This is a genomic window from Aeromonas sobria (assembly GCF_006243315.1).
In the GTDB taxonomy this organism is placed as follows: domain Bacteria; phylum Pseudomonadota; class Gammaproteobacteria; order Enterobacterales; family Aeromonadaceae; genus Aeromonas; species Aeromonas sobria_A.
The window spans coordinates 1-56,203 of the sequence record NZ_NKWE01000024.1 but is presented as its reverse complement, the minus strand read 5'-3'; the positions used below and the strand labels follow the sequence as shown (position 1 = coordinate 56,203).

Below are 56,203 nucleotides of genomic sequence, written 5' to 3'. Positions count from 1 at the left end.
CAACTACACCAATTTAGACAATCCAGGACCTGTGGATGATGCAGGTACAGATTTCCATCAATTGTTTACAGAGTTTAAATTACTGGATGATGGTGAGCAACATTTAAGCACTCGTTTGGGGCGCCAAGAGATATACTTAAACGAATGGCAGATGATGAACAGAGAACCAACACCAGTTCAATCTAGCTGGAATGCGGTGAGTGCTAAGTATAAAGTTAATGGCATTAACTTCGATGTTTACTATGGTGAAGAAATTTTCCCACTTCGTAAAGATGGTCGTTGGTCGGGAAACTGGGACGATAAAACAAATGGAAACATTTCTACTGGTATATTTGCAAATTGGCGTACGGACTATGGTGCGATGCAAGCTTATTTTATGAGTAATAATGTCACCAATCATTCATTTGTTAATGCGCCGGATGGTGATGTGGACATTCAAGTTGTGGGTTTGCATGCTCATAATTTTGTAAGCGAAGGTTTTGGCTATATGATTGATGGCGTATACCAATTTGGTGATCACGCAGGAAACGACATATCGGCATATATGGCTTACGCTGACTTGAACTATAACTGGAAAGCCGATTGGAACGTGCGAACCGGTTTAAACTTACACTATGCATCAGGTACGAGTAAGAATAGTAATGAAGTTAATACCTTTAACCCACTTTGGACCGGTGATCCACTTGGCTTCGCTCATGACGGTGCATATGGTAACGCCATGCAAGTCGGTGGCTACTCAGTGATAGAGTATATGCCAAAACAAAGCATCATTACTGGTTTCATGTCGACATGGCGTGCTGATACCGACGATGCAATCTACACATTAAACCAAGACGTATTGTTTGGAGAAAAATCTGATGAAAAGTATGCTTATACCCAGTTCTATCTGCAGTTCCATAACTATATTACTGACAACCTTAAAACAGAAGTGAACTTGTACTACGCACTGGATAGTGATTACATACGTGATGTTGTAGGTTCAAATAGCAGCAATATTTCTCGTGCTGAAATTGCCATGATTTATAACTTCTAGTTTGCAGCGTGTGTACAGATCTAGTTGGCGTTAATGGGATGGTCGCCCCTCCCAAAACGGCATCTGAGTGCCAAAGTGGGGCGTTGTTTCCCAAATCAGCCTTAAGAACGTAGCTTCCCCAGCCCCAAGTGACCACTACACTTGGGGCTTTCGAATAGGTAGGCCAAAGGGGGTCAGTCTGTTTATCGCGGTAAGTTCTCAGTAGGGACCTGGATTTGACCCCATTGTTCAATCCAAGTTGCATCGATTTAGGAAATAACGTCCTTACGCCCCCCAATATGAACTGAGCAAAGCAAGGGATCCTTTCGCGATCACTCATTTAGTGACCCCCATCAATAAAAAAGACCATCTCTGTTCTACAATAGCTAAGCCTTCAGGGACCCGGGTCAACCAAATAAGAGCCAGACCGATTGCTTAAGACACGGGACGTTGACCTCTAGCTAGCAATCTATTTTTAAACGCCTTATTCGAGAAACCAGCGTGCTACGTGCCATGCCGAGCGCCCTCGCGGTGGCCGAAACGTTACCATTTTGCGCCTGCAACGCCGCCTGGATCTGCTCTAACTCATGGGTATGCAGATGCTGGCGCAGATTGTTGACCGGCCTAGCTCTTACGGGAGCGTCGACCCCAGCATGCAGCGCGATGTGCTCAAGGCTCGCTCCACCGACATGAAGCAACAGACTTCTGCGGATGATGTTCTCCAGCTCTCGAACGTTACCATGCCATTCATGTCCTAGTAGTACCGCTTCGGCTTCCGCGCCAAGCTGCACAACCATGGGATTCAGCTCAGGAGCATGACGAGCAAGCAACTCGCGGGCAAGCAACAATACATCTACTTTACGCGCGCGCAGCGCGGGGATCTGGACGTAACCGACATTGAGCCGGTAGTAGAGGTCCTCACGCAGCCGCCCCTGATCCACCGCCTCCAGAGGCTCCTGATTTAGCGCAGCGATGAGACGCACATTGGCCAGCAGGGATTGATGGCTACCCACCGGCTGGTAACTGCCATCCTGCAATACTCGTAGCAATTTACTCTGTAACTGGATGGGCATGGAGTTGAGCTCATCGAGAAACAGGGTACCGCCATCTGCCAAAGTGAATAATCCTTTACGATTCTCCGCTCCAGTAAACGCCCCACGTACCGTGCCAAACAGAGTGCTCTCCAGCAGGGTGTCAGGGATGGCGGCACAGTTGATAGTAAACAGAGGACGGCTACCGCGCCGACTAAGTGCGTGGGCACGGCGAGCAAAGAGCTCTTTGCCTGTACCGGTTTCACCGTAAATAAGGATGGGCAGTTCGCTGGCGGCAAAGGTGTCAAGCCAAGCGATCTGCTGGCGGGTCGCGGGATCTGCGGTGACGATGCGAGGGATATCTGTTTCGTTTCCCTTCCGATTAGGCATATGGCGCAGTTGCCGACCAATTTCGATGGCGCCGAGCAGCTTGCCGGATCGCTCGCGTAGTGGCACCGCCGTGTGCAGGTAGGGAATTGTTTGCCCATTGGGCCCAATGTATGACTGACATACATCGGTGAAATGGGTACCTTGTTCAAGACACTGCAACAGAGTGCTCTCTTCACGCAGTAACCATGGGTTTAGCTCCTGCACGTGTTTACCAATCACCTCGTCGCCATCCACACCATCCATTCGAGCGCTGGCAGGGTTGTAGTAGACGAAGTGCCCCTCGGTATCGACCATAGTGGCTGGCCTGTCCAAGGTATCAAGTACTGGCCGTAGACAGGCTACCAACCAATCCAGCTTCTCGCTCATCAGCTTGCCCTTTCACTTTCACGCCTAGAAAACAATGTCACATGAGATGGCGACGATTTATTCACCAAAGATCGACATGATGCACTTACCGTCTGGGTTTGTCTTGTGTCGATATCTGGTGACATGGTGAGTTCTCATCCGATTCATCTCCATTTCTGGATTCATCCGAAGGGAAACACCACACTTTTAGGCTTTTGTGGTGGAAAGGAATGGCGTAATTATGCACTCCATCACATTACCAATAGATGTATTGGCGGCTTACTGGCATGGAAGTTGCCAATACCAGAGTGCGATTTCATTTATTTTTCAGGAGATAGTTATGTTCAAACACATCATCGCTCGTACTCCCTGTAATGGATTGGTTAATGGCATTTCTTCCAGCGATCTGGGTAAACCGGTCTACGATAAGGCTCTCGAGCAGCACAACACCTATATTCGCGCGCTACAAACCTGTGGTGTCGATATCACTATCTTGCCGCCAGCGGAGGATTTCCCTGACTCGGTGTTTGTTGAAGACCCAGCCTTGTGCACCCCTCATTGCGCCATCGTAACCCGCCCAGGAGCAGACAGCCGCCGTGATGAGGCATTGCTAATGGAGCCCGTACTGCGTCGTTTTTATCCGCATGTGGAACATATCAAGGCTCCCGGTACGCTGGATGCTGGCGATGTAATGATGGTGGGCAGCCACTTCTATATCGGCGAATCGGCACGCACCAATCCGGAAGGGACGCGCCAGCTTATCGCCATCCTCGAAAAATACGGCATGACAGGTTCAGTGGTGAAACTTGAAAAGGTGCTGCACCTTAAGACAGGTCTCGCCTATCTGGAGAACAACAACCTGCTAGCCGCAGGTGAGTTCATTACCAAACCGGAATTCCAGAAATTCAACATCATCGCCATTCCGGAAGAGGAAGCATACGCGGCCAACTGCATCTGGGTGAATAACAAGGTCATCATGCCTTCCGGCTACCCAACGACGCGCGACCGCATTGCTGCACTGGGTTATGAGGTGATTGAAGTTGACACGTCCGAGTACCGCAAGGTAGACGGCGGCGTCAGTTGCATGTCGTTACGCTTCTAACACAGCTGCTGTTGGATGCAATACGGGGCGCGTGGGCTGCGCCCCAATACAAGGAGAAGGCATATGACACAGGTAGTAGACAAGAAACTGGGTGTAGTTCCACTCACGGCACTGGTGGTGGGGGCTATCGTCGGGAGCGGCATCTTCAGCCTACCGCAAAACATGGCAGAAGGCGCTGGTGCTGGCGCTATCCTGATCGCTTGGGTGATTACTTTTGTCGGCATGCTGACACTGGCCCGTATTTTCCAATGGCTGTCGATTAATCGCTCCGATATCAACGACGGGGTATACGGCTATGCACGCAACGGATTCGGTGATTACCTCGGCTTTAATGCCGCATGGGGTTACTGGATCTCGGTGTGGGTTGGCAACGTGGGCTATCTGGTAGTGATGTTCAGTGCCCTGGGTTCATTTAAGGCATTAGGGTTCTTCGGGGATGGCAGCACCTTACCTGCCCTGTTGTGCGGCTTGCTGCTGCTGTGGACACTACACGGTTTTATCCTACGCGGCGTACAGTCTGCGAGTCTGCTCAATCTGATTGTGACCATCGCAAAAATCGTCCCGATCTGCCTGTTTGTGATGTGTGTAGCGCTGGCATTTAAGGTGAAGACTTTTAATATTGATTTTTGGGGTTCTCCCTCGCTTGGCAGCGTGAGCGAGCAGGTCAAGAACACCATGCTCTACACGGTCTGGGTCTTCCTCGGTATTGAATGTGCGACGGTTTATGCTAGTCGTGCCAAGGACATGAAAACTGTCAGCATCGCCACCATATTGGGGTTCTTCATTACTATGCTGCTGCTGGTGTGTGTTTCGGTGCTATCGCTCGGCGTATTATCACAAGCAGAGCTCGCCACTATGAAAAATCCCTCGATGGCAGCAGTACTGGAACACGCCGTAGGCCCATGGGGCGGTATACTGATCAATATCGGCTTGGTCCTTTCAGTTGCCGGCGCCCTGCTGGCCTGGATGTTGATCTCATCCGAGATGCTCTATCTGGCAGCGAGAGGTGAGCGACACACAGCCCCCGCCTATTTTGGCCGTCTCAATGCGAAAGGAACACCGGCTAATGCACTATGGCTGACCAACGGCCTGGTCTCCCTGTTTTTGATCATCAATCACCTCAATAACGCAGGCTACAATCTGCTCATCCAGCTGGCATCTGCCATGGCACTCATTCCCTATCTGCTCTGTGCCGCGTTCAGCCTCAAACTAGCTTGGTCTTCGCCCATCAAGTGCACAGGACTGCTACTGACGGCGGCGCTGGGCACAATATATGGTGGCTGGCTTATCTATGCTGGCGGTATGAAATATCTACTACTGTCGATGGTTCTGTATGCCTTGGGGTTGCCATTTTACCTGCGTGCACGTCATGAATGTCGCCTGTCCCCATTTTCCGGATGGAGTGACGTGGTACTGGCTGTAATAGTCACCCTTTTAGCGGGTATCGCAACTTGGTCACTGGCATAAGATCGGCTCATGAACAGGAACTTTAGCGGCAACCAATTGAAATATATTAAAAAGGCTTCTTTTGTGATCTGATTTTATCGCTAAACAAAACCGCCACGCCCGAAGCCATGACAATTATCCACGCCAACGAAAACTATTACGACTCTTTGATCAAGAAGATAGCCGAAGCTCGTCGGAAATTCGGTTCACGTGTGGCGTTCCCAGAAACACCGCCAGCACTGGAGAAGTTTAACTTTAACCAGAACAAGCCCAATTCTAATGATGAGTAAACATCTCCTCAGTTAATCTACTGAGTTAGCACCACTGTGAAGCATCAACCAGATTGTCCAACGGGGTACGAGATAGTTCCATACCAGCCAACATCAGATGGCATAGTGAATGGCATATCAAAAAACGCTCATAAAGAAAAAGCCCAAGCAATTCAATTGCTTGGGCTTAACATTTGGCGGTGAGGGAGGGATTCGAACCCTCGATACGTTGCCGTATACACACTTTCCAGGCGTGCTCCTTCAGCCACTCGGACACCTCACCAAATTTTGGTCTGTGGTTTAACGTGTTCAGCCAACACGCTGTTCGCTGCGCTGTTGCGCTGGAACGGGACGTAATTTAGGGGAAAGGGCTGTGTGGGTCAACCTCTTTTCCCCTTATTTTTCATAATCTTTTCCGAATGCTTAACCCTTGTGCAGAATGTCGGTTTTTTAAACCAGATCAGGGCTTGTCGAGGATGATCAGACTGTCCGGCAGCTCGTTTTGATCCCGGGTGGCCGGGAAGGCATCGGTCAGAATGGCGCTGACGCGCGCCACGCACTCCAGAAAACCCTGCTCGATCTCCTTGTTGCGCACTCGCGCCACGAAGTCGTCGATGATCTCCTGCCACTGGCCATTGTCGATATGCTGGGCGATGCCGTCATCCACCAGTATTTCTACATAGTGCTCGGCGGCCGAGACGAAGATCAGCACTCCGAGTCGATCGCGGGTGCGGTGCAGCCCCTGCTCGACAAATTGCAGGCGGGCCATCAGTGCTGCCCGGTGCTGGCTGACCTTCTTCGGGATCAGCCGCATCTTGATGGGCGTCCAGTGGAACAGCAGGCTGAGCAGCAGCCAGACCGACCACTGCACCAGCAGGATCTCGTACCAGCCGAGCCAGAAACCGAGCTGGAACACCAGCAGTGGGGTAAGCATGGCCAGCAGCGCGGCCCAGAGGGTCGGAATGTAGCGATAGCCATCGCTGGCCGGGGCCAGCACGGTGACCAGCTCGGCATCAGTCTCTAGCTCCGCCTCGCGAACCTTGGCCTGAAGCGTGTGGAAGAACTGTTTAGAAATCATGATTTGTCTCTTTACTCCTGTTACCAGCCACCGGAGGCACCACCGCCACCAAAACTGCCACCACCACCGCTGAATCCGCCACCACCAAAACTGCCACCTGAGGAACCGGCACCAAAGCCGCCGGCCGTGTAGGCTGCCCGACGGCGTCTGCCGGACCCACCACCGCCCCCGCGCAGGTTATGGAGCACGATCATCGCAATCACCATCAGAACAAACAGCCAGAACCCGCCGAATTTGTCATCTTTTGGTTGATCGACCGGCTGATACTCTCCGGCCAGCGCCTTCATGATGCTCTGGCTACCCGCCATGATCCCAGCCACCATATCGCCGCGTTTGAAGGCAGGCAGGATGCGACCATGGATGATGTTGGCGGCGATGGCGTCGGGCAGGGCGCCCTCCAGCCCGTATCCCACCTCGATCCGCACCTTGCGTTCATCCTGGGCGATCAGCAACAGCACGCCGTTGTTCTTGCCTTTCTGGCCGATCCCCCAGTGGCGACCGAGCTGGTAGCCATACTCCTCGATGATCTCCCCATCGAGGCTGTCGATGGAGACCACCACCAGCTGGATACCGCTGCGTTTTTCAAAGGCAGCCAGCTGCTGGGTCAGCTGATGGGCCTGTTTGCGGGACATCAGCGCCGCCTCGTCCACCACCCGTCCGCTCAAGGCTGGAAAGTCTGGCGCGGCCTGCAGCGCCGCCGTCCAGAGCAGCAAAAAAGGGAGCAGTGCACGCAGTATCATCTTCATTGGAAGCTGACCTTGGGTGCCTCATCGGCGCCGGGCTTGGCACTGAAACTGGGTTTGGTTGCCAGATCCGAGTAGAGCAACTTGGACCAGATGACGCCGGGGAAGGTGCGGATCTCGGTATTGAACTGACGCACCGCCTCGATATAGTCGCGGCGGGCCACCGAGATGCGGTTTTCGGTCCCTTCCAGCTGGGCTTGCAGGGTCAGGAACTGCTGATCCGCCTTGAGGTCTGGGTAACGCTCTACCACCACCATCAGGCGGGAGAGGGCGCTGGAGAGCTGGTTCTGCGCCGCTTCAAACTCCTTGAGTTGAGCAGGATCGCTCACCTGCACGCTGCCGACCCGGGCGCGGGCATCGGTGACCGCTTTGAGGGTATCCTGCTCATGGCTGGCGTAACCCTTGACGGTGGCCACCAGATTGGGAATGAGATCGGCCCGGCGCTGATACTGGTTCTCCACCTGCCCCCAGCTTGCCTTGACCTGTTCATCCAGGGTCGGAATGTTGTTCATGCCGCAGCCGGTCAGGCCGAGCAGCAGAGTCAGGGTCAACAGGCTCTGCGTGGTTTTGCGCCAGAGTGATGTGGCCATCTTGTTGTTCTCCTTTGAAATGTCGAGCGGATAGAGCACGACCACTGGGTCGGCCGTGCGCGACCAAATAGCGCACCACCATACCAGCTTGGGGTCAGTTGCCACAACGCGCAGGTAGTTCAGGTCGCTTGTTGATGCCGGATACCTTGGGCAGCTGGGGTTTGTCTTTGAGCCAGGAGGTGAGCTCCTCGCCACAGCCATTGCCGGGAGGAATGGGGGCCTGGGACTCGCAATCGGCGCTGCCAACCGGACAGCGCAGCCGCACATGGAAGTGGCTGAAGTGGCCGACCCAGGGGCGCAGCTTGGCGACCCAGGGCTCAGCGCCCGCTTGCTTGCAGACTTCGGCCTTGATCACCGGATTGACGAAGATGCGGGCCACATCGGGTTTGCTGGCGGCCAGCCGTAGCAGGGTGAGCTGTTGCGTGCCAAAGCGCCCCGGCAACATCTTGTAGCTGGGTTCGTCGATCAGTGCCCACTCTTTGGGGGCATCCTGTTCCCACTTGCTGATGGGGCGGTTGGCCATGCGAAACCAGATATCGGCATCAAGGCCAGTCTGGTGGCTGCGATGGCCGGAAGTAAAGGGGCCGCCGTGGGCCATCGCCAGATCGGCGATGTAGAGATCCGGCAGCCCGGCCATGCGGGTCTGGTTGGCCAGCGCCTGCAGATAGTGGATAAGGTCCGGGTGGCCGTAGTAGCGCAGCCGCTTGGTGCGGATCACCTGATAACCGGGCCCTTCCAAGGGCAGGGATACGCCGTTTTTCAGACAACCGGCGGCATAACCGCCGATGGCTTCCGCTTGCAATACGGTCGCCAGCAACAGGGACGTCAGCATCAGTGGGCTCCTTGTCTTGATTCGAGTCGGCTCAGCAGCACGAACAGACTCAAACATATCAATAAATAGGCCGCCGCCACCAGCAGCCAGATCTCGTACACCAGTCCGCTGGAGTTGGCCATCTCGGTACCGACGAAGGTGAGCTCCTGAACCGAGATAAGCGAAACGATGGCGGTATCCTTCACCAGCGCGATGAGCTGGCCGGTGAGGGGGGGCAGCATCAGCAGCATGGCTTGCGGCAGGATCACCCGGCGCAGCCGCACCCAGGGGGAGAGTCCGAGGCTCTGCGCCGCCTCCCACTGGCCACGGGGGATTGCGGCCAGCCCGGCGCGGACGATCTCGGCGACGAAGGCGGCGCTGATCATCCCGACACAGAGGGTGCCAGAGATGAGATTCTCCCAGCGGGCAGGTGGGCCAAACAGCGCCTCTTGCCACGGGGAGAGTGAAACGGTGCCGAGCCAGCGGGAGAGGCCGCTCGCGGGCAGCAGCTGGTTGGCGATAAAAAAGTAGAAGATGAAGATAAAGACCAGTGGTGGCAGATTGCGGATCAGCTGGATAAACAGGGTCGCGGGCATCACCAGCCAGGGGCTGCGGCTGAAGGCGGCTACCCCCAACGCAGTGCCGAGCAGCAGCGCCAGCACCATGCCGAGCAGGGCGATGCGCAAGGTGGTGAACAGACCGCTAAAAAAGTAGGGCAGCTCGCCGTGAGGGCCGGGGGTGAACAGCAGATCGAAGGCCTGATGCCAGCGCCACTGATAGGCAACCCCGATGTGCAAGCGGCTGGCCAGCCAGAGGCCAGCCAGCAGCAGGAACAGGGCGATCACCCCATCCAGCCAGTTAATGTTGTGAAATGGCTTCCAGACTATGCGCCGGATGGTCTGTTTGAGGGCCATCAGCATCAGGGATTGGCGACCTGCGCTTCCCACGCCAGTGACTTGAACCAGTAGTCATGGCGCGCCTTGAGCCAGCCATCGGCCTGACGGGCGGCGATCCACTCGTTGAACTCTTCCGCTAACGCATCATCCCCTTTGCGCAAGGCAAAGCCTTCATCGCCTTGTGCCAACGGCTCGGCAAACGGCATAAAGAGGGCATCGGGGTGGCGCAGCGCTTCTTGCTCCGGTTTCGGGGAGGAGGAGAGGGCACCGTGGGCGCGGCCGTTCAGCACCTCCTGAAATACCTGTGACTCGTCATCAAACTGGCGCAGGGTGGCCTTGGGGAAGTGCTCTTTTGCTACCTGTACCGGTGAGGCGCCACGACGTACCGCCAGGATCACCCCGCGCTGGTTGAAGTCCGCGATGGTTTTCTTCGCTTGGGCTTGTGTACTGGAGGCGGCCAGCTGCACCCCGGAGTGGGAGTAGGCCTGGGTGAAGCGCACGCTCTTCTCCCGCTCGGGGGTGATGGTGAGGCCGCCGATGATGACGTCATACTTTTTTGCCAGCAGGGAGGGGATGATGCCATCCCAAGCGGTAGGGACGAACTCCACCTGCCAGCCGTTGTCGGTGGCGAGGCGACGGGCCACGTCAATCTCGAAACCAATCAAGGCCCCTTGCTTGTCGCGCATCGCCCAGGGGGCGAAGGTGGACATGCCGACCCGCAGGGTACCGCTCTGCTCGATCTGTGACAGGGTCGCCGATGTTTCTTCTGCCTGGACAGGGGTCACCAGGGCGGCAGTAAACAGCAGGGCTGCGCCCGACAGGGCGGTCTTGAATGATAAATTCATGGTTAGCGTCCTTGTTGGTCCGGATTCAGGTGACGTGCCAGCGCCCGTGAACAGGCGGACAGCGTCAGGGTTAACAGCAAATAGAGGGCGGCCACGGTAAACCACACCTCAAAGGTCAGAAACGTATCGGCAACCAGAGTACGCCCTTCGTTGGTCAGATCGAAGATGGCGATCACACTCACCAGCGCCGAATGTTTGATTAGGGAGACCAGCTCGTTGGTGAGCGGCGGCAAGGTGATGCGCACCAGCTGCGGCAGGATCACCTTGCGCAGGGTGGCTGCCCGTGACAAGCCGAGCGACTGGGCCGCCTCCCACTGTCCTTTGGGAATGGCCTGTACTCCTGCGCGCAACACTTCGGCAGTGAAGGCTCCCTGATAGAGGGAGAGGCTCCACACGGCGCAGGCAAGGGGGGCTAATCCCAGCATGGGGCCCAACAGAAAGTAGAGAATATAGAGCTGCACCAGTTGGGGCGTGGTGCGCACCAGCGCCAGATAGGCGATGGCGAGCCAGGGGCCGAGACGGGAGGGGAGCAGCCGCAGGCTGACCACGCAGACCCCGACCGCCAGGGTGCCCAGTAGACTGAGCAGCGCCACCTGCAGGGTGACCAGCAGGCCGTTTAGCAGGGGGCCGGCATAAAAGGTTCCCTCATCCCACTCACCGAGAAAGGGCAACACCCGTGGCCACTGCCACTCATAGCCCATCTGGCGAGCGCCGCTATAGAGCGCCCAGCCGAGTAGCGCAGAGAGCACCACAGTGCCTGACAGCCAGCCAAGCAGGCGGGGGCATTTGAGCCTAGCCATGATAGCTGAGCACCTGTTCGAGGAAGGCTTGGGTGCGCGGCTGCTGCGGTGCGCTGAACAGCTGGGCGGGCGGGGCCGATTCGATGATCTTGCCCTCATCCATAAAGAGCACCCGATCCGCCACCTGACGGGCAAAGCCCATCTCGTGGGTGACGCAGATCAGGGTCATCCCCTCGTCAGCCAGCTCGCGGATCACATCGAGCACTTCGCGGATCATCTCGGGGTCGAGGGCGGAGGTGGGCTCGTCAAACAGCATCAGCTCAGGTTGCATGCAAAGGGAGCGAGCGATAGCCACCCGCTGCTGCTGTCCGCCGGAGAGCTGGTGGGGGTACTTGTCGGCCTGCGCCTGAATGCGCACCCGCTCGAGCAGCCCGAGCGCCCGGGCCTTGGCCTCCTGGGGTCGCAATCCCAGGGTATGCACCGGCGCCACCATCAGGTTTTCCAGCACCGTCATATGGGGGAAGAGGTTGAACTGCTGAAATACCATGCCGACCCGACCTTGCAGGCGGCGCAGGTAGGCGGGAGTCACCGGCTCGCCAAACAGGCACAGCTGGCCGCCGTCGATCCCCTCCAGCCCGTTGATGGTGCGGATCAGCGTCGATTTACCCGAGCCTGACGGGCCACAGATAACCCACTTCTCTCCCCGTTCAATGGTGAGATCAATGTGATGAAGAGCCTGAAAGTCGCCATAGAATTTGTCGACGCCACAAAAGCGCACACAGGGTTGCGAGCTGGTCAAGAAGCGGGTTCCACTGAGAATCATTTACGCCATGGTATTGATTTTATAGGGGGATGACAAAGAAAACCCCCTTGTCAGTATCCTGATGCCTATTCACAATGGCGCCATTTCGTGATGACAGGAGCTTTTCATGCGTATTACATCCTTGCTTGCCGGTTCGCAGGTGCAGCTGTTGATGCCGCCCGCGGTTCGCTATCGCTGCGTCATTTTTCTGCTGTTACTGGTGAGTTGGGGCGTGGTGGCCGCCTCCTTGTGGGATGGTTGGGGCGCCATGGCACTGCTCAACTGGGTGGGGGTGGTCTTTGGTGGCATCACCGGGATCATGGTGTCGCTGCCTCGCAGCTGGCAGCCCTGGCGACTGGCGGAGCTGGGGTGGGATGAACAGCATATCTATCTGCTCAATGGCAACAAGGATGAGGCACTGGCGCTGCCCCGCAGTCAGCTGGTGGCACTCGAGCGGGAGCGGCGAGTGGGCCACGATGGTCAGTGGCTCGATTTCAGCCTTGATCTGCAACTGAGTGAAGAGGAGCTGGCGGCGGCTATGGCCTTGCTGGATCTCAAGGCGGAGGAACTTCATCTGGTGAGCCCGTCGGTCTATCGCTTCGGCTTTAAACGGACCTGGCACGGTCGCCGGATGCTGGCGCAGCGATTGTCAGATCTGCAATCGGCCTGAATCGACTATTTTCTCGACAATTCCTGGCAAAGCTCAGATACTGCCAGTGACTCGAATTGATCTTGTCTGCACTGTTAACCCAAGAGATCAATCACTTGAAGACAGTGCAGTGAGGGCCACGGCATGACGCCATGGCAGGTCCGGCAGAGGGGTTGTGCCCTTACCGTTATGCCGGGAATTGCATAGAGAAGGCACCTTGAATCGAGAGTGGATGGCATGAAGATTTACGTAGGAAATCTGTCGTACCGGATGACGGCCGACGAACTGAAAACCCTGTTCAGCCAGTTTGGACAGGTCGAGAAGGTTGATATCATCATCGACCGCGATACCGGCCAGTCAAAGGGGTTTGGTTTTATTGAAATGCCGGTCAATGGTGATGCCGAAAAGGCCATCGCTGGTCTGCATGGCACGGAAGTCGGTGGCCGTACCATCACCGTCAACCAGGCCAAACCGAAGACAGATGCTCCCCGTGGACGCCCGCAACAGCGCCACCGCTAAGGTGCCTTTGCAATGAAAAACGGCATGGGTTTCCCCATGCCGTTTTTGTTTCTGGACGTTTTTGTTTGTATCAGGGGACGTCGTAACCGAGCGCCGCCTTGCGGATGCGGAACCACTGCTGGCGGTTGAGCTCGATGGATTCGGCGGCCACGGCGGCGGCAATTCGTTCCCGCTTGCCGGAGCCAATCAATGGCAGCGGCTGGCTCGGCAGCATCATCACCCAGGCGTAGACCACCTGCTCGATAGTCTGGGCGCCCACCTCGTGGCGGATCTGCTCCAGCTCGGCGCGCAGCGGCGCACAGGCGTCATCGCTGAACAGTCGGCCGCCGCCGAGGCATGACCAGGCCATCGGCTTGATACCGAGTTGCTGGCACTGATCCAGGGTGCCATCGAGCGTCCCGTCCTGATGCAGCGGCGAGATCTCCAGCTGGTTGGTGACCAGCGGGAAGGGGAGGCGCGATTGCAGCAGCTCGAACTGGCGGGCAGTGAAGTTCGATACCCCGGCGTGCTTGATCTTGCCCGCCTGTTTCAGGGTGATAAAGGCGTCGGCCACTTCATCGGCGTTCATCAGGGGATCGGGGCGGTGGATCAGCAGCAGGTCCAGATGGTCGGTGCCGAGCTTGCGCAGTGAGGCCTCGGCGCTGGCGATGATATGGTCCTTGCCGGTGTTGTAGTGGTTGAGGGCATGCTCCGGTTTGGCGGTGAGGGCGATGCCGCACTTGCTGACGATCTCCATCCGCTCGCGCAGGGAAGGTTCGAGGCGCAGGGCGTGGCCAAAGGCCTCTTCGCACTGATAGCCGCCATAGATATCGGCGTGATCTATGGTGGTGACCCCCAGATCCAGATGATATTTCATCAGGTCGAGCAGGGCGGCCGGGGAGAGCTGCCACTCCATCAGGCGCCAGTAACCCATGATGAGGCGAGAGAAGGTGGGGCCTTGCGGGTGCAGGGCGACACGGGATACAGACATGGTTGACTCCTTGACAAACGAGATGCGAAAACGATGTGCAACATAGATAACTGCGGGCATCTTGGCCTCATGTGGCTGGCAAAGCAATAATGGGCAGTGGCATGATTCGAACTTTGGTTCTGACCGGAGAGAGTGAGGGAGAGAGTTAGATGGAAGGATTTGCCGAGCGCTTGCAGAGCCTGATCGGGGAGATGAGCGTGAGTGCTTTTGCCCGCAAGGTGGGGCTCAGTGAAGCGCTGATCCGCAAATATTTGAAAGGGGCCGAGCCCGGCCTGGCGCGGGCCAACCAGATCGCCATGGGGGCCAACTGCTCGCTGGAGTGGCTGGCAACCGGCTGCGGTTATCTCTACCGTCAGGCGGAAGTGGTGGACAGAGAGGCGCTGGCGGCAGCGCAGCAACTGCTGAGCGAGCAGCAACCCGGGGTAGGGTTGCCCGATGAGGAGGCGCTGGTCACCCTGCTCGCCTATTACCAGTTTTTGCGTACCCACAAGAAAGCGGACGGTTTTCTCGATCTGGCGTTGGCGCGGGAGTTTGGCCGTCATCTGGGGGAAGCGTGATGAGGGGCGTATTACCCTTTGGTCGTGTCACGGCCGGTTGATTATTCTGATACGCTCTAGGCAAGATAATTCTCCATGGAATGGGCGATGAGCTACTTGATCCTCGGAAGCGGTGCGCTGGGCTCGGCGTTGGCAAGAGAGCTGATGGCAAGGGGGGAGTCCTTCCTGCTGGCCGGGCGCACCTATCCAAAAGGGATCGAGATGGGGGCTTTCTTCCCGCTGCAAGAGGTCGATGCCATCTCGTTCGATGCCCTGTTTACCCTCTACGATACCGATCCGCTCCCCACTGTGGTCATCAACACCATCGGCGTGTTGCACGATGTCAGCTTTATGCCGGAGCGGCGGGTTGAAGAGGTGCACCCCAAGTGGCTGTGCGACAGCCTGCTGGCCAATGCCTGGCCAACGCTGGCGCTGGCTGCCCGCTTCAGCCGGTTGATGGGGAATGACCACCCGCTGTGGCTCTGCGCCATCTCCGATCAGGCAGGCTCCATCGCCGCCAATCAGGAAGGGGGGCGTTACAGCTACCGGATGAGCAAGGCGGCCCTCGACATGGGGGTGAAAACCCTGGCACTTGAGTGGGCGCAGCGTTTCCCGCAAGCGGGGGTGGTGGCGGTGGCGCCCGGCTTGATGGACTCTCCGATGAACACCCCCTTTCTGAGCGAGTTGCCTGCGGAACAATTGCAGGAGCCTGCCGAGGTGGCGGTGAAACTGCTCAATCTCATCAAGGGGTTATCGTTGACTCAATCGGGCCAGCTACTGGATCTCAACGGTCAGCTGCTGCCCTGGTAAATCCCGCCTGCGGGTTCCCCGGACGCCCATTTGCTTCACATTCTGCTTATGCGCCCCTTGCCAAGCGAGGGGCGCATGGCTAACGTCACTCTCCTGTTTCAGGAGGGATCTCATGCGCTATATCGATTTACGAAGTGACACCGTCACCCAGCCTACTGATGCCATGCGTCAGGCCATGCTCCACGCCGAAGTCGGTGACGATGTCTATGGTGAAGATCCGGGCGTCAACGCGCTGGAGGCCCACGGGGCCAGATTGCTGGGCAAACAGGCGGCGCTGTTTGTGCCATCGGGCACCATGTCCAATCTGCTGGCGGTGATGAGCCACTGTCAGCGCGGTGAGGGGGCCATACTGGGATCCGCCGCTCACATCTATCGCTATGAAGCGCAGGGGAGTGCCGTGCTGGGCTCCGTGGCCTTGCAACCCTTGCCGATGCAGCGTGACGGCACGCTGGCATTCGATGATATCAAGGCCGCGCTGGCCCCTGATGATGCCCATTTCGTCCAGACTCGCCTTATCTGCCTTGAGAACACCCACAACGGCAAGGTGCTGCCGCTCTCCTATCTGCAGAAGATGGGGGCATTCGTTGCCGAGCGTGGCTTGAAGCTCCATCTCGATGGCGCCCGGCTTTTTAACGCCGCCGTGGCCAGCGAGACCCCGGTCGAGGTGATCGCCGCGCCGTTTGACAGTATCTCGATCTGCCTCTCCAAGGGGCTGGGCGCACCGGTTGGTTCGCTGCTGGTGGGTAGTCACGACTTCATCGCCCGTGCGCGCCGCCTGCGCAAGATGCTGGGGGGCGGCATGCGCCAGGCTGGCATTCTGGCGCAAGCCGGTCTGTTTGCCCTCGAGCAACATGTAACCCGTCTGGCCGATGATCACCGCCGTGCCAAGCGGCTGGCCGAAGGGCTGGCGGCACTGCCGGGCATCGAGCTCGACCTATCGCTGGTGCAGAGCAACATGGTGTTCCTGCGGCTGCGTGAGGGGGAATCCGCCCCTCTGCTCGCCTTTATGAAGGAGCGGGGGATCCTCTTCTCCGGTTACGGTGAGCTGCGGCTGGTGACTCATCTGCAGATCAACGATGACGATATCGAAGAGGTGATCGATGCCTTCACCGAGTATCTCGGCGCGCGTTGAGACTGCTTGGTGATGTAGACGTTATACCGAGACTTGTTTATACCGAAATAACAGAGGGCGCCGCGGCGCCCTCTGTTATTTGCAGCAGACTTAAGCCTGTCGCTGGCCGCTCATCAGCATAGCTTCATCGGTGGCGTCGTAGATCATCACCGCTATGTGGGTCACCTGACCGCCGAAATCGGCCAGTGGCACCAGCGTTAAGTTCTGGAACATGTGGGGGGCCGAGCCGGTAATGGGGCGATAGTTGGAGAAACGCAGCAGATAGGGCTTCTGCTCCCAGGTGCTGAAGGCGCGGTTGTTGAGCTTGAAGACCATGTTGGCCTTGCGCTCGAACCAGGCTCTGTCCACATCGGGGAACAGTTCGAACAGCACGCCGTCGCGCACTTCACCGGCCAGTCGGCCGCTGTGGCTCTCCATAAAGCCGTTCCACACCTGCACCTTGTACTCCTTGTCGAGCACCAGCAAACCGACGTCCAGGTTTTGGACTATGTTCATCAGCCAATGAAATTCACGGATTTCCATAGTCACTCCTAGAGCATGTGCATGATTTTGTTGTTCATGGTGGCGATGGAATCTTCGGTAAACAGCAGCAGCAGATCACACTGCACCGCGTAATCCTGGATCCGGTAGTTGATCTCGATGGCGAGCGTGCGGCGCCAGCGACTCTTGTTGGTATTGATCAGCTCGTTGATGGATCTGTGCTGGCCAAGGACCACAGGGTGGCCCTGACTGAAGGGGGTATCTAGCTGATTGGCGTAGCCGCGCAGGAAGGCGCCGATCAGCACGTTGGCGGTATCCATCAGCAGTTCGAGTTCGGCGGTGCGATCCAGCGCGCCCGGATGGTTCATCAGCTTGGCCAGATCCTGAAAACTGGCGTCATGGAACAGCACGAGCGCCTCGCCAGCAATCCCTGCGCCGATAAACCCCTGACAGACGGCAGAGAGGGTGTCAGAATCTGCGGCAGCCGAGAGGGCCATGTGCAGCTCGGAGACCTCCAGCACGTTGACGTTGGGGATGGGCAGTACCACGAAGGCGTTGAGCAGACGGGCCAGTAAGTCGGCCGCCTGACCCATGGAGACGTTGGCCAGCTCCTGATAGACGTCACGAATCTCCGGGGTGATGATGACACCCGCATCGGCGATCACCCCGCTTGGCAACGACTCGGCTGCGCTCGGCTGGCCGCTCAGGACTGCGCTCCAGAAGCCATGCTTTTTGAGCAGGGCGAGCAGGGTGTCAGGGGCGGCAGGCTTCTTGATGAAATCGAGCGCCCCCAGCCCCATGACCCGCTGATAGGCTTCCGGCTGGATGTCGCCGGAGACCACGATCACCTTGTTGCGTAGCCCCTCCCGTTTGAGGGTCTCCAGCACGCCGTAACCGTCCATCTCAGGCATGGTGAGATCGAGAAAGATGAGATCGCCATGACCCATCAGTACCTGTTCGATCCCTTCGAGACCATTGGCCGCGTAGTGCAAATCGACTTTCCAGTCGGCGGGGAGTGCCCGCGCCAGCTGTTTGCGGGCGAACCCGGAGTCATCACATATCAATACATTCATGGCGTTAGGCAGGCTCTGTTGGCAAGGATTGCTATAAGTGTGGCCCGCTAACGGTCAGATGCAATGGGTGAGGGTATCACCTTGTGAAAATTGGTTGTCCCATTGCCGATTGCGATAGCGCGCTGAGTATTTTTCAACAAATTCAACGAACATCTTAACACGCAGCGGGGCGAACTGCTGCTGGCAACACAACATGTAGAAGGGGCGATTGCCGGTTTGCCAGTCGGTCAGTACCGGCACCAGCTGCTCGTCATGGAGGAAGCTGTTCAAATAGTGCCGAGGGGCATTGACGATCCCCAGATGACGCCTTGCCGCCCGCACCGCCGCCTGAGTCTGGTTGACGGTGAGCTTGGCAGTGCGTTTGATACAGACACTTTGCCCATCCTTGTCGGTCAACTGCCAGTGTTGGTGCGGCCAGCAGTAGATGAGCTCGTGCTCTTCCAGCTGATTGGGGTGGGAGGGGGTGCCTTTTTTGGCCAGATAGAGCGGCGAGGCAAACAGGCCGTACTCGATATGACCGAGACAGATCGCATTGGGCAGCGATTGGGGCAGTTCACCGTTGAAGAACACCAGATCCCGATCATTGTCGAACAGGTGCTGGTGATCATTGGTCTGGTTGATATCGAACTGCACCTCGGGATAGTGCAGCCCGAATTCGGCCAGCATATCGATCAGGATGGTGTTGGAGAGCGCGATCGGTGCCGCTATCCGGATAAGTCCGGTGATGTCGGCCTCTTTGCCCTGGATCTCGCTGGTGGCTTGTTCGATTTGCGCGAGCGGCGTGCAGATACGTTCGTAGTATCTGAGACCCTCATCAGTAAGCCGGATTTTGCGAGTAGAACGATGTAGCAGGGAGCAACCCAGTTGCTCTTCCAGCTGTGATATGCGTCGACTGATGGTGCCTGTTGGCATCCCCAGTGCGGCGGCTGCGTGGGAGAATCCCCCCTCTTGCACCACCTTGACGAACAGGTAGAACTCTTCGATGTGCTTCATAAACGCTGTTCTGGGTGTAACAAGGGGGCAACCATAAAAAGAGCGTTCCGGGTTGGCAAGCGTAATTCAGCGTTTAATTGATCTGGATTCGATTTCTGCTGATACCACTTTTGCCGTGGCTTGTTAACTAAATGATTACATCCAGGTGGTAATAGGGCACTCGTTACGTTTGCTGAGTGCGATATGGTCAACTGCATAGTCGGTGGGCAAAGGGGATGTGACTCAGTTGTATGATGCAGTCGTTTAGGTATGGCAGTACTGGCGTACTGCGGGGTAGCCACATCTGTCTCCGATAAAAACGAGATCACGATCACGTATTCACGTTTTGCCCCTGTGTTGCCGGAGAATGGATATGGTGTATTTCAGAATCATGATTAATGCATAAATATTGTCCGCACGGGTGTGTTTTTGTCTGTTTCTCCATCCACTTGGTTAATTAATGGATGTTTTGTCAAAGGAATGACGACTATTTTTGTCGCTGACTAAACAGTTAATAAGAAAGGCGCCGCAGCAAAAAAGCAATTTGTGTTGAAAGGGCTCGACTGAGCATCTGTTAGTGCTTGTTTTTAATGGAGAAAAAAGTTAAAAATTGACAATGTAACGCACTTGAATTAGCGGTGAAAACGGCTGTTTCCCTTCTCTCCATTGTTGGAAATGCCTTTTTGTTACTGATTTTTGAAGTCGTGTTGTCTGCTCTTGGCCATATTAAAAATGGTGGTCGAGAGGTGTTTGCTCCTTGCATTCGACCTCTGGCAGTTTGCTAGATTTCTCTCTTGGTTAGCCAGTGACCATCCAGCAGGAATGACCTTGATCTGATGAATACCCTTGACGAACGGTTACTGAAAACCATGGATGTGCTACATACCCCGATTTGGGTGTATGACATCGAGCATCATCATATTTTCTGGGCAAATCGTGCGGCTCTTCCCGTCTGGGAGGCCACGTCCCTTGCGGAGCTCTGTGCCCGCGATTTTTCGGCCGATATGGCCACCGCCATCGATCTGTTGTTGCAGCGCTATCTGGGGGATTTCCAGCAGGGGCGCAGTTACAACGAGTGGTGGACCCTCTCCCCAAAGGGGGTCAAGAAGCAGATCTATCTGCGCCTCTCCGGCATTCAGTTGGCTGGCCGTCTGATGATGATGACCGAGGCGGTGCTCGACTCCGATACCCTCTATCAGGAGTCCTCTCTGGCGACCGGCGATACCCTGGCCTGCCTGTTCGATAGCCACGGTGTGTTCGAGAGTGGCAACTACCACTTCGAGATGTGTTTTGGTCACCAGATCGCCAAACTCTCCCAGATCTTCTCCGGCAATGACGACAGTTTTTACCAGAAGCTCTCTCGCCTTGATGAGGTGGTGACGGAAGGGGAGTGCCGTACCCTCAAGGGGATGCGCTGGTTCCAGTATCAGTTCCGCTATATCCAGCAGGGAGCCCGCATTCTGCTCACCATGCGGGACATTACCGACCGCAAACTTGAGGAGCTGGAGCATCGCCACCTCGCCTGGCACGACTCCCTGACCGGTCTGCTCAACCGTTATGGTTTGATGAAATCCCTTGAGGCCTATTGCGGCCTGGGTGAGCGTTTCGCCCTGGTATTCATGGATCTGGACAACTTCAAGCTGGTCAACGACAACTACGGCCACAAGGCGGGAGATCGGCTATTGGAGCGGGTCGCCGGTCGCCTAAAACAGATTTGCCCGCGGGATGTGGAGTTGGCTCGCCTCGGTGGCGATGAGTTCACCGCTCTGGTGCCGCTGGGTAATCAGGGGGATCGGGCACAAGAGGTGGCCGATCAGATGCTCTCCCAGATGACCAAACCGCTGCAGCTGAGCGGGCTGCCAGAGGTGACCATCGGCGGCAGCATCGGCATCGCCATCTATCCCGATGATGCCGATGATGGGGATAACCTCATTACCCGTGCCGACATGGCCATGTATCAGGCCAAGCAGATGGGGCGGCTGCGCTGGCAGCGTTTCACCCCCAGCATGCAGCAGACCTTGCAGCGCAAGCTCAACCTCAAGCAGTTTCTGGCCAAGGCCATCGGCCGTCAGGAGTTGAGTCTCTGTTACCAGCCGCAGGTTGATGCGGCCAAGGGAAGGTTGATTGGTTATGAAGCGCTATTGCGCTGGTACAACCCGGTACTCGGCCATGTCTCACCGGTAGAATTTATTCCACTGGCCGAAGAGATGGGGTTGATCCGCGAAATTGGCAGTTGGGTGCTCTCCACCGCCCTGGCTCAGATGGCCAGTTGGAAAACGCGCTTCGCGCAGCGAGTGCCGGTCTCCGTCAACCTCTCCGGTTTTCAGCTTTCATCTTCGCTGCCGGAGAAAGTGCGCCAGCAGTTGGTAATGCACGGGGTCGATGCCTCGTTACTGACGCTGGAGCTGACCGAAACCGTGCTGATGCTCGATATGAAGGGCTGTCTCGGCATTCTCGATGCGTTGAGCGAGCAGGGGATCAAGATTGCCATCGACGATTTTGGCACCGGCTACTCATCCCTTGCTTACCTGAATCGCTTGCCCATCGACACCATCAAGCTGGACCGATCCTTCGTGGTGGGCCTCAACCTGCCGGTGATCCGGGCAACCGCCGCCATGGCCACCAATCTAGGGTTGGAGATCATGGCTGAAGGGGTTGAGGAGCCCCACGAATTGGCTGCCCTGCAGACCCAGGGGTGTCAGGTATTCCAGGGCTACCTGTTCAGCAAACCGCTGACGGTGGCGCAAGTTGAGGCGAGCGGTTTTGTGGTGGAATGTCAGGTTGGGCGTTATCCACTGCTTGACGCCGTAATGGCAGAGTGAAAAGTGTGCGTTAGGCCACAATTTGGTATTTTATCCCGCCATATTTAATCAATTTTAATCATCTTTTTGCGGCCCGTCATGGGACGGATTGGCAGGGATTGCTAGCATGCGAGCTCGTTTCTAGGGAAAGGAGTATCGCAATAATGAGTCATGCTGCTGTCAATGACCGTCCAGCCAGCCCTCCCAACGGCTGGCTGAACCGTTTTCTCAATGGCGTCGAGAAAGCCGGGAACAAATTACCCGACCCCGCCATGCTGTTCCTCTACGCCTTGCTGATCGTCTGGGTCGGCTCCTGGGTGTTGTCACAATTCCAGTTTGATCTGGTCAACCCCCGAACCGGTGAGGCGGTGATGGTCAACAACCTGCTGACCGGTGCCGGTCTGGCAGAGTTCCTCTCCACCATGGTGACTACCTTCACCGGTTTTGCACCTCTTGGTATCGTGCTGGTGGCCATGCTGGGGGTCGGGGTGGCCGAGCAGTCCGGTTTTATCAACACCGGTCTGAAAAAGCTGCTGAAAGTGACGCCAGCACGGTTTCTGACCCCCATGCTGATCCTGGTAGCGATCGTCAGCCATACCGCTGCGGATGCGGGTTATGTGCTGGTGATCCCCATCGGTGGCATCATCTTTCATGCTGCCGGGCGTCATCCACTGGCGGGTATTGCCGCCGCCTTTGCCGGGGTCTCCGGTGGTTTTGCCGCCAACTTTTTGCCCTCCGGTGGGGATGCATTGCTGCAGGGCTTTACCCAGTCAGCCGCTCAGTTGCTCGACCCTGACTACATGGTCAACACCCTGTGTAACATCATCTTCACTGGTGCCTCCTCCTTGCTGATCATCTGCGTCGGCTGGTTTGTCACCGAAAAAGTGGTAGAACCACGCCTCAAGCATGTTGCGCTCAACGAGGATCTGGAGAGTGCCGACGAGATGGGCCGCTACAGCGCGCAAGAGAGCCGGGCGTTCAACTGGGCCGGGTTTGCCATGCTGGCGGCCATCGTGCTGCTGGCGCTGGCGCTCTCCCCGAGCGATTCGCCGCTGCGTGCTGCCGACGGCTCCCTGACTACCTTTGCCGCGCCGGTGATGAAGTCCATCGTGCCGCTCATTTTCCTGCTCTTTATTTTGCCCGGTATTGTTTATGGCTTTGTCGCTGGCAACTTCAAGAGTGGCAAGGATGTGATTGATGCCATGTCGGCCACCATGAACAAAATGGGCTCCTACATGGTGATGGCTTTCTTCTGCGCGCTGTTTATCAAGGCGTTTGGCGACTCCAACCTGGGTACTCTGCTGGCCCTCTCCGGTGCCGAAGTGCTCCATGCGCTGGCGCTGCCTGGTCAGGTCACCATCGTCGGAATGATCTTGCTTACCGCAGCCGTCAATCTGGTGGTGGGGTCAGCATCGGCCAAATGGGCGCTGATCAGCCCGATCCTGGTGCCCATGCTGATGGCGGTGGGGATCTCCCCCGAGCTGACCCAGGCGGCCTATCGGGTAGGGGATTCCGCCTCCAACATCATCACGCCGCTGATGGTGTTCTTCCCGCTGGTGGTGGTCTATTGCCAGCAGTATGTGAAGAGCACCGGGATCGGCACCCTGGTCTCGATGATGCTGCCTTACTCGCTGGCCTTCCTGGTGAGCTGGACCATTTTCCTGCTGCTTTACTGGGCGCTGGGGTTCCCGCTCGGGTTGCAAGCCCCTTACGTTTATCCTGCCCCTTAAACAGGGTTATGCGAGGGAGCCTTGGGCTCTCTCGTTTTTTTCGCTATGGTGTGACCTCATTTTGGAGGTGCCATGAATCAGACCATCGATCTTATCCTTTCCCATCGCTCCATCCGTCAGTTCACTGCCGAGCCGATTGCCCCGCAGCAGCTGGATGCCATTCTCGCTGCCGCCCAATCAGCCTCAACCTCGAGTTTCTTGCAGGTGACCAGCATTGTGCGAGTCACTGCACCCGAGGTGCGTCAGCAGTTGGCGATGCTGGCGGGTAATCAGCCCTACGTGGTTCAAGCGCCAGAGTTTCTGGTGTTCTGCGCCGATTACTATCGTCACAGCCAGATCGTGCCCGAGGCCCAGACCGGTTACGCGGAGCAACTGCTGATCGGTGCCATCGACGGCGCCCTGATGGCGCAAAATGCCCTGCTGGCGGCGCAGTCGCTGGGGTTGGGCGGGGTCTATATCGGCGGCATGCGCAACCATCCGGCCGAGGTGAGCGAGCTGCTCGGCTTGCCCCATCAGGTGATCCCGCTGTTTGGCCTCTGTCTTGGTCATCCGGATCAACAACCAGAGCAGAAACCTCGTTTGCCCAAGGCGCTGGTGGTGTATCAGGAGCGCTATCAACCGCAGCTGGATCGCGATCTGCTGGCCCGGTACGATCAGCAGATCGCGGACTACTATCAGGCGCGCAGCAGCAATAACAAACAGCAGACCTGGAGTGGCCAGATCCGCTCGATTTTAAGTAAAGAGTCCCGCCCTTTCATGATGGGCTTCTTGCAATCGCGGGGCTTTAACCTCAAGTAATGGCGCTGATGGGCGATACTATGGGGAAGTGGCCACCATGGTCATCATCCCCTGATCATGCAATCTCTCCCTGAGACCGGGGGTACAGCTTGGCGACAAATCGTGGGCAAGGGGGGATATGCAGGCTACCTTAAGTGGGTAAGCTGTTGTAGGATCACGCAATTGGATTGGGACAGGGGTTTGGACATCCTATGATTTTAACTTTGGTATTGCTGTCTATCGGCGCACTCCTGTTTTTGGTTATCGCCTATAACGTGGTGCAGCAATATAAGCAGAAGGCTGAGGCGGACAAGCGTCACGCAGTTGCCAGACACAAGACGGTGGCCGACGAGACCGAAGAAGTGCTGCTGAACGTCAATCTGGTGCCTTTTTCCAAGAACATGGTGTTGCTGTTGCAGCACAGGATCCTCGATGCCTATCGCGCCATCGCCCAGGTGATGCCCAACAACCAGATCAAGCAGCGCATCGCCGATGTGCAGACCCAGATCAAGAACGTGCAGGAAAACTACAGTCCTCATGATGAAGGGCATTTCAAAACCCCTGAGTCTGATCGCCAGGCGATCCAGATGTTGCAACTGGTCAAGAAGATGCGGGCCGTGCTGCGAGTCGAGCACAATAAGGGCAAGATTGACCCGCAGGGGTTTGCTCAGGAAGAGCGCCGGCTCGAGCTGATGCAGCTCAAAATCAATATCTCCAATTTGATCAAGCGGGCGATGGATGCACAGATCCAGGGCCAATTTGGTACCTGTCGCCAACTCTATATCAAGGGACTCTCTGCCATCGGCAATGTCGGTGACAAAGATCCGTATCTGGTCGCCCGAGAAGAGGATATGCGGCAGGGTCTCAAGGCGCTTGATGAGCAGCAGCAACAGAACAGCGCGCAGGATCTGCAGAATATCAAGGACAAAGAAACCGACGAGCTCGATGTCCTGTTTCAACCCAAGAAGAAATGGTAAGTATGTCTCATTCACTCGATTCCACACTGGGGCCAATGGCCCCATTTGTTTCTCAACTGTTGGCCGAACTGGCCGCCACTGGCCTCACTATTCCCCAGCCAACGGTTGACCACCTCTGTTATCGGGCGGCCACCTTGCAGGAGTATCGCGCGTTATCTGCTGTGCTGGCCGAGGCTGGCACCTTGCTGGTGGAGGGGATGATCGGCGGTCGTCCCATCGTCACCTATCAGCTGCATCAGCCGGTGCTGGCTGGCGAGGTGCAGGTGCCCTGTATCGAGCTGGCTGCGCCGAAACCGGGTCGTGTCCATCAGGCCGGGCTTGAGCATATCGAGCTGGTGGTCGCCTCACTGCAGGATCTGGTGGCTCGCTATCCCGAGCTGCCATTCAAAACCGGCAATATGCAAGATACCCGCAACCCCGATATCGGGCTGATGTTGCCCTCCGGCCAGATCAAGTTTCACCTGCGCCCGCTGGCAGAGGTCATTGCCGAAGAGGTGGCGACCGGTGCGGTGGTGGCAGTGCCCGCGGATTATTTCGAGCAGGGTTGATTTTGCGCAGGATGCATCGCGCGAGCCTGACTGGCTCTTGAATAAGGCAGCAAAAGGGGTCACCAGCGTGACCCCTTTTGCTATCTGGCGGTGCTGGATCGCGAGGTGGTTGTCGGGTAGTTGGTGACCCTGTTTGCGCTGAGCCCGTTACCCGTGCCGGTGTGGTTGCTGGGCGGGCAGCGGCGATTCGCTTCGCTGCTTGAGGTGGCCGAGCCAGAGGCTTAACCCCGCCGTCAGGAAGAGGACCAGTTCAATCCCCATGACCAGCCCGCCAAGCTGACCCTGTTCCCAAAATGGGTGCAAGTAGAGCCCCCCCAGACTGGCCCCCAGATAGTAGGCCACCAGATAGAGGGAGGAGGCGAGGGCCCGGTGATGCTCGACATGATGACCCACCCAGGCACTGGCGCAGGCGTGTGCCAGGAAAAAGCCGAAGCTGGAGACCAGCAAGCCACTCAGGATCCCGGGCAGACTACCCAGTAGCAGCCACAGAGTGCCGACGGCCATCAGCGCGATCCCCACTAGCAGCATACGTTGTGCCCCCCAGCGGTTGGCAAAGCGACCGCTCAGGGAGGAGGCAACCGTCCCCGAAAGATAGGTAAGAAACAGCATGCCGAGACACTGGGTGGGCAGGGAGAAGGGGGGCTTGGCCAGCAGGAAGGTGAGGTAGCTGAACTGGTTCAGAAACACCATGAAGTTGAGGCCGCCAATCAGATAGGCCCCCACCAGCAAGGGGTTGGTCAGGTGCTGCTGCAAGGCGCGGGCAAATTGACCGCGAACGGGAGCGCTTGCCACAAAGCGGGTCTGATGGGGCAGCAGCCAAAAGACCAGCGGCAGCAGCAAGAGGCTAATAACACCAATCCCCAGAAAGGTGTGCTGCCAGTCGCCAAACCAGCCTGCCAGCAGGCCGCCCACCACCCGACCGGCAATGCCACCGAGGGAGTTGGCGGCAATATAGACCCCCACCGCCGAGAGCAGCGCCCGTTTGCTGAACTCTTCCCCCATGTAGGCGATGGCGGTCGCGGGCAGCCCCGCCAGCAGCGCCCCCTGTACAATGCGCAGCAATAGCAGGGAGCTGAACTGTTCAACCAGCGGGATCAGCAATGAGAGCAGGATCGCCAGGGTGAGGGTGCCCAGCATGACCTGCCGACGGCCATGGCGATCCGCCAGTCTGGCGCAGATCAGCAGGGATGCGGCGAGGCCTGCAGTGCATCCGGCCAGGGTCCAGCTGGCCGACAGGGAATTGACCGAGAAGACCTCGGCAATCAGGGGTAACAGGGGGTGGGTCTGGTAGAGGTTCAGAAACACCAGAAAAGATCCCAGGCTGAGGGCCAGGGTTGCGCGTATCCATTCGCGACTTCCTACTTCAATCATTGCGTATTGTCCTGACTGCTTTTGGTCAGGGTAGAGTCTTTGCCGTTATAAATATAATATATTTAAGTTATCCATCTCATAAGATGAATTGATACATGGATCTGAAACAGCTCACCTATCTGCTGGCGGTCAGGGATGCCGGCTCGTTTACCAAGGCGGCCAACAGTTTGCACGTGGCACAACCGGCCATCAGCATGGCCATCGCCAAACTGGAGCAGCAGCTCGAATTGCGGCTGTTTGATCGTCAGGATAGGGCGGTACGACTCACCCCGGAGGGGGAGGTACTTTGCCGCCATGCCGAGCGCCTGTTGTTGCAGATGCATCAGGCCGAGGCCGAGATGGCCGAACTGAAGGGGCTGGAGCGGGGAGAGGTGCGGATCGGGATCCCCTATATGATGGGCTCCTACTATTTTCCCCCTCGTCTGATGGCCTTCAAGCACCGCTACCCCGGACTCAAGATCCGGGTCGAAGAGGCCGGCACCCGCGAGTTGCTCAGCCGGATGGTGGATGGCTCCCTCGATCTGGCCATTCTCATCACCAGTGATCTGCCGCCCGCCATCGAGGGAGCACATCTGCTGAGTGAAGAGATGTTGATGGTGGTGGGGGACGATCACCCCCTGCGCGGCGAACCGGCCGTGACCCTCTCGCAGTTTTTCGCTCAGGAGCTGGCGCTGTTTCGCCGTGGTTTCTATCACCGGGAGCATATGGAGGCGCTGGCCCAGAGCCTGGGCGTCGAACCCGATATCGCCTTCGAGAGCAACCTCATCCCCCTGCTCAAGGCGGTGGTGCGGCAAGGTTTTGCGGTGACCACTTTCTTGCGGATGGTGCTGGAAGAGGAGCCGGATCTGAGCGGCGTGCCCTTTGAGCCACCCATTTATCTCGATCTCTGCGTGGCGTGGCGGAAAGGCGATCCGCTCTCCATGGCCAATCGTGCCTTGCGCGATTTTCTACTCAAGGATCGCCCGGCCTGATGGCGGCGGGCCATTGCTGAAAGTTTGTTACTATTAAGGGTGGGTTCGCTTGAGGGCTACACCATGAAACTGCAGCAATTGCGCTATATCGTCGAGGTAGCCAACCACAGGCTGAATCTGTCGGCCACTGCCGAAAGCCTCTACACCTCCCAGCCTGGGATCAGCAAACAGGTGCGGATGCTGGAGGATGAACTGGGGGTGCAGATCTTCGAGCGCAGCGGCAAACACCTGACCCAGATCACCCCCATCGGTCGGGATGTGATCAAGGTGGCCGCCGAGGTGCTGGACAAGGTCGCCACCATCAAGGTAATGGCCAAGCAGCATGTGCATCCGGAGCAGGGTACCCTCACCATTGCCGCCACTCATTTGCAGGCTCGCTATATTCTGCCTGCCCTTCTCAAGGGGTTCATGACCCGCTTTCCCAAAGTTGCCGTAACTGTGATGCAGGGCAGTGCGGCGCAGTGCCGTGCTACTGTGCTTGCTGGTGTTGCCCATCTGTTACTTGTCGATGATCTGCAAGAGGGGAGCGATCTGCTGATGATCCCCTGTTTTCAGTGGCAACGTGGCTTGGTGCTGCCAAAGGAGCATCCGTTGGCGAAAGCAGCATCACTGACTCCGGCCGAGCTGGTCGAGTTTGCGCTGGTGACCGACGGAAGGGCATTCTCTGCCGCTCATGGCACCGATTGTGCCCATGCCGAAAGCCGGATCGCCTGCAGTGCGAGCGACAGCGATGTGCTCAAGACCTATGTCAGACAAGGGATGGGGATTGGTGTCATGGCAACCTTTGCCTGGGAGCCCCAGCGCGATGGCGATCTGCTGCTCAAGCCGGTGCCCTGGCTACCTGGTAGTGTGGCCGCTATCGGGCTGCGCAGAGGGGCGTTTTTGTGTGGTTATTTGTACGATCTGATCGAACGTCTCGCGCCACAATTGACCCGGGAGCAGGTCAACCAATGCTGTGCAGCTCGCAGTGGCGAAGAGCTTGATGCACTGCTGGCCAATCTGACTGTGCCACAACGATAGTCTTGGCCGTTGTGTGACCGTCACAAGAAAAACGCCTCCCAATCGGAGGCGTTTGACTATCTGCAATCCACTAAATCAGGCTCACTTCTTCAGCATGTGATCCAGCTTGTTGGCCTTGGTTGACAGATAGAACTCATTGTGGGGATTACGCCCTTCCTGCAGCGGCACCCGCTCGGCGACCGGAATGCCGAAGGATTCCATCGCTTTCATCTTGCGCGGGTTGTTGGTCATCAAGCGTAGGGATTTCACCTCGAGCTGCTTGAGCATGTCGGCGCAGATGGTGTAATCGCGCATATCGGCGGCAAAGCCGAGGGCCACGTTGGCCTCAACGGTATCGGCCCCCTGATCCTGCAGGTGATAAGCGCGGATCTTGTTGAGCAAGCCGATGCCACGGCCCTCTTGACGCACATATAACAAGACACCACGGCCTGCCTTGGCAATATTTTCCATGGCGGCTTGCAACTGGAATCCGCAGTCGCAACGCAGACTGAACAGGGCGTCACCGGTCAGACATTCAGAGTGGATACGACCCAACACAGGGTCATCGCCGGTAACGTCGCCCATCATCAGTGCGGCGTGATCCTTGCCTGTGCCGGTTTCCTGAAAACCTACCAGCGTGAAGGTGCCCCAGGGGGTTGGCAATTTGGATTTGGCCACGAGGGTAACGCTGCTCATAGGTTGCTCCTTACTACTCACTGCTCAAAAAAGGGGGGCCAGTTTAACGTGCCTTGTCGGGAACAACCATAAGAACAAGTCCCTGCATTGCTTACTGAAATTTCCAAATGTGATACTGGACTGCCACGAAGCGGCGCTTTTCAGTCTTTGTGCCGATTGATGACTGCCAGGCACATCACATTCGGGTATAATCGGCGCCCATTAACCCACCCCTTCGGGATGGGAGCAACACAGTGCAGGAGAGAAGTTATGCCTCAGATGGCCCCCGTAATGACAATTGATGGCCCCAGTGGTGCAGGTAAAGGCACCTTGTGTCAGCTGCTTGCTGAAAAGCTGGGTTGGCACTTGCTGGATTCCGGCGCCATCTATCGGGTGTTATCCCTGGCCGCTCTGCATCACGACGTGGCGTTGGATAGTGAAGCCTCACTGGTGCCGCTGGCCGCCAATCTGGACGTGCAATTTCAGGTGGAAGGCGATGCCGTGAAGGTGATCCTGGAAGGGGAGGATGTGTCACGCACCATTCGTACCGAAGAGGTGGGTAATGCCGCCAGTAAAATCGCGGCTTTCCCGCGGGTGCGTGAAGCGTTACTACGTCGTCAACGGGCATTTCGTCAAGCTCCGGGTCTGATTGCCGACGGTCGAGACATGGGCACCGTGGTTTTCCCAGAAGCCGAAGTGAAGATTTTCCTCGATGCCAGCGCTGAAGAACGGGCCCAGCGCCGCTATAAGCAGTTGCAAGATAAGGGCTTTGATGTTAACTTTGAGCGTCTTTTAACCGAGATTCGGGAACGTGACGACCGCGATAGAAATCGCGCCGTAGCGCCCCTTAAAGCGGCAGAAGACGCTCTGGTGGTGGACTCTACCGCCATGAACATAGAGGAAGTACTGGCAACAGTACTTGCCTATGCAGAGCAACAACTTGGTGATGCCAGCGCAAGCTGACATCCGGTCGTCTGCACCATGGATGGCGCAGATTATTTAAAACAGCCCCGCTTGTGCCGGATTGCAAGTGGATGTTTCATTTGTGACATAAACAATGATCGAATCTTTTGCTCAACTCTTTGAAGAGTCCCTGAACTCCGTTGAAACCCGTCAAGGTTCCATCGTCAAGGGTACTGTCGTTGCTATCGAAAATGGTTTTGTACTGGTTGACGCCGGTCTGAAATCCGAGTCCGCCATCCCGGCTGAAGAATTCAAGAACGCCCTGGGCGAGCTGGAAATCAGCGTGGGTGACACTGTTGACGTAGCTCTGGACTCTATCGAAGATGGTTTCGGCGAAACCAAGCTGTCCCGTGAAAAAGCCAAGCGCCACGAAGCCTGGCTGCAGCTTGAGAAGGCTTACGAAGAGCAAGCTACCGTTATCGGTATCATCAACGGCAAGGTCAAGGGTGGTTTCACCGTTGAACTGAATGGCATCCGTGCCTTCCTGCCGGGTTCTCTGGTTGACGTGCGTCCGATCCGTGACACCGCTCACCTGGAAAACAAAGAACTCGAGTTCAAAGTCATCAAGCTGGACCAGAAGCGCAACAACGTTGTTGTTTCCCGTCGTGCTGTGATCGAGACCGAGAACACCTCCGAGCGCGAAAGCCTGCTGGCTAACCTGCAAGAAGGTCAAGAAGTTAAGGGTATCGTTAAGAACCTGACCGACTACGGTGCATTCGTAGATCTGGGCGGTGTTGACGGCCTGCTGCACATCACTGACATGGCGTGGAAGCGCGTTAAGCATCCTTCCGAAATCGTCAACGTTGGCGACGAGATTGCTGTCAAGGTTCTGAAGTTTGACCGCGAGCGTACCCGTGTATCCCTGGGTCTGAAGCAGCTGGGCGAAGATCCCTGGGTTGCTATCGCCAAGCGTTACCCGGAGACCACCCGTCTGTCTGGCCGCGTGACCAACCTGACCGACTACGGCTGCTTCGTTGAAATCGAAGAAGGCGTTGAAGGCCTGGTACACGTATCCGAGATGGATTGGACCAACAAGAACATCCACCCGTCCAAAGTTGTTAACGTTGGCGACGTGGTTGACGTGATGGTTCTGGACATCGACGAAGAGCGTCGTCGTATCTCCCTGGGTCTGAAGCAGTGCAAATCTAACCCATGGCAGCTGTTTGCCGAAACTCACGCTAAAGGCGACCGTGTTTCTGGCAAGATCAAGTCCATCACTGACTTCGGTATCTTCATCGGTCTGGATGGCGGCATCGACGGTCTGGTTCACCTGTCTGACATCTCCTGGAACAACCAGGGCGAAGAAGCCGTGCGTGAATTCAAGAAAGGCGACGAGATCGAAGCCGTTGTTCTGCAAGTGGATCCAGAGCGTGAGCGCATCTCCCTGGGTGTCAAGCAGATCGAAGAAGACCCATTCAACAAGTACCTGGCTGATAACAAGAAAGGTGCTATCGTGAAGGGTAAGGTTACCGAGGTTGATGCCAAAGGTGCCGTTATCGAACTGGCTGACGGCGTAGAAGGCTACCTGCGTGCCTCCGACGCTGCTCGTGACCGTGTAGAAGACGCCACTCTGGTGTTGTCTGTTGGTGACGAAGTTGAAGCTCGTTTCATGGGTGTTGATCGTAAGAACCGCACTGTAAGCCTGTCTGTCCGTGCTAAGGACGAGGCTGATGAGCGTGTTGCTATCGATAGCCTGAACCAACAAGAAGAAGTTGTGTTCAGCAATGCTATGATGGAAGCATTCAAAGCCGCCAAGGGTGAGTAATCCTTGATGCATAAAAAGGGCGGCATTGCGCCGCCCTTTTTTATCCTGGCAAAATGAATATTGCATGTGATCGGGGAAGGAGATTTAACGTTATGACCAAATCAGATCTCATCGAACAACTGGCATCCAGCCGCATGCATATGCCGGCCAAGGATGTCGAAGCCGCCATCAAGGAAATCCTTGAGCAGATGGCGTCGACCTTGCAAAACGGCGACCGGATTGAAATCCGCGGATTTGGCAGTTTTTCACTGCATTATCGTGCGCCCCGAGTGGGACGTAACCCCAAGACGGGGGACAAGGTTGAACTGACCGGAAAATATGTTCCGCACTTCAAGCCTGGTAAAGAGTTGCGCGAGCGCGTCAACATCATCGAATAATGTAGAAATGGGCATACCTCAGGTATGCCTTTTTTGTTTTTGGCATGGATTCCTGTGCCAATCGTCTTGTTTCTGAAACTCTTTTCCCATTCACGCTAGAGTCTGCCTGCGATTTTAAGGATAATCAGCCTCTCATTAGATACTGACAGGGAGCTCTTATGAAGCGTATCTTGGCACTCATTCCGTTGGTGCTGGCATTCATTCTGACGCTGGCACTGGGTTCACAAAATGGCCAGCTGGTTCAGTTCAATTACCTGATCGCTCAGGGTGAGTGCTCACTTGCCATGTTGTTGGGCTTCTTTTTCGCTGGCGGTTTTTTGTTGGGCTGGCTGGTATTTGGCCTGCTGTTCCTGCGCCTGAAGATGCAAAACCGCACCCTCAACCGCACCATGCGTCGTCAATCCCGCGAGTTGGAGCTGGCCCGTTCACCGGGTAAGGAATAATGTTCCTCCATGCTTGAACTGCTTTTCCTGCTGTTACCCATTGCTGCCGGTTATGGTTGGTACATGGGCCGCAGGAGTGTTCGCCAGGACACCCAGAAACAGAGTAACGAGTTTTCCCGCCAATATGTGGCGGGCCTCAACTATTTGCTGTCCGATGAATCCGACAAGGCGGTGGATCTCTTTATCCAGTTGCTTGAGGTGGACAGTGAAACCATCGAAACCCACCTCTCTCTTGGCAATCTGTTTCGCCAGCGGGGGGAGGTCGATCGTGCCATCAAGATCCACCAGAACCTGGTGACCCGCCAACTGACCCGAGAGCAGCGCCAGCTTGCCTTGCAGGAGCTGGCCCGCGATTTTCTGGCCGCAGGTTTGCTGGACAGGGCAGAAGCACTCTGGAACGAACTGTGTGATGACAGCGATTTCGAAGAGACGGCGCTGGCGCAGCTGTTGATCATCCATCAGCAGCTGCGGGATTGGGACAAGGCGATTGATGCCGCAGTCCGGCTGCAAAAATTCCAGGGCAAGAAACTTGCAGCCCCCATCTCCCACTTCTATTGCGAACAGGCCGAGATTGCCTTGCGTGAGGGCAACCCTGGCGAGGGGCTGGCCAAGTTGCATCGAGCGCTCAGCATCAACCCCGCCTGTGCCCGCGCCAGTTTGCGTTTGGCGGACCACGCCATGGCAGAGGGGGAGTATGAGCAGGCAGGTAAAGAATTGCTGCGGGTGTTTGAGCAGGATATGGATTTTGCCTCCGAGGCGATGCCCAAACTACTGGTGTGCTATCAGCAACAGGGCCGCACGCCGGCGTTGATCCCGCTGCTTGAAAAGGCGGTGGAAGATCATGCCGGTGTCAGCGTGACCTTGGCCCTTGCCAAGCTGGTTGAAGAGCGTGACGGCCTGAGCCAGGCCCGTTCACTGGTACTGCGTCAGCTGCGTCGTCATCCCTCGATGAAAGGTTTTTACCAGTTGGTGGGTTTTCAGCTGGCCAGTGCGGAGGAGGGGCCTGCCAAGGAGAGTCTCGAACTGCTGCAACAGCTGGTTGGCGCGCAGATCAAAATCAAATCAACCCACAAGTGTCGGCAGTGTGGCTTTGCTACTCATTCGCTGTTCTGGCAATGTCCATCTTGTCGCCAGTGGGGTTCCATCAAGCCGATCCGTGGTCTGGACGGTGAATAACAAGCAATAGGATGTGAGATGCAAGATCCCAAAGTACTGGTAGCGCTGGATTATCAGCACGAGGCAGATGCCTTAGCGTTCGTTGAACGTATCTCTCCGGCCCAGTGCCGTCTCAAGGTAGGCAAGGAGATGTTTACCCTGTTTGGCCCGCAGTTTGTTCGTCAGCTGGTGGCCAAGGGATTCGATGTCTTTCTGGATCTGAAGTTTCACGATATTCCCAATACCGTTGCCAAAGCGGTGGCAGCCAGTGCCGAGCTCGGTGTCTGGATGGTCAATGTGCATGCCAGTGGTGGCGAGCGGATGATGCGTGCCGCCGTTGATGCGCTGTTGCCCTATGGCGACAAGGCGCCTTGGCTTATCGGAGTGACAGTGCTGACCAGCATGGAGCAGTCTGACATGACTCCCCTAGGTCTGGATGTGAGCCCGGCCGAGCAGGTGATCCGGCTGGCTATCTTGACCAAGACATCCGGTCTGGATGGGGTGGTCTGCTCTGCCAACGAGGCCCATGAGCTGAAAGCCTTGCTGGGCGAAGATTTCAAGCTGGTGACCCCGGGCATTCGCCCGACCGGTTCAGCAGCGGGCGATCAGCGCAGGGTGATGACACCGAAAGCGGCGGTCGAGGCGGGCTCCGATTATCTGGTTATCGGTCGTCCCATTACCCAGGCTGCCGATCCGGCCGCCATGCTGGCCAGCATCAATGCCGAGTTGGCTGGTGCGTAACAGGCTCATTCAGTGAAACACGGTGCAGGCCAAGCAACAGGCCTGCACCTGCCCCGATAAGATGAGAGCCGATGTGTACCCTGGCATTGATCAGGGTGGCGATCGGGCTATCTCCTGCGTTGTAGAAGTCCATTACCAGCTTGAGCCCCATCCCCGCTAGTAGCAGCCAGCCCGATGTGCGGCGTCCGTGGCGGATATCCTGCATCGCCCCCCAGACAAACAGGCCATGCAGCGAGCCGGATAGCCCCATGTACCACTGGGTCTGTGGGCACCACCACCAGATCCCCAAGCCCACCGCCAGCCAGAGCAGCAGCATCAGCAGTGGCAGATGAGCCTGCCCCAGATAGTCGCGAAACAGGTTATAGAGGATAGCGAGGCCACCCAGATTGAGCAGCAGGTGCCACAGATTGGTATGGGCCAGATTGCCTGTTATGATCCGCCACCCTTCGCCCTCGGCGATCAAGGGCCGATCGAAGGAGAGCTGAAGATTGGGAACGGTAAAGAAGAGTAGCAAGCTGGTGAGAGAGAGCGTGATAACCCAGAGCAATCCAGATTTGTCTGACAACATGAAACAGTCCAACGACAAGAACAGTCGATACTGTACACGTTGCACCCGAGCCCTCAAAGCCTGCCTGTGCGATTATATTGTGGCGGTTGATAACCCAACTCCCCTCTACATCTTGCAGCACCCCAACGAGGTAGCGCACCCCAAGGGAACCGCGGCGCTGCTGGCGGCCTCTTTGCAGCAGTGCGAGATCCATGTGGGGGAGGATTTTTCCCGCGATGAGTGGTTGAGCGGGCTGCTCGCAGACCCTTCCCGCCGCTGCTATCTACTCTGGCCGGATGATGAGGCTATTCCGTTGTCAGCCCTTCGTCAGCAGCTGGAGCATGAGCCTTCTGACGCTACCGTCGCCTTTATTTTGCTCGACGGCACCTGGCGCAAAGCCTATCGCATGTTGCAGAGCAACCCGGCACTGGCCCGCTTGCCCCGCATCGGCATTGGCGCCATTGCCGGTCAATATGCCATTCGCAAGAAACCCTTTCCCGATGCCCTCTCTACCATAGAGGCGGGTTATCACCTCTTGTCCCGGTGGGAGGGGAGGCCGGAGCGCTATGCGCCCTTGCTGACCCTGTTCAACCGGTTGAATACCCAGTGGCAGGACTTTGCCGAAGGCCGCCGCGCGTGACAATTCAAGGAGTTATCAAGATGAAAAAAGCAGTCGTGGTTTTCAGTGGCGGTCAGGACAGCACCACCTGTCTGGTGCAGGCATTGGCTCAATATGATGAAGTGCACGCCATCACCTTCGACTATGGCCAGCGCCATCGGCAAGAGATCGACACCGCGCGCCGTCTGGGCAGTGCGCTGGGGATCGCCGCCCACAAGGTGATGGATGTGACGTTGCTCAATGAGCTGGCGGTATCAGCCCTGACCCGTGACGACATTCCGGTCAGCTGCGAGCTGCAGGATAACGGGCTGCCCAACACCTTCGTGCCGGGTCGCAATATTCTGTTCCTGACCCTGGCTTCCATCTATGCCTATCAGGTTGGCGCCGAAGCGGTGATCACCGGTGTGTGCGAGACCGATTTCTCCGGCTATCCCGATTGCCGTGACGAGTTCGTCAAGGCACTCAATCAGGCGGTCTCGTTGGGGCTGGATCGCGGCATCCGTTTTGAAACTCCCTTGATGTGGCTCGACAAGGCCGAGACTTGGGCACTGGCGGATCACTATGGTCACCTCGAGACGGTGCGCCAGCAGACCCTGACCTGTTACAACGGCATTGCCGGTGACGGTTGCGGCACGTGTCCGGCTTGCGAGCTGCGCAGTCGCGGCTTGAACAACTATTTGGCCGACAAGGCGGGTATCATGGCCAAGCTGTTTGAGAAAACCGGGCTGAGCGAGAAAAGCGCAGAGTGAGCCTGCGTCTTGCCGTGGCTTGGGGTATAATCCGCGACTTTTGCAACAAGCCGTGATCGAGATGCACTACCCAATCAACGAGATTTTCCAGACCATCCAGGGGGAGGGCATCTTTACCGGCCTGCCCGCCATCTTTGTTCGCCTGCAGGGTTGCCCGGTGGGCTGCCCCTGGTGCGATACCCGTCATACCTGGGTTGTTGATCCGGCTCGTGAAGTGGGTCAAGAGGCGGTGCTGGATCGCTCCAATGAATCCGATTGCTGGAGCAAACTCAGCACCGCGCAGATCATAGCCAGCTTTAGCGATCTGGGTTATCAGGCGCGCCATGTGGTGATCACCGGTGGCGAGCCCTGCCTCTACGATCTGCACGAACTCTCGTCAGCGCTGCTGGCGGCGGGTTATCAGGTGCAGATTGAAACCAGTGGCACCAGCGAGATCAAGACCCATGAGCAGACCTGGGTCACCGTCTCCCCCAAGATTGGCATGAAAGGGGGGCTGCCTGTGCTGGTCTCGGCGCTGGAGCGGGCCAACGAGATCAAGCATCCGGTGGCGACCGAGCACCATATTGAAGAGCTGGATACGCTGCTAGCCATCGCGACCCTGCGTCCGGATGTGGTGATTGCCTTGCAGCCGATTAGCCAGAAACCAAGGGCCACCCAATTGGCGATGGATACCTGTATCGCCCGTAATTGGCGACTTTCAATCCAGACTCATAAATATCTGGATATCGATTAATATGGATTGGCTATCCGACGAACAGGTGCTACTGACCCTGACCAACAAGATGCCTTACGGCAAATATCAGGGGCGGCGTATCATCGATATTCCCGAGCCCTATCTGGTGTGGATGGCGCGTAGCGGTTTTCCGGCGGGTAAATTGGGTCAGACCCTGGCGCTGGCTTACGAGATCAAACTCAATGGACTCGAGTCCATGATTATTCCCATTATTAACAGGATGTCGGTATGAGAATATATACGAGGCAGGGTGACAAGGGCATGACCCGGCTGGCAGATGGCATCCAGTTGGCCAAAGACCATTTGCGGGTCGAAACCTATGGTTATATCGATGAACTCAACTCCCATATCGGCCTGCTGATTTGTGAAGTGCCACAGCAAGAGGCCGCTTTATTGGCTGACTTGCAGTTGCTGCAACAGGAGTTGTTTGATCTGGGTGGCGAGCTGGCGTTCTCCAGTGCTGCCCAGAATGGATCAATCTGGCAAGTCAATGCCGCCTGGACCACTCGGCTTGAACAGCAGATCGATCGTTATAGCGAGCCATTGCCACCACTGCGCCAATTTATATTGCCCGGCGGTTCCCGCGCGGCGGCGCAGGCACATGTGGTACGCACCCTGGTGCGGCATTGCGAGCGATTGCTGCTGACATTGAGTCATGAAGAGTGCGTCAATCCCGAGGTTCTGCCCTATCTGAACCGGATGAGTGACTGGTTCTTTACCGTTGCCCGCTATCTTATCTGCGTGGCAGGGGAGCGTGAAGTGCTGTGGGTCAAGGCCGCAGATCGCCCGCAATCGGCTGTCTGATATTTCACGTTTAACCGGCAATAAAAAACCTCGCCAAGGCGAGGTTTTTTATTAGCAAAGCAAGTGGGGTCAGATAGCAAAATCTTCCAGTGATTTGCCTGCGGCCACGGCGCTGGCAATTGCCGAAGGCATACGCCCCTGGCCGGTCCAGGTCTTCTCTACGCCATTATCCTGATAGCGATATTTGGCTGGACGTGGCGCGCGCTTGGCTTTCTCTGATTTGCCGGGAGCGGTAGCGACGACGTTAACCAATTCTGCCGGATCAATACCAGCCGCTTTCAGCATTTCGCTGTATTCGTTAATCTTACGCTGATGCTCTTCGCGCGCCTGACGCCCAGCGGATTCATCTTGCTGGCGTTCTGCGACGATAGCTGAAAGTTTTTCCAGTCCTTCTTCCAGTTGCTCCAGAGAAAGTTCGCGGCAGGTTGCACGCAGACTGCGGATATTAAGCAGTACCTTTAAAAATTCATTCATACAATTTACCACGCCGAGTCAGAGGGGAATATAATGTTCAAGCTGATTCTTACGTGGCACTTTAAATAAGTCAAGCCAGATGAAATATTATATCGGAGGTAAATCATTAACAGATGACTCATATGTGTGATGACATAGAACACAATCTGGATGCCAATGAAACTATGTCAGATGAAAATAGTGTCAAAACCAATAGCATTGCGTCATTTGACTACCATTTAGCAGTGTTGGTCTGTTTATCAAGGCTATTTAATCAAAAAACTTGCTATAAGCTGCTATGTCGATAGAATGACCGGCGAATACCTTTAAGTAGAGGCGCGCTGCCTATGAGTATTTGTGCGGAGGGTGATGCCTGGGATGCACAAGGAAAGGAGTCAGCGCCGAAGTGGCCAGGCCATCATACCGGGCTGCTGGTTCTGCACCTAACAGATGCAGGACTGCCATAGTCATCCACTATGGAGCGCTACCTGAAGGGGCTGAGGAGTATAACCTCCCCATAGGTTTTGTTTCTTTAGATCCTCTCGGTAGATCTCCACCTGTCTTTTTAGGTGCAAAGAGATCATGGACATTAGTCATTTTGCCGACTCCGGTTGGTCAGTACTTCCCCCTTTGTTAGCTGTCGCCCTGGCGATCACTACCCGCCGTGTATTGCTGTCACTTGGCGTTGGTATCGTGACCGGCAGCCTGCTGCTCAATCAGTTTTCCCCTCTCGACTCCCTGCATTACATGTTGAACACCGTGCTGAAGATCTTTTGGGTCGACGGTGCGCTCAATCGTGACAACGTCAACATGTTGCTGTTCATGCTGCTGCTGGGCGGGCTCATCAGTCTGATGAGCGTGTCGGGTGCCACCCGTGCTTTTGCCGAGTGGGCCGAGCGCCGCGCCAAGACCCGCAAGGGGGCCAAGGCCCTCACCGGCATGATGGTGTTTGCCTTCTTTATCGACGACTTCTTCCACAGTCTGTCGGTGGGGGCCATCTGCCGTCCGGTGACTGACCGCTTCCAGATCTCCCGTGCCAAGCTGGCTTATCTACTGGATTCGACCGCGGCGCCTGTCTGTGTACTGATGCCCATCTCCTCCTGGGGGGCCTATATCATCGCCCTGGTTGGCGGCATCCTGGCGGCTCACGGCTTGACGGATCAGAGCCCCATCGCGGCGTTTGTCGAGATGATCCCGATGAACCTTTACGCCGTCTTCACCCTGATCATGGTGTTGGTGGTGATCGCGTTTCAGCTCGATATCGGCCCGATGCGTCAGCACGAAGCCTGGGCACTGGAAGGCAAGCTGTGGGATGAGTCCAAGGGCCACCCCATTGGCCTGGACATGGAGAGCCCGGAAGAGAGCAATGGCGGCATGATCGACATGGTGTTGCCGATCCTGACTCTGACCTTGGCGACCGTCTACTTCATGATTGACTCCGGTGCGACAGTATTGAGCGAGAAGGGGCTGCCGTTCAGCGTGCTCGGCTCGTTCGAAAACACCAATGTCGGCTCTTCGCTGGTGTATGGCGCGCTGTGCAGTCTGGTGGTCTCCATAGGCTTGGCGATGCGTCTCAAGCTGGGTGCTAAGAACTGGATGAAGGCTGCGCCGCAAGGTGTCATGGCCATGCTGCCAGCCATCAACATCCTGCTGTTCGCCTGGACCATAGGTGCCGTGGTGCGTGATGTGGAGACGGGCAAATACCTGGCCTCGCTCGCCAACGGTAATCTGCCGGTCGAAGTGCTGCCAGCCGTGGTCTTTGTCCTCTCTTGTGCCATGGCATTTGCCACCGGTACCAGCTGGGGCACCTTTGGCATCATGTTGCCGCTGGCCGGTGACATGGCTGCCGCCAGCGATATCAGCCTGATGTTGCCGATGCTGGCCGCCGTATTGGCGGGCTCGGTGTTCGGCGATCACAGCTCGCCCATCTCCAGCACCAGTATCCTGTCGGCCACCGGTGCCGGTTGCCATCATATCGATCACGTGATGACCCAGCTGCCTTATGCGCTGGCCATTGCGTTCGGTGCTGCCATCGGTTATCTGGCCATGGGCATGATGCACTCGGTGCTGGCTGGTTTTAGCGTGAGCGCACTCTGGTTTGTGGTGTTTACCACTTATCATCTGCGCAAAGCGAAAACCCATGCCGTCCTGGCAACTGCATAACGCACATAAAAAACACTTTACGCGCAGGGGCCTACGGGCCCCTTGGTTTTGTCAGGGGCTTTGGTTAGCATGCGCCCCATAAATTCAGTTTCGGAACAGTATCATGGCTTCACTGCACTACAAATTTGCCACCATGAATTCAGGCAAATCCACCCAGCTTATTCAGGCGCACTTCAACTATCTGGAGCGAGGAATGCACCCGCTGGCGATGACACCGGCCATTGATGACCGTTTCGGCGTCGGGGTGATCAGTGCCCGGGTTGGCCTTGAGCTGAAAGTGGATGTATTCAGCGATAGCTGCGATCTGTTTGAAATGGTGAAGGTGCGTCATGCAGAGAAAGCCATCGATGTCTTTATCGTGGACGAGGCCCAGTTCCTGACCCGCGAGCAGGTCTATCAACTGGCCCGCATCGTCGATGAACAGGACATTCCGGTGATGGCCTATGGCCTCAAAACCGATTTTCGCGGCGAGCTGTTCCCAGGTTCCTACCATCTGCTCTGTCTGGCCGACAAGTTCGAAGAGTTGAAAAGCATCTGCTGGTGCGGCAACAAGGCCCACATGAACTCGCGGGTGAGCGAAGCGGGTCAGGTGATGCGTGATGGTGAACAGGTGGAGATTGGCGGCAACGATCGCTATGTGTCGCTGTGCCGCAAACACTATCTGGAAGGGCGGGCCTACAAGTAGTTAGAAAGTGAGAGCGCCACGGCTAATCAGCCATCTGTGGTATCGAGGCTTGTTGGTGATGGGGTGAAGTGACGTGCCCCTGATGCAGACTTGAACGGGATGGTGCAGTTCAGCTCACTGAGCCTTAATTGGTTCCATTCAAGCGCCATCACTTTAGGGAATTAGCAAAAAGGGGAGCCTGGCTCCCCTTTTTGTATATGGCTGATCAGATGACTGCGGGCTAGAACCAAAAACCGATGATAAAGGAGCCTGCCAAGGTCAGCATCACGTTGGCCACCGCATAGGTGCCCGCGTAGCCAAGGGCTGGGATAGAGCTGTTGGCCGCCTCATTGACCACATCCATCGCCGGGGCACAGGTACGGGCACCGGTGATGGCCCCGAGCAGCAGAGCCGGGTTCATCTTCAATACCCAGACACCAAACAGGTAGCCAACCAGTACCGGCAAGGTGGTCACCAGCATGCCAGAGAACAGCACCACCATACCCACCTCACTGAGGTGATCCAGGATGCCGCCACCGGCTTTGAGGCCGGTACTCACCATAAACACCGCAAGACCCAGATCCTTGGCCAAGCGCAGCGCACCTGGCGGCACATAGCCGACCGTCGGGTGGTTGGCACGCAGATAACCCATCAGGATCCCCGCCAGCAGCAAGCCGACGGCGTTACCCAGCCCAAACTCAAGCTGGCCAAACACCAGTGAGACGGAACCGATCAGCAGGCCCAGGACAAAGAAGGTGGTAAAGGCCACCAGATCGGTGGTTTGGCTGTGGATGCTGATAAAGCCGATCTTGTTGGCCAGCAGTTTGACCCGCTGTTTCTCGCCGCTGATCTGCAGAACATCACCCTTTTGCAGCATGATGTTGCGATCGAACGGCATCTCGATCTGAGAGCGCACCACCCGGTTGAGGAAGCAGCCCTTCTCGGTGAGGTTGAGTTCCACCAGATGGCGACCCACCACCGAGTCGTTCTTTACCACGATCTCTTCGGTGACGATCTGCAGGTCGAGCAGGTTGCGATCAAACACCTCCTTGCCGTTGCGGTAGTTCACGTCCAGCTTTTCGTGGCTTTCGGGATACCCCACCAGGGCAATCTCGTCCCCTTCCTGAATGACGGCATCACCATCTGGGCTGGCCAGAATGCCGTTGCGGCGGATCCGTTCGACATAGCAGCCGGTGTGCGGATAGATGCTGGTCTCGCGCAAGGTTCGGCCACCGATCCAGGCGGCCAGCTCGGGACCGACCCGATAGGCGCGGATGATCGGCAGATAGGTCTTGCGGTTGTCACTATCAGAGAGCCCTCGCTCACGGGCAATTTTCTGGGCTTCGGTATTGAGATCAAGCCGTGCCAGGGAGGGGAGGTAGCGCACCACCAGCATCAAGCCCACCAGTCCCACCAGATAGGTCAGTGCATAACCGATGCCCATATTATCGAGCACTGCCTGCATATCGGTCTGATGGGGCAAATTGAGCAGGCCGCTGCGCAGCGCATCCTGGGCACCGACCAGTGCCGGGGTGGAGGTGAGGGAACCTGCCAGGATCCCCGCTGCCATGCCCGGCCCCAGGTTGAAAAACTTGGCCAGCCCCACCGTCAGGAGCAGGGCGGTCAGCAAGATCACCAGGGTCAGGGTGATGTAGTGGATGCCATCGCGCAGGAAAACACTGAAAAAATGCGGTCCAGCCTCTATCCCCACGCAGAAGATAAACAGCATAAAACCGACGTTTTCGGTGGTGGCGGTAAACTCGAAGCCCATCTGGCCAAACAGCAAGGCCGTAAACAGCACGCCAATGGTGTTACCAATCTGGAAGTTGCCAAGCCGTACTTTGCCAAGCAGCAGGCCAAAGGCCAATACCACGAACAGCAGCAGGGAGTCACTTTGATGTAGCAGTGTCACGAAATCTATGGTCATGCCCGGGGAAACCGAGAGAAAAGTGGGGTCGATATTGTGCCGGAACTAGCGCCAATAAAGAAGCGCAAGCCACCGATTAATCGGGAGTTATCAGACACTATTTCAGCGGCAAGAAGTTTGACAGTAAAGCGGATGGTTGAAAGTTAGTGTTTATTGCTGAGAGTCAGCCTGTCAATTAGTGAAATCTGCTGATGACCCGCGATCATCACGGGGGAGGGGGGCCACTTTAGATTCTGCTGCTCTAACGTACCTCCCGGCTCTGTTTCAGCAGATTCAACCAAGGGCACTGGTTGCTGGCGATGGACGAAAGTGGTGCCGTTGTTATCCGATCGCAGATGCCCCATGGTCTGGGGAAAAGAGATCGGAGTAAAGGTTCAAAAGAGCCCTGCAGCTGAGGGCCATGAGTGTGTTGGCAAAACAGCATAAAATCAGGTTGATGGGTGAAAAGTACCCCGGCTGGGTGCAATTGCTGGCAATCCCGCGTCCTGACAGGGATTGCTGCAGTTACCCACAGAATCTGTGGATAACCCTGTTAATGAATCTTGCGCATTGACCGGAAAGCCGCGCCAGTACTGGGATGCAAGTACTGTTCAAAAAATACCGCATTAAAAAAGTTGGTATAAAAATCATATAGTTAGATGCAGCGGAAGAAAACGCTGTCGCGCATGGATGGGTAACAAAAGAGGAAGCATGCAGCAAGAGAGAACTTGTGCATTAAAATCGGAAGGAGAGGGCACTAAAGTGGATAACTTGCACCGAGATGGTGAGGAATTGGCTCCCCCGACTGGACTTGAACCAGTGACATACGGATTAACAGTCCGCCGTTCTACCGACTGAACTACGGGGGAACATCATGCAAGGAGGAGCACTATACAGAAGCAGTCTGGGGTGGTCAAGCCATTCTCGGCAGGAGACGCGCGCCAGTGTACCGGTGCCAATCCCTCGGTTACACTGCGCTTCTGCGGTTTTGTGTCGGGAGTGTTCATGAGCAAATTGTTCAAACTAGTCAGCCAGTTTCAACCTGCCGGCGATCAGCCTGCGGCAATCAGCCAGCTGCTCGATGGCATCGAGTCCGGCCTTGCCCAGCAGACCCTGCTCGGGGTAACGGGCTCTGGCAAGACGTTCACTATCGCCAACGTGATTGCCACCCTGAATCGCCCGACCATGATCATGGCCCCCAACAAAACCCTGGCAGCCCAGCTTTATGGGGAGATGAAAGAGTTCTTTCCCGACAACGCGGTAGAGTATTTCGTCTCCTACTACGACTACTACCAGCCTGAAGCCTATGTGCCAACCACCGACACCTTTATAGAAAAGGATGCCTCGATCAACGATCACATCGAACAGATGCGGTTGTCGGCGACCAAGGCGCTGCTGGAGCGGCGCGACGTGATCATCGTCGCCTCGGTCTCGGCCATCTATGGTCTGGGAGACCCGCAGGCCTACCTCAGCATGATGTTGCATCTGAAAGTCGGTGATGTGATCAACCAGCGGGATATCTTGCGTCGTCTCGCCGAGCTGCAATACACCCGTAACGACATGGCCTTTCAGCGCGGCACCTTCCGGGTGCGGGGGGAGGTGATCGACATCTATCCCGCCGAATCAGACAAATTGGCCTTGCGGGTGGAGCTGTTTGACGAGGAGATAGAGCGGCTCTCCCAGTTTGATCCATTAACCGGTGCCATCGAGCAGACGGTGGTGCGTTACACCATCTATCCCAAGACCCACTATGCGACCCCGCGCGAAACCATTCTCGGTGCCATCGAGCATATCAAGGAGGAGTTGCGCGGGCGGCGTGAGCAGCTGTTTTCACTCAACAAGCTGGTAGAAGAGCAGCGGATCAGCCAGCGTACCCAGTTTGACATGGAGATGATGCAGGAGCTGGGTTACTGCTCCGGCATCGAGAACTACAGTCGCTATCTCTCCGGTCGTGCACCGGGGGAGCCGCCCCCCACCCTGTTTGACTACTTGCCGGGGGATGGCCTGCTGATCATCGACGAATCCCACGTCACTGTGCCGCAGATCGGCGCCATGTTCAAAGGGGACAGATCCCGCAAGGAGACCCTGGTGGAGTACGGCTTCCGGCTCCCCTCGGCGCTCGATAACCGCCCCCTCAAGTTTGACGAGTTCGAGGCGCTGATGCCGCAGACGGTGTTTGTCTCGGCCACCCCGGGCCCTTACGAGCTGGAGAAATCTGGCGGCGATCTGGTGCAACAGGTAGTGCGCCCCACCGGCCTGCTCGATCCCGAAATCGAGGTGCGCCCGGTGACCACCCAGGTGGATGATCTGCTCTCCGAGATCCGCAAGCGGGTGGCCGTGACGGAGCGGGTGCTGGTGACCACCCTGACCAAACGGATGGCGGAGGATCTGACCGAATATCTGGCAGAACATGATGTCCGGGTACGTTACCTCCACTCCGATATCGATACGGTGGAGCGGGTGGAGATCATCCGTGATCTGCGCCTTGGCAAGTTCGATGTGCTGGTGGGGATCAACCTGTTGCGGGAAGGGCTCGACATGCCGGAGGTATCGCTGGTGGCGATTCTGGATGCGGATAAAGAGGGCTTCCTGCGATCGACCCGATCGCTGATCCAGACCATAGGGCGGGCGGCGCGTAACCTCAACGGCCGGGTCATTCTCTATGGGGATACCATTACCAACTCGATGCGGGTTGCCATCGAGGAGACTGATCGCCGCCGCGCCGTGCAGCATGAACATAACCTCAAGCACGGCATCACCCCTAAAGGGCTCAACAAGTCGGTGGGGGATGTGATGGACATCGGGAGCAGCCGCACTGCCGGCAAAGCGGGTCGCGGCGCTCGCAAGGCGGCTGAACCACAAGGGGAGTACCATGCCCGTTCGGTCAGCGAGATTGCCAAAGAGATCAAGCGGATGGAGGAGCAGATGTTCCAGCATGCACGGGATCTGGAGTTCGAACAGGCCGCCGCGCTGCGGGATCAGATCCAGCGGTTGCGTGGCGAGTTGATCGCATCATGAGTGCGAAACGCTGGCTGGTCTGGCAACGCCTGCACCGTCTCTATCGGGGCTTTCGTCATCCGGCAACCCCCTGGTGGGCCAAAGGGCTGGTCATCCTGATCCTGCTTTATGGCATCAGTCCGGTGGATCTGATCCCCGATGTGGTGCCCCTGTTGGGCTGGCTCGATGACATGACCTTACTGCTGGTGTTGCTGTGGGGCTGGGAGCGTTGCCTGCCAGAACAGGTCAGAAAGGGGTTGCAGCAGGATGAATGACCTGGTGATACAAGGCATTTATTGAGTCTGAATGTTCGTTGATTAAAAAGCCCGCAAACAGGTGATTGTGACCCGGATTGCATTGGCGTAGACTCCACGCCGTTCACTTTATGAGTATGGAAAAATGGATCTAATCCTGTTTGCTATCGATTTTATTCTGCACGTTGACGTGCATTTGAGAGAACTGTTCGAGAACTATGGCGTGTGGGTTTACGCCATCCTGTTTCTGATCATCTTCTGTGAGACCGGGCTGGTGGTGACGCCATTTTTGCCCGGTGATTCTCTGCTGTTTGCTGCCGGAGCGCTGACCGTGGGCAGTGTGCTTGATGTGCATACCTTGGCAGGCGTGCTGATCGTGGCTGCCGTGCTGGGTAATGTGGTCAACTACACCATCGGACACTTCTTTGGTGAGCAGCTGTTTCGCAACCCTGATTCAAAAATCTTCCGTCGCGACTATCTGGACAAGACCCACGCCTTCTATGCCAAGCATGGCGGCAAGACCATCATCATCACCCGTTTTCTGCCCATAGTGCGTACTTTTGCGCCGTTCGTGGCGGGGATGGGGGCCATGACCTATCCGCGCTTCCTGACGTTCAATCTGGTCGGCGGTCTGCTGTGGGTCTTGTCGTTTGTCTACGCGGGCCACTTCTTCGGTAACCTGCCAGTGGTGCGTCACAACTTTACCCTGTTGATCTTCGGCATTATCGCTATCTCGCTGTTGCCTATGGTGTTTGGCATGGTCAAAGCCAGGATGAGTGCCGCCAGGGCGGGCTGAGCGGTTGATGGATAAGGGATAAAAACGGGAGCCATGATGGCTAATGCCAGTCAGTTAAGCCTGACTGGCATTTTTTTATTGGTTTTTTTTCTCTGTGCTGCGGTGGCCCAGGCTTCAGGCCGCGGGCATAACGTCACTCCCTGCGCGCGAAGCAGGGCGATAATGAGCTCGGCGCATGACTCAAGCCGGGCAGCATGAGTGGCGTGAAGCAAGTCGGGAGCCTGTTCGATAGAGATAAAAAATCCGAAACCCATCAACAGGTTTCGGATTTTTACAGATCAGAAGGCGCGATGAATGGCGCCTTGACTGATTTGGCATCAGGCCATCAGGCGGCTTTGTTACTGCTTGCGGAGTCCGGTTTAGACCAAGGCTTTACCCTTGAGCAGTTTGCGCACCCAGTAGCGTGCCGGGTGGAGGGCCTCCAGCAGATCGGCAGCCAGCGGCAGGGGATCGCCGCAGATCTCGCTGGCGAGCAGCTCGCCACAGAGCGGGGCCGAGCAGAGACCCCGTGAGCCGAGCGCCCCCAGCACATAGAGGCCGGGGTGAAGGGGCAGCGGCTGGGCGTCGTGCTGATCACGCTGCAGCTGGGCATAGTGATCCGCCAGACCTTGCAATCTGGCTACTGGCCCCACCACCGGCAGGTGATCCCGGCTGGCGCAACGCACCCCTACCCGTGCCTCATTGCCACTGACATCCACCTCCGCTGGCCAGCGTTGCTCCGGCATGCAGGCTTGCAGTCGCGTCTGATTCTGGGCTTGTTCATCGGCGCGAAACTCAAGGCTGCTCTGGTTGCGGCCATAACTGGCACCGATACAGTGCTGCTCGTGGTGCATTGGCGTCAGGTAGCCATCGTAGCAGAGCACTGTCTTGAGTTGGCGCAAGCTGGCCGAGGTCGGCACATGGCTCACCTGACCCCGTACCGGATAGAGCGGTAGCTCGGCAAAGGGGAGCAGGGCGGGTAACTGATGACCGGCGGCGACCACCAGATTGGGGCTCCGCCAGTGGCGGCCATCCACGCTCTCGACTTGCCAGCCGTCAGTCTGCTCGGTAATGGCACTCACCCGGGTATTGTATTCAAGCTGCAGCAGACCGCTGGCTTGCGCCTCCTTGATGGCGGCGCGGGTCAGATCGGCGGGACAGAGCCAGCCCCCCAGCGGGTAGCTGACCCCCTCATGGCCACTGGGCAGGCCAGCGACCGTTTCGGCCTCTGCGGCGGTCAGGGGCTGCATCAGCGCCGGGGGGAAGGGGCCCTGACTCATCTTGCTCAGCTTGGCGCGGGATTTGTCGTCATAGCCCAGTTGCACCACACCGCACAATTCAAAGGCGATGGGATGGCGCTCGGCCAGCGCCAGCAGCCGTTGGCTAGCGTAGCCAAAGGCCAGTGAATAGAAGCGCGACAGCGCATCGTGCTCGCCATTGAGCAGCGGGTAGAGCGCGCCCTGGCGGTTGCCGGAGGCGCCGGTGGCCGGTTCGCCATCTTCGCACAGCAGGGTCACCTTGCGGCCCCGCTCCACCAGCGCCAGGGCGGTCATGGCCGAGGCGACACCGCCGCCGATGATCACTACCTCGCCCTCCCGCCCGGCAGGACGGTCATAGCAGGGGGTAATGCTCTGCTGCGGGAGCTTGTCTGCGCGCTGGCCTGCCAGCATGGACCACTTGCTGCCGAACCCCTTGATTTTTTTCGTGGCAAAACCTGCCTCAATCAGGCCACGACGTACAAAGCCGGCGCAGGTAAATGTGGTTAGCGTGGCGTGGGGACGAGCAAGGCGTGCCAGGCCTTGAAAGAGTGTCTGGGTCCACATCTCGGGATTTCTGGTTGGGGTAAAGCCATCCAGATACCAGGCATCGACCAGCCCTTGCGGTCCATGAGGCACGCGCGGCAGCATCTCTGCGATATCCCCCAGCCACAGATCGAGCCGCACTCTGCCATGGGCAAAGTGCAGACGATGGCAGCCAGAGGTAGCGATCGGCCACTGGGCAATCAGCTGTTGGCTCAAGGCGACGAGTTCTGGCCAAGCGCCATGAGCCTTGCGCAGATCCTCGGTAGCAAGGGGGTATTTTTCAAAACTGATGAAGTGCAGGCGAGCGCCGTGGCCCGTATCGGGGGCTTGGGCCAGAAAGGCTTCCATGGTCGCCAGAAAATTGAGACCGGTGCCAAAGCCGGTTTCGCCGATGACGAAACAGTCGCGATCGTGCTGTGAAAAGCGCTCTGGTAGCCGGTTTTGCAATAAAAAAACGTAACGGGTCTCACTGAGACCGTGGTTATCGGCAAAGTAGACATCCCCGAACTCGCTGGAGATAGGTGTACCTGTGTCGCTCCAGTCCAATCGGGCATGCTGTAAGGTTGTTTGACTCACGTTTTCCTCGGCTCGCGTCACACAAATCGCGGGCATTCTACGTGATTACCATCACCCCTGCACAGAATGGCCGTCGATAACCGGTTTAACGCGCCATCGTGCCTTGCTGACCTCGCCAGAGCCCAAGCCGCTTTGGCCAGTGGCAGTGCCAGGAGCACGCTAAATGTTTAAACCCTGTGGCCTGCTTTGCGGTGCTCCGCTCTGGCCCGCATTAGCCGGGAGGAGGGCAGTCATAGCGGCGCAACCAGCGGATGCATATCTGCTGGTTATAAGGGGTATAACCAGCGCGTGACAGCATGACTCTTTATACTGCACCCCTCAAAACAGCAATTTTTCAGGTGGTGCGTTTATGGTGATTACTCCGGGTCCACAGTTCAACGGCAAGGCATCCAAGCGGATGCATGTGATGGCCAAACCGATCGGGGCCGTGTGTAACATCGATTGCACCTACTGCTACTACCTCAGCAAGCAAGATCTGCTGGAGTACAAAAAGGGCTGCTCCCCCGAGATGGATGAGCAGACCCTTGAAACCTATATCCGCCAATATATCGAGGGGCAGAATACCCCCGAGATCATCTTCTCCTGGCAGGGTGGCGAGCCGACTCTGCTCGGGCTCGACTATTTTCGCAAGGTGGTTGAACTGCAGCGCAAATATCAGCCGCAAGGGGTGGTGATTGCCAACGATCTGCAGACCAATGGCATCTTGCTCAATGACGAGTGGTGTGAATTTCTGGCGGCCAACAACTTCCTCATTGGCCTTAGCATCGATGGGCCCGAGCTGCTGCACAACACTTACCGGGTTAACCGTGCCGGGCGTGGTACCTTCCGCCAGGTGATGGCGGCGGTGGCACTGCTGCACAAATACAAGGTGAAGTTTGCCACCCTGACCTGCGTCAACAACCTCACCAGCAAGAATGCGCTGGAGGTCTATCGCTTCCTGCGTGACGAGGTGAAGTCGCCCCAGATGCAGTTCATCCCCATTGTCGAACAGAAGAGTTTTCGCACCACGGCGCCCCAGACCTGGCAGCCGCAGGAGCAACTCAAGCAGGGGGACAAGCGCCTCAACCCCTGGCACAAAAACTCGGTGGTCGAACCCTGGTGTGTCTCTGCCGAAGGGTGGGGGGATTTTCTGATCACCATTTTCAATGAGTGGGCAGAGCGGGATCTGGGCCGGGTGTTTGTGCAATATTTCGAAGCCAGTGTCGAGGCCTGGATGGGGCGTAAGAACCCCCTCTGCACCCTGGGTGAGATCTGCGGCAAGGGGCTGGCGATGGAGCCTAACGGCGATGTGTTTGCCTGTGACCACTATGTCTATCCCAAGTACAAGATTGGCAATATCCACCATCAGCCGCTGAACGAACTGGCCTATTCACCGGCTCAGCAAGCATTCGGTTTTGCCAAGTCACGTACCTTGACCCGTCAGTGTCAGCAGTGTGACTACCAGTTTGCCTGCTATGGCGAGTGCCCGAAGAATCGTTTTATTCGCACCCACGAGGGTGAAACCGGTTTGAACTACCTCTGCGCCGGCTGGCACAAGTTCTTCAGCCACATCGATCAGTCGATGGCCTTCATCCTGCGCCGGGCCGGTTATCCGGTGGCCCATGGCAAGTACCGTGATGCGCTGATAAACAACGGTGTAATGAACCATGGGCAGGGGAAATAGAGCAATGAGCATGTTGAGCAACATATCTGGTCGGCAGCGACTTGTTGGCGGTGTTCGCACCTTGTGGCTGACCCTGGGGTTGGTCTCTTCCTGCGCCGTACTGGCGGTATCGGCGAGCGGACCGGCAACCCCCGAACCGCAGAGTGCTGCGGTCACTGCGCCGGTTGCCGCCAGTGCGCCGTCAGCGGCCCAGATCCAGCAGTGGGCGTACAGCGCCCAGGATCTGTCCCAGCCCGAGACAGTGCGGGCCGATGCCCTGCGCCAGCTGGCGGCTTATCCGAACCAGAACAGTCTGGTGGCGGTGGCCAGAAGCCTGCGTGACGAGAGTGCGCAGGTGCGCGAGGCGGCGGTGATTGCCGCAGATCCCTATCAGTTTACCCACCGCTGGCGGCTGCTCTCGCCGTTGCTGGCAGACAGCAGTGCCGAGGTGCGCCGCGCGGCCACCCTCAATCTGGCGCGCGATTATGGCGCCATGGATGAGGGGCAGCTGAGCGCCATTCGCCAGCCGCTGGCGGAAGTGAGCGGTTATCTGGCCCAGCAGCAAGATCCGGCGCTGCAGCAGTTGCACGCTGACCTGCTGCGCTGGACCCGGCAGTGGGCCAAGGCACAGGCAGGCTACGAGCAGCTGCTTGCCACCCAGCCGAATAATCCCCAGCTCTGGCTCGGCCTTGCCGACAACCTGCGTGCCCAGCAGCAGGATGCGAACGCGCTGGCCCTGCTCGATAAAGGGATTAAAGCGGTGCCGGAAAATGCCAGCCTGTATTACGCCAAAGCGCTGACCCAAGTACGGCTTGGCGATAAAATAGCGGCTGCGGCGACCATGGAGCAGGCGGCAGAGCTGGCCAGCAACAACAGTTACTTCTGGTATCTCAACGGGGTGCTGCAAGAGCCGCTGGATCTCGATAAAGCCATCGGTTCGTTCGAGCTGGCCTATCGAATTTCCGGCGCGCCGGAGCAGCTCTATGCGGTGTGCGATATCTATCTGCGCCACGCTCATCCCAAAAGCGACGCTTGTATGACTGAGCTTGGCAAGATAGCGCCCCCCGAGGTGCTGGCGGAGCTCAATGGCAAGCGGGTGAGCAAGGTTGGCGCTTCCCCTGTTTCTGCTGGCCAATAACGGCGGCACTCCTTTTTACTGCACAGGTCAGATGATGAAAAATCGCGCATTCAAATTCGCACTCCCGCTGCTGGCCACCACAGTGCTGGTGGCAGGCTGCACTTTCTGGGTAAGCCGGGCCAATAAACCTGTCCATCCGTTGCAACAAAAAATTGAAGCGGACATGGTGCTGGTGGAGGGGGGGAGCTTCGAGATGGGCTCAGAGGAACCCGCAGCCAAACCGAGCGAGGGGCCGGTTCATACGGTATCGCTCAACAGTTTCTACATGGCGAAGTTCGAGATGACCCAGGCGTTGTTCGAAGCCGTAATGGGGCCCTCGTTCAGCTATTTCCAGGCGCCCAGTGTGCCGGTAAACAACTTGAGCTGGCAGCAGGCCAACCTGTTTGTGGCAAAGCTCAACGAGCTGACCGGTGGCCACTACCGGCTACCGACCGAAGCGGAGTGGGAGTATGCCGCCAAGGGGGGCAAGCTCAGCCAGGGCTATCGCTATAGCGGGTCCAATAATATTGACGAGGTTGCCTGGTACAGCGACAACGCCAAGAATCGTGCCTATCCGGTGGGGCAGAAAAAGCCCAATGAACTGGGGCTCTATGACATGACCGGCAATGTGGGGGAGTTTGTCTCTGATGCCTATGAAGAGACCTTCTACCGTCACAGCCCGCAAGATAACCCGAACAATGCCCAGCAGAGCAAGATCCACCTGGCCCACAAGTCAGTGCGGGGCGGCAGTTACTCCTACGAGGCGGAGCTGTCGGAAAACTACCGGCGTGATTTTGCCAGCCAGTCAGTGATGATGGCTGATATGGGATTGCGCTTGGTGCGGGATGCCCGCTAGGGCGGGGTCATTGCGCCACTTGGGAGGTGATCAGCCCCAGCTCGTTGATCACCTCAAACAGCTGCTGGCGTAACCAGCGGTGCCCCGCTTCGGCACTTCTGCTCGGGTGCCAGATGGCCGAGAGGCTGAATACCGACTCCGCAAAGGGGAAGGGTAGCGTTCGCACATCATACATATTGCTAAAGGTATCTATGGTGGAGTGGGGCAATACCCCGATGATCTCGCTGCGCGCGATGATCGGCAGCATCTCCATGGCGGTAGGTACCCGCACCACGATATTGCGATTGGCCATTTGTGGCAGGTGTTCGGCGGTCATCATGCTGCCTCTGACCTGCCACTGGGCCAGCGCCACATGCTCCTCGGAAAAATACTCCTCTACAGCCAGGGTCGTGCCCAGTCGCGGGTGCCCGCTGGCACATACCACCTTGACTTGCTCGGCATAGAGCACCTCACTCTTGAGCATGCTGCGCCCGCTTGGCGTCATGTCGATGATGAGATCATAACGCTGCATGCGCAGGTCGGTTTCCATGTCTTCGGTAAACAGCGGGTGCACTTCCAGTGCAATACCCGGTGCCTGCGCTTTGATCTTGCAGAGCAAGGCGGGGATCAGGTTGGCACTGACCAGGGTGATGCAGGCGATGGAGAAGACCCGTTGCGAGCTCTTTGGATTAAAGGTGCGCGAGGTTGACAGGGTCGAGCTGAAGTTCTTCAGGGCCGCGGCCATCGCCGGGTAGATGTCGATGGCAAACGAGGTGGGCTCCATCCCCGCCACCTTGCGGTGAAATAGGGGATCATCGTAGATCTCCCGCAGTCGCTTGAGGGCTTTGCTAACGGCAGGTTGGCTGATCTCCATGCGTGTTGCCGCGCGGGAGAGGCTGCGCTCTTCATAGATGGCGACAAAGATCGGGATGAGATTCAGCTCGGTACTTCTGATGTCAAGCAAAGGGGGCCTCGTTACATGTTCGTGAAGTAGATCACGCGGCCGCCATGATTGCTTGGTAGCAAGGGAAAGAGATGCTGCCGCGCCAGTGCATTGGCGCGGCAGCAGGCCGGTGTCCAGTCTCGGCAGTGTAATGAAGTGCGTCTGCGGGTACAACCATCCAGGGGCCGGGTGGTGGCTTATCTCTTCTTGTCGCTGGCTGGGAGGCCGGCAGTCGCCGACTTGTCCACCCTGGTTGCCAGCCCCGGCAAGGCGGGTCGCCAGCCAACAGTGCGACACAGCCGGGCCACCCCATCACCGGTCGGCAATGACAGCCGCTTCACCAGTGCCCATCCCATCTTGAACGCTTGCGGGCGGTCGCCATCTGCTTGCTGAAAGGCCGCCTGTTGCTGCTGCCACGCCGGATCACTGCTGACACTGGCCAGCTCCAGCGACCCGCGTCGGGCCCGCACATAGCGATAGGCCAACACCCGCACCGTGCCCCACTGTTGGCGCCAGATGGCGGTGCCATATTGCCAGCTGAGCGGGCGAGGGTGGTGGCGGTAGTAGCGGGCGATGGCCACGCGTGTCAGTGCTAGCAACGCCAAGCCACTTGCCACCCCGACTAGCCAGTGCCAATAGGCCGCCAGCCAGGAGGCCGGGGTGTGGTGCACCCGCAAGGTTTGCCCCGGGAGGGTCAGGGTTTCCAGTTGTCCGATCTGGCTGTTCCACCATCTCAGCTCCAGTGGGGGCAGGGTCAACTCCCCCCCTTGCTGCACTATGTAGGTGGTCTGATCTTCCCGTGTCGAGAGGTACTCCCCCCGCTCCTGGCTGTCGCTAAGGCGAGGCTGCGCCGGATAGGGCTGCAACTGATCAGTGCCCTCGAGCGCCGGGATCAGCGCCGGGATCAGTACCGAGAGGGTATCTTGCCCGCTGGCGGTGACGGTGCGGGTGATGGCATCCCCCACCCGCAGTTCGCCCATGTCGCTACCATTGTCATCCTCGGCCCTGTTGTCGCCGGAGCTGCGCCATGTCTGGTTCAGGGTGAGCTTGCTGGCGCTCAACCAGCGCCCCCCGACGGTCAGGGCGGGGT

54 protein-coding genes, 2 tRNA genes, 1 pseudogene and 1 riboswitch (1 of these 58 cut by a window edge) are annotated in these 56,203 nt (G+C 57.1%); of the genes and pseudogenes, 34 read left to right on the top strand and 23 right to left on the bottom strand.

Annotated features, from left to right (window positions below):
* On the top strand, window positions 1-1,033 hold the 3' portion of the coding sequence (locus CF137_RS08410; protein ID WP_139718682.1) for an alginate export family protein. It extends 380 nt beyond the left edge of the window; only the last 1,033 of its 1,413 coding nucleotides appear in the window; its start codon lies beyond the left edge, outside the window; its stop codon occupies window positions 1,031-1,033.
* Between the two features lie 440 nt (window positions 1,034-1,473).
* Here the strand turns inward: CF137_RS08410 and CF137_RS08405 are convergent, their stop codons facing one another.
* On the bottom strand, window positions 1,474-2,799 hold the full coding sequence (locus CF137_RS08405) for a sigma-54 interaction domain-containing protein (protein ID WP_135320041.1): 1,326 nt from the start codon (window positions 2,797-2,799) through the stop codon (window positions 1,474-1,476).
* A gap of 319 nt (window positions 2,800-3,118) precedes the next feature.
* Between CF137_RS08405 and ddaH the strand changes: the two genes are divergently transcribed.
* Window positions 3,119-3,880, top strand: a complete 762-nt coding sequence (ddaH, locus tag CF137_RS08400) for a dimethylargininase (RefSeq protein ID WP_135320042.1) — start codon at window positions 3,119-3,121, stop codon at window positions 3,878-3,880.
* 63 nt (window positions 3,881-3,943) lie between these two features.
* Window positions 3,944-5,347, top strand: coding sequence for a basic amino acid/polyamine antiporter (locus CF137_RS08395; RefSeq protein ID WP_139718680.1), 1,404 nt, complete (start codon window positions 3,944-3,946; stop codon window positions 5,345-5,347).
* A gap of 443 nt (window positions 5,348-5,790) precedes the next feature.
* Here the strand turns inward: CF137_RS08395 and CF137_RS08390 are convergent.
* The 9 genes from CF137_RS08390 to CF137_RS08350 all read right to left on the bottom strand — a co-directional run bounded on the left by CF137_RS08390 (window position 5,791) and on the right by CF137_RS08350 (window position 12,121).
* A tRNA-Ser gene (locus CF137_RS08390) sits at window positions 5,791-5,878 on the bottom strand.
* 177 nt (window positions 5,879-6,055) lie between these two features.
* Window positions 6,056-6,673 (bottom strand): TPM domain-containing protein, encoded by a 618-nt coding sequence (locus CF137_RS08385; RefSeq protein WP_042019095.1) that lies wholly within the window; start codon window positions 6,671-6,673, stop codon window positions 6,056-6,058.
* Window positions 6,674-6,693: 20 nt separating this feature from the next.
* A complete protein-coding gene (locus CF137_RS08380) occupies window positions 6,694-7,419 on the bottom strand; it encodes a TPM domain-containing protein (protein ID WP_139718678.1) in 726 nt (241 codons plus the stop codon).
* Entirely contained in the window at window positions 7,416-8,006 is a 591-nt protein-coding gene (locus CF137_RS08375) for a LemA family protein (RefSeq protein ID WP_139718676.1), read from the bottom strand. Before CF137_RS08375 ends, CF137_RS08380 begins: the two co-directional genes overlap by 4 nt.
* Before the next feature lie 94 nt (window positions 8,007-8,100).
* On the bottom strand, window positions 8,101-8,838 hold the full coding sequence (gene mepA / locus CF137_RS08370) for a penicillin-insensitive murein endopeptidase (RefSeq protein WP_139718674.1): 738 nt from the start codon (window positions 8,836-8,838) through the stop codon (window positions 8,101-8,103).
* The gene (locus tag CF137_RS08365; protein WP_139718702.1) at window positions 8,838-9,737 is read right to left on the bottom strand and encodes an amino acid ABC transporter permease; all 900 of its coding nucleotides are present in this window, start codon (window positions 9,735-9,737) and stop codon (window positions 8,838-8,840) included. The genes mepA and CF137_RS08365 overlap by 1 nt, the downstream gene beginning before the upstream one ends.
* Window positions 9,737-10,558 carry a transporter substrate-binding domain-containing protein gene (locus CF137_RS08360; RefSeq protein WP_101324419.1) on the bottom strand — a complete coding sequence of 274 codons (822 nt, stop codon included), beginning with the start codon at window positions 10,556-10,558 and terminating at the stop codon, window positions 9,737-9,739. The genes CF137_RS08365 and CF137_RS08360 overlap by 1 nt, the downstream gene beginning before the upstream one ends.
* A 2-nt stretch (window positions 10,559-10,560) precedes the next feature.
* Complete coding sequence (locus tag CF137_RS08355; protein WP_139718672.1) at window positions 10,561-11,358, bottom strand: amino acid ABC transporter permease; 798 nt, start codon at window positions 11,356-11,358, stop codon at window positions 10,561-10,563.
* Entirely contained in the window at window positions 11,351-12,121 is a 771-nt protein-coding gene (locus tag CF137_RS08350; RefSeq protein WP_101316535.1) for an amino acid ABC transporter ATP-binding protein, read from the bottom strand. The genes CF137_RS08355 and CF137_RS08350 overlap by 8 nt, the downstream gene beginning before the upstream one ends.
* Before the next feature lie 106 nt (window positions 12,122-12,227).
* Here CF137_RS08350 and CF137_RS08345 point away from each other — a divergent pair, with 106 nt between their 5' ends.
* Together CF137_RS08345 and CF137_RS08340 are read left to right on the top strand one after the other, a co-directional pair.
* Complete coding sequence (locus tag CF137_RS08345) at window positions 12,228-12,770, top strand: hypothetical protein (protein WP_139718671.1); 543 nt, start codon at window positions 12,228-12,230, stop codon at window positions 12,768-12,770.
* A gap of 216 nt (window positions 12,771-12,986) precedes the next feature.
* Entirely contained in the window at window positions 12,987-13,268 is a 282-nt protein-coding gene (locus tag CF137_RS08340) for an RNA recognition motif domain-containing protein (protein WP_162515556.1), read from the top strand.
* A 70-nt stretch (window positions 13,269-13,338) separates the two neighbouring features.
* On the opposite strand, the gene CF137_RS08335 is transcribed toward CF137_RS08340, so the two are convergent.
* The gene (locus tag CF137_RS08335; RefSeq protein WP_139718670.1) at window positions 13,339-14,238 is read right to left on the bottom strand and encodes an aldo/keto reductase; all 900 of its coding nucleotides are present in this window, start codon (window positions 14,236-14,238) and stop codon (window positions 13,339-13,341) included.
* Window positions 14,239-14,387: 149 nt separating this feature from the next.
* Between CF137_RS08335 and CF137_RS08330 the strand changes: the two genes are divergently transcribed.
* The 3 genes from CF137_RS08330 (at window position 14,388) to ltaE (ending at window position 16,716) form a co-directional block, all read left to right on the top strand.
* Window positions 14,388-14,795: a helix-turn-helix domain-containing protein gene (locus CF137_RS08330; RefSeq protein ID WP_098969664.1), complete on the top strand. Its 408-nt coding sequence runs from the start codon at window positions 14,388-14,390 to the stop codon at window positions 14,793-14,795.
* Between the two features lie 87 nt (window positions 14,796-14,882).
* Window positions 14,883-15,584 (top strand): SDR family oxidoreductase, encoded by a 702-nt coding sequence (locus CF137_RS08325; protein WP_139718669.1) that lies wholly within the window; start codon window positions 14,883-14,885, stop codon window positions 15,582-15,584.
* A gap of 112 nt (window positions 15,585-15,696) precedes the next feature.
* Window positions 15,697-16,716, top strand: coding sequence for a low-specificity L-threonine aldolase (gene ltaE, locus CF137_RS08320; protein WP_139718668.1), 1,020 nt, complete (start codon window positions 15,697-15,699; stop codon window positions 16,714-16,716).
* A gap of 90 nt (window positions 16,717-16,806) precedes the next feature.
* On the opposite strand, the gene CF137_RS08315 is transcribed toward ltaE, so the two are convergent.
* The 3 genes from CF137_RS08315 to CF137_RS08305 are packed head-to-tail and all read right to left on the bottom strand — an operon-like array spanning window position 16,807 to window position 19,262.
* The gene (locus tag CF137_RS08315; RefSeq protein ID WP_162515894.1) at window positions 16,807-17,238 is read right to left on the bottom strand and encodes a PAS domain-containing protein; all 432 of its coding nucleotides are present in this window, start codon (window positions 17,236-17,238) and stop codon (window positions 16,807-16,809) included.
* 8 nt (window positions 17,239-17,246) lie between these two features.
* Complete coding sequence (locus CF137_RS08310) at window positions 17,247-18,269, bottom strand: response regulator (protein ID WP_139718666.1); 1,023 nt, start codon at window positions 18,267-18,269, stop codon at window positions 17,247-17,249.
* Window positions 18,270-18,323: 54 nt separating this feature from the next.
* A complete protein-coding gene (locus CF137_RS08305) occupies window positions 18,324-19,262 on the bottom strand; it encodes a LysR family transcriptional regulator (RefSeq protein WP_101324430.1) in 939 nt (312 codons plus the stop codon).
* Between the two features lie 848 nt (window positions 19,263-20,110).
* On the opposite strand from CF137_RS08305, the gene CF137_RS08300 reads away from it, so the two are divergent.
* The 5 genes from CF137_RS08300 to CF137_RS08280 all read left to right on the top strand — a co-directional run bounded on the left by CF137_RS08300 (window position 20,111) and on the right by CF137_RS08280 (window position 26,074).
* Entirely contained in the window at window positions 20,111-22,063 is a 1,953-nt protein-coding gene (locus tag CF137_RS08300) for a putative bifunctional diguanylate cyclase/phosphodiesterase (protein WP_162515896.1), read from the top strand.
* A gap of 143 nt (window positions 22,064-22,206) precedes the next feature.
* Window positions 22,207-23,772, top strand: a complete 1,566-nt coding sequence (locus tag CF137_RS08295) for an AbgT family transporter (protein WP_139718665.1) — start codon at window positions 22,207-22,209, stop codon at window positions 23,770-23,772.
* A 72-nt stretch (window positions 23,773-23,844) separates the two neighbouring features.
* Entirely contained in the window at window positions 23,845-24,570 is a 726-nt protein-coding gene (gene nfsA / locus CF137_RS08290) for an oxygen-insensitive NADPH nitroreductase (protein WP_139718664.1), read from the top strand.
* A gap of 191 nt (window positions 24,571-24,761) precedes the next feature.
* A complete protein-coding gene (locus tag CF137_RS08285) occupies window positions 24,762-25,526 on the top strand; it encodes a DNA repair protein (protein WP_101316518.1) in 765 nt (254 codons plus the stop codon).
* Window positions 25,520-26,074 carry a VOC family protein gene (locus tag CF137_RS08280; protein WP_162515893.1) on the top strand — a complete coding sequence of 185 codons (555 nt, stop codon included), beginning with the start codon at window positions 25,520-25,522 and terminating at the stop codon, window positions 26,072-26,074. The genes CF137_RS08285 and CF137_RS08280 overlap by 7 nt, the downstream gene beginning before the upstream one ends.
* Window positions 26,075-26,221: 147 nt before the next feature.
* Here the strand turns inward: CF137_RS08280 and CF137_RS08275 are convergent, their stop codons facing one another.
* Window positions 26,222-27,445 carry an MFS transporter gene (locus CF137_RS08275; RefSeq protein ID WP_139718662.1) on the bottom strand — a complete coding sequence of 408 codons (1,224 nt, stop codon included), beginning with the start codon at window positions 27,443-27,445 and terminating at the stop codon, window positions 26,222-26,224.
* Between the two features lie 95 nt (window positions 27,446-27,540).
* On the opposite strand from CF137_RS08275, the gene CF137_RS08270 reads away from it, so the two are divergent.
* Together CF137_RS08270 and CF137_RS08265 are read left to right on the top strand one after the other, a co-directional pair.
* The gene (locus CF137_RS08270) at window positions 27,541-28,416 is read left to right on the top strand and encodes a LysR family transcriptional regulator (RefSeq protein ID WP_139718661.1); all 876 of its coding nucleotides are present in this window, start codon (window positions 27,541-27,543) and stop codon (window positions 28,414-28,416) included.
* 63 nt (window positions 28,417-28,479) lie between these two features.
* Window positions 28,480-29,436, top strand: coding sequence for a LysR substrate-binding domain-containing protein (locus CF137_RS08265; protein ID WP_139718660.1), 957 nt, complete (start codon window positions 28,480-28,482; stop codon window positions 29,434-29,436).
* 81 nt (window positions 29,437-29,517) lie between these two features.
* Here the strand turns inward: CF137_RS08265 and ribA are convergent, their stop codons facing one another.
* Window positions 29,518-30,111, bottom strand: a complete 594-nt coding sequence (ribA, locus tag CF137_RS08260; protein ID WP_139718659.1) for a GTP cyclohydrolase II — start codon at window positions 30,109-30,111, stop codon at window positions 29,518-29,520.
* 249 nt (window positions 30,112-30,360) lie between these two features.
* On the opposite strand from ribA, the gene cmk reads away from it, so the two are divergent.
* From cmk to pyrF, 6 genes are all read left to right on the top strand, one after another.
* On the top strand, window positions 30,361-31,053 hold the full coding sequence (gene cmk / locus CF137_RS08255; protein ID WP_101324437.1) for a (d)CMP kinase: 693 nt from the start codon (window positions 30,361-30,363) through the stop codon (window positions 31,051-31,053).
* 94 nt (window positions 31,054-31,147) lie between these two features.
* Window positions 31,148-32,818, top strand: a complete 1,671-nt coding sequence (rpsA, locus tag CF137_RS08250) for a 30S ribosomal protein S1 (protein ID WP_042019129.1) — start codon at window positions 31,148-31,150, stop codon at window positions 32,816-32,818.
* Window positions 32,819-32,910: 92 nt separating this feature from the next.
* Window positions 32,911-33,195 (top strand): integration host factor subunit beta, encoded by a 285-nt coding sequence (ihfB, locus tag CF137_RS08245; RefSeq protein ID WP_033136607.1) that lies wholly within the window; start codon window positions 32,911-32,913, stop codon window positions 33,193-33,195.
* A gap of 158 nt (window positions 33,196-33,353) precedes the next feature.
* Window positions 33,354-33,638, top strand: a complete 285-nt coding sequence (locus CF137_RS08240) for a LapA family protein (protein WP_139718658.1) — start codon at window positions 33,354-33,356, stop codon at window positions 33,636-33,638.
* A gap of 9 nt (window positions 33,639-33,647) precedes the next feature.
* On the top strand, window positions 33,648-34,814 hold the full coding sequence (gene lapB / locus CF137_RS08235) for a lipopolysaccharide assembly protein LapB (RefSeq protein WP_139718657.1): 1,167 nt from the start codon (window positions 33,648-33,650) through the stop codon (window positions 34,812-34,814).
* 18 nt (window positions 34,815-34,832) lie between these two features.
* On the top strand, window positions 34,833-35,534 hold the full coding sequence (gene pyrF, locus CF137_RS08230; RefSeq protein WP_139718656.1) for an orotidine-5'-phosphate decarboxylase: 702 nt from the start codon (window positions 34,833-34,835) through the stop codon (window positions 35,532-35,534).
* Here pyrF and rrtA read toward each other — a convergent pair.
* On the bottom strand, window positions 35,509-36,102 hold the full coding sequence (gene rrtA / locus CF137_RS08225) for a rhombosortase (RefSeq protein ID WP_162850432.1): 594 nt from the start codon (window positions 36,100-36,102) through the stop codon (window positions 35,509-35,511). The two genes, pyrF and rrtA, sit on opposite strands and share 26 nt — an antisense overlap.
* Here rrtA and CF137_RS08220 point away from each other — a divergent pair.
* The 5 genes from CF137_RS08220 (at window position 36,101) to CF137_RS08200 (ending at window position 38,986) form a co-directional block, all read left to right on the top strand.
* Window positions 36,101-36,721: a tRNA-uridine aminocarboxypropyltransferase gene (locus CF137_RS08220; RefSeq protein WP_139718655.1), complete on the top strand. Its 621-nt coding sequence runs from the start codon at window positions 36,101-36,103 to the stop codon at window positions 36,719-36,721. The two genes, rrtA and CF137_RS08220, sit on opposite strands and share 2 nt — an antisense overlap.
* Window positions 36,722-36,741: 20 nt before the next feature.
* Window positions 36,742-37,449 (top strand): 7-cyano-7-deazaguanine synthase QueC, encoded by a 708-nt coding sequence (gene queC, locus CF137_RS08215; RefSeq protein ID WP_139718654.1) that lies wholly within the window; start codon window positions 36,742-36,744, stop codon window positions 37,447-37,449.
* 61 nt (window positions 37,450-37,510) lie between these two features.
* A complete protein-coding gene (gene queE / locus CF137_RS08210) occupies window positions 37,511-38,182 on the top strand; it encodes a 7-carboxy-7-deazaguanine synthase QueE (protein ID WP_162515892.1) in 672 nt (223 codons plus the stop codon).
* 1 nt (window position 38,183) lies between these two features.
* Complete coding sequence (locus CF137_RS08205; RefSeq protein WP_005337126.1) at window positions 38,184-38,414, top strand: DUF3820 family protein; 231 nt, start codon at window positions 38,184-38,186, stop codon at window positions 38,412-38,414.
* Window positions 38,411-38,986, top strand: a complete 576-nt coding sequence (locus CF137_RS08200; protein WP_139718652.1) for a cob(I)yrinic acid a,c-diamide adenosyltransferase — start codon at window positions 38,411-38,413, stop codon at window positions 38,984-38,986. The genes CF137_RS08205 and CF137_RS08200 overlap by 4 nt, the downstream gene beginning before the upstream one ends.
* A 69-nt stretch (window positions 38,987-39,055) precedes the next feature.
* Here CF137_RS08200 and CF137_RS08195 read toward each other — a convergent pair whose 3' ends face one another.
* The gene (locus tag CF137_RS08195) at window positions 39,056-39,460 is read right to left on the bottom strand and encodes an H-NS family histone-like protein (protein ID WP_101318834.1); all 405 of its coding nucleotides are present in this window, start codon (window positions 39,458-39,460) and stop codon (window positions 39,056-39,058) included.
* Between the two features lie 302 nt (window positions 39,461-39,762).
* Window positions 39,763-39,934: riboswitch (Lysine riboswitch) on the top strand.
* Window positions 39,935-40,021: 87 nt separating this feature from the next.
* Here CF137_RS08195 and CF137_RS08190 point away from each other — a divergent pair.
* Complete coding sequence (locus CF137_RS08190; protein ID WP_139718651.1) at window positions 40,022-41,602, top strand: Na+/H+ antiporter NhaC family protein; 1,581 nt, start codon at window positions 40,022-40,024, stop codon at window positions 41,600-41,602.
* Between the two features lie 103 nt (window positions 41,603-41,705).
* Complete coding sequence (locus CF137_RS08185; protein WP_042019140.1) at window positions 41,706-42,287, top strand: thymidine kinase; 582 nt, start codon at window positions 41,706-41,708, stop codon at window positions 42,285-42,287.
* A gap of 220 nt (window positions 42,288-42,507) precedes the next feature.
* Here CF137_RS08185 and CF137_RS08180 read toward each other — a convergent pair whose 3' ends face one another.
* Complete coding sequence (locus CF137_RS08180; protein ID WP_042019141.1) at window positions 42,508-44,193, bottom strand: aspartate:alanine antiporter; 1,686 nt, start codon at window positions 44,191-44,193, stop codon at window positions 42,508-42,510.
* 772 nt (window positions 44,194-44,965) lie between these two features.
* A tRNA-Asn gene (locus CF137_RS08175) sits at window positions 44,966-45,041 on the bottom strand.
* 136 nt (window positions 45,042-45,177) lie between these two features.
* Between CF137_RS08175 and uvrB the strand changes: the two genes are divergently transcribed.
* From uvrB to CF137_RS08160, 3 genes are all read left to right on the top strand, one after another.
* A complete protein-coding gene (gene uvrB, locus CF137_RS08170; RefSeq protein WP_042019142.1) occupies window positions 45,178-47,190 on the top strand; it encodes an excinuclease ABC subunit UvrB in 2,013 nt (670 codons plus the stop codon).
* Window positions 47,187-47,444, top strand: coding sequence for a YkvA family protein (locus CF137_RS08165; protein ID WP_101324445.1), 258 nt, complete (start codon window positions 47,187-47,189; stop codon window positions 47,442-47,444). Before uvrB ends, CF137_RS08165 begins: the two co-directional genes overlap by 4 nt.
* Before the next feature lie 124 nt (window positions 47,445-47,568).
* The gene (locus CF137_RS08160; protein ID WP_042019146.1) at window positions 47,569-48,219 is read left to right on the top strand and encodes a DedA family protein; all 651 of its coding nucleotides are present in this window, start codon (window positions 47,569-47,571) and stop codon (window positions 48,217-48,219) included.
* 359 nt (window positions 48,220-48,578) lie between these two features.
* Here the strand turns inward: CF137_RS08160 and mnmC are convergent, their stop codons facing one another.
* Window positions 48,579-50,597: a bifunctional tRNA (5-methylaminomethyl-2-thiouridine)(34)-methyltransferase MnmC2/FAD-dependent 5-carboxymethylaminomethyl-2-thiouridine(34) oxidoreductase MnmC1 gene (gene mnmC / locus CF137_RS08155; RefSeq protein ID WP_204787363.1), complete on the bottom strand. Its 2,019-nt coding sequence runs from the start codon at window positions 50,595-50,597 to the stop codon at window positions 48,579-48,581.
* Between the two features lie 328 nt (window positions 50,598-50,925).
* Between mnmC and CF137_RS08150 the strand changes: the two genes are divergently transcribed.
* Genes CF137_RS08150 through CF137_RS08140 form a run of 3 tightly spaced genes read left to right on the top strand, consistent with a single transcriptional unit; the run spans window position 50,926 to window position 54,191 of the window.
* The gene (locus tag CF137_RS08150; protein WP_139718649.1) at window positions 50,926-52,239 is read left to right on the top strand and encodes an anaerobic sulfatase maturase; all 1,314 of its coding nucleotides are present in this window, start codon (window positions 50,926-50,928) and stop codon (window positions 52,237-52,239) included.
* A gap of 10 nt (window positions 52,240-52,249) precedes the next feature.
* On the top strand, window positions 52,250-53,356 hold the full coding sequence (locus tag CF137_RS08145) for a tetratricopeptide repeat protein (RefSeq protein WP_240038530.1): 1,107 nt from the start codon (window positions 52,250-52,252) through the stop codon (window positions 53,354-53,356).
* A gap of 31 nt (window positions 53,357-53,387) precedes the next feature.
* Complete coding sequence (locus tag CF137_RS08140; RefSeq protein WP_240038529.1) at window positions 53,388-54,191, top strand: formylglycine-generating enzyme family protein; 804 nt, start codon at window positions 53,388-53,390, stop codon at window positions 54,189-54,191.
* 7 nt (window positions 54,192-54,198) lie between these two features.
* Here the strand turns inward: CF137_RS08140 and CF137_RS08135 are convergent, their stop codons facing one another.
* Together CF137_RS08135 and CF137_RS08130 are read right to left on the bottom strand one after the other, a co-directional pair.
* Window positions 54,199-55,134, bottom strand: coding sequence for a LysR family transcriptional regulator (locus CF137_RS08135; RefSeq protein WP_139718647.1), 936 nt, complete (start codon window positions 55,132-55,134; stop codon window positions 54,199-54,201).
* Between the two features lie 176 nt (window positions 55,135-55,310).
* Window positions 55,311-56,203 (bottom strand): annotated as a pseudogene (locus tag CF137_RS08130) (BatD family protein); the annotation flags it as partial.

Bases quoted from the DNA above. Each gene is read 5' to 3' on its own strand.
- CF137_RS08315 (WP_162515894.1), bottom strand. From the start codon at position 17,238: ATGGAAATCCGTGAATTTCATTGGCTGATGAACATAGTCCAAAACCTG.
- CF137_RS08340 (WP_162515556.1), top strand. From the start codon at position 12,987: ATGAAGATTTACGTAGGAAATCTGTCGTACCGGATGACGGCCGACGAA.
- CF137_RS08160 (WP_042019146.1), top strand. From the start codon at position 47,569: ATGGATCTAATCCTGTTTGCTATCGATTTTATTCTGCACGTTGACGTG.
- ihfB (WP_033136607.1), top strand. From the start codon at position 32,911: ATGACCAAATCAGATCTCATCGAACAACTGGCATCCAGCCGCATGCAT.
- lapB (WP_139718657.1), top strand. From the start codon at position 33,648: ATGCTTGAACTGCTTTTCCTGCTGTTACCCATTGCTGCCGGTTATGGT.
- CF137_RS08190 (WP_139718651.1), top strand. From the start codon at position 40,022: ATGGACATTAGTCATTTTGCCGACTCCGGTTGGTCAGTACTTCCCCCT.
- cmk (WP_101324437.1), top strand. From the start codon at position 30,361: ATGCCTCAGATGGCCCCCGTAATGACAATTGATGGCCCCAGTGGTGCA.
- CF137_RS08375 (WP_139718676.1), bottom strand. From the start codon at position 8,006: ATGGCCACATCACTCTGGCGCAAAACCACGCAGAGCCTGTTGACCCTG.
- mepA (WP_139718674.1), bottom strand. From the start codon at position 8,838: ATGCTGACGTCCCTGTTGCTGGCGACCGTATTGCAAGCGGAAGCCATC.
- CF137_RS08200 (WP_139718652.1), top strand. From the start codon at position 38,411: ATGAGAATATATACGAGGCAGGGTGACAAGGGCATGACCCGGCTGGCA.
- CF137_RS08265 (WP_139718660.1), top strand. From the start codon at position 28,480: ATGAAACTGCAGCAATTGCGCTATATCGTCGAGGTAGCCAACCACAGG.
- ribA (WP_139718659.1), bottom strand. From the start codon at position 30,111: ATGAGCAGCGTTACCCTCGTGGCCAAATCCAAATTGCCAACCCCCTGG.
- CF137_RS08180 (WP_042019141.1), bottom strand. From the start codon at position 44,193: ATGACCATAGATTTCGTGACACTGCTACATCAAAGTGACTCCCTGCTG.
- CF137_RS08145 (WP_240038530.1), top strand. From the start codon at position 52,250: ATGTTGAGCAACATATCTGGTCGGCAGCGACTTGTTGGCGGTGTTCGC.
- CF137_RS08365 (WP_139718702.1), bottom strand. From the start codon at position 9,737: ATGCTGATGGCCCTCAAACAGACCATCCGGCGCATAGTCTGGAAGCCA.
- rrtA (WP_162850432.1), bottom strand. From the start codon at position 36,102: ATGTTGTCAGACAAATCTGGATTGCTCTGGGTTATCACGCTCTCTCTC.
- ddaH (WP_135320042.1), top strand. From the start codon at position 3,119: ATGTTCAAACACATCATCGCTCGTACTCCCTGTAATGGATTGGTTAAT.
- CF137_RS08205 (WP_005337126.1), top strand. From the start codon at position 38,184: ATGGATTGGCTATCCGACGAACAGGTGCTACTGACCCTGACCAACAAG.
- CF137_RS08300 (WP_162515896.1), top strand. From the start codon at position 20,111: ATGGATGTGCTACATACCCCGATTTGGGTGTATGACATCGAGCATCAT.
- CF137_RS08330 (WP_098969664.1), top strand. From the start codon at position 14,388: ATGGAAGGATTTGCCGAGCGCTTGCAGAGCCTGATCGGGGAGATGAGC.
- CF137_RS08355 (WP_139718672.1), bottom strand. From the start codon at position 11,358: ATGGCTAGGCTCAAATGCCCCCGCCTGCTTGGCTGGCTGTCAGGCACT.
- rpsA (WP_042019129.1), top strand. From the start codon at position 31,148: ATGATCGAATCTTTTGCTCAACTCTTTGAAGAGTCCCTGAACTCCGTT.
- CF137_RS08310 (WP_139718666.1), bottom strand. From the start codon at position 18,269: ATGAATGTATTGATATGTGATGACTCCGGGTTCGCCCGCAAACAGCTG.
- CF137_RS08240 (WP_139718658.1), top strand. From the start codon at position 33,354: ATGAAGCGTATCTTGGCACTCATTCCGTTGGTGCTGGCATTCATTCTG.
- nfsA (WP_139718664.1), top strand. From the start codon at position 23,845: ATGAATCAGACCATCGATCTTATCCTTTCCCATCGCTCCATCCGTCAG.
- CF137_RS08405 (WP_135320041.1), bottom strand. From the start codon at position 2,799: ATGAGCGAGAAGCTGGATTGGTTGGTAGCCTGTCTACGGCCAGTACTT.
- CF137_RS08295 (WP_139718665.1), top strand. From the start codon at position 22,207: ATGAGTCATGCTGCTGTCAATGACCGTCCAGCCAGCCCTCCCAACGGC.
- CF137_RS08165 (WP_101324445.1), top strand. From the start codon at position 47,187: ATGAGTGCGAAACGCTGGCTGGTCTGGCAACGCCTGCACCGTCTCTAT.
- CF137_RS08150 (WP_139718649.1), top strand. From the start codon at position 50,926: ATGGTGATTACTCCGGGTCCACAGTTCAACGGCAAGGCATCCAAGCGG.
- ltaE (WP_139718668.1), top strand. From the start codon at position 15,697: ATGCGCTATATCGATTTACGAAGTGACACCGTCACCCAGCCTACTGAT.
- CF137_RS08195 (WP_101318834.1), bottom strand. From the start codon at position 39,460: ATGAATGAATTTTTAAAGGTACTGCTTAATATCCGCAGTCTGCGTGCA.
- CF137_RS08280 (WP_162515893.1), top strand. From the start codon at position 25,520: ATGGTAAGTATGTCTCATTCACTCGATTCCACACTGGGGCCAATGGCC.
- CF137_RS08325 (WP_139718669.1), top strand. From the start codon at position 14,883: ATGAGCTACTTGATCCTCGGAAGCGGTGCGCTGGGCTCGGCGTTGGCA.
- CF137_RS08395 (WP_139718680.1), top strand. From the start codon at position 3,944: ATGACACAGGTAGTAGACAAGAAACTGGGTGTAGTTCCACTCACGGCA.
- CF137_RS08305 (WP_101324430.1), bottom strand. From the start codon at position 19,262: ATGAAGCACATCGAAGAGTTCTACCTGTTCGTCAAGGTGGTGCAAGAG.
- CF137_RS08360 (WP_101324419.1), bottom strand. From the start codon at position 10,558: ATGAATTTATCATTCAAGACCGCCCTGTCGGGCGCAGCCCTGCTGTTT.
- CF137_RS08335 (WP_139718670.1), bottom strand. From the start codon at position 14,238: ATGTCTGTATCCCGTGTCGCCCTGCACCCGCAAGGCCCCACCTTCTCT.
- CF137_RS08275 (WP_139718662.1), bottom strand. From the start codon at position 27,445: ATGATTGAAGTAGGAAGTCGCGAATGGATACGCGCAACCCTGGCCCTC.
- CF137_RS08385 (WP_042019095.1), bottom strand. From the start codon at position 6,673: ATGATTTCTAAACAGTTCTTCCACACGCTTCAGGCCAAGGTTCGCGAG.
- CF137_RS08285 (WP_101316518.1), top strand. From the start codon at position 24,762: ATGATTTTAACTTTGGTATTGCTGTCTATCGGCGCACTCCTGTTTTTG.
- queE (WP_162515892.1), top strand. From the start codon at position 37,511: ATGCACTACCCAATCAACGAGATTTTCCAGACCATCCAGGGGGAGGGC.
- CF137_RS08220 (WP_139718655.1), top strand. From the start codon at position 36,101: ATGAAACAGTCCAACGACAAGAACAGTCGATACTGTACACGTTGCACC.
- pyrF (WP_139718656.1), top strand. From the start codon at position 34,833: ATGCAAGATCCCAAAGTACTGGTAGCGCTGGATTATCAGCACGAGGCA.
- CF137_RS08270 (WP_139718661.1), top strand. From the start codon at position 27,541: ATGGATCTGAAACAGCTCACCTATCTGCTGGCGGTCAGGGATGCCGGC.
- CF137_RS08380 (WP_139718678.1), bottom strand. From the start codon at position 7,419: ATGAAGATGATACTGCGTGCACTGCTCCCTTTTTTGCTGCTCTGGACG.
- CF137_RS08140 (WP_240038529.1), top strand. From the start codon at position 53,388: ATGATGAAAAATCGCGCATTCAAATTCGCACTCCCGCTGCTGGCCACC.
- CF137_RS08185 (WP_042019140.1), top strand. From the start codon at position 41,706: ATGGCTTCACTGCACTACAAATTTGCCACCATGAATTCAGGCAAATCC.
- queC (WP_139718654.1), top strand. From the start codon at position 36,742: ATGAAAAAAGCAGTCGTGGTTTTCAGTGGCGGTCAGGACAGCACCACC.
- CF137_RS08345 (WP_139718671.1), top strand. From the start codon at position 12,228: ATGCGTATTACATCCTTGCTTGCCGGTTCGCAGGTGCAGCTGTTGATG.
- CF137_RS08350 (WP_101316535.1), bottom strand. From the start codon at position 12,121: ATGATTCTCAGTGGAACCCGCTTCTTGACCAGCTCGCAACCCTGTGTG.
- uvrB (WP_042019142.1), top strand. From the start codon at position 45,178: ATGAGCAAATTGTTCAAACTAGTCAGCCAGTTTCAACCTGCCGGCGAT.